This is a genomic window from Variovorax sp. 679 (assembly GCF_003952185.1).
GTDB lineage: Bacteria > Pseudomonadota > Gammaproteobacteria > Burkholderiales > Burkholderiaceae_C > Variovorax.
In genome coordinates this window covers 333,084-389,125 of the sequence record NZ_RXFS01000006.1, presented here as the reverse complement: position 1 = coordinate 389,125, position 56,042 = coordinate 333,084, and the positions used below count along the sequence as shown (strand labels likewise).

52 protein-coding genes (2 of these 52 cut by a window edge) are annotated in these 56,042 nt (G+C 68.5%); 28 read left to right on the top strand and 24 right to left on the bottom strand.

Annotation, left to right across the window (positions count from 1 at the left end; genetic code table 11):
• A protein-coding gene (locus tag EJO71_RS17720; RefSeq protein WP_125949771.1) for a LacI family DNA-binding transcriptional regulator crosses the window boundary here: on the bottom strand, positions 1–274 show its 5' portion. 737 nt of this gene lie to the left of the window's left edge; the window shows 274 of its 1,011 coding nt (coding positions 1–274); the start codon lies at positions 272–274; its stop codon lies off the left edge, out of view.
• Positions 275–450: 176 nt separating this feature from the next.
• On the opposite strand from EJO71_RS17720, the gene EJO71_RS17715 reads away from it, so the two are divergent.
• From EJO71_RS17715 to EJO71_RS17700, 4 genes are all read left to right on the top strand, one after another.
• On the top strand, positions 451–1,389 hold the full coding sequence (locus EJO71_RS17715; RefSeq protein ID WP_125949772.1) for a dihydrodipicolinate synthase family protein: 939 nt from the start codon (positions 451–453) through the stop codon (positions 1,387–1,389).
• Between the two features lie 20 nt (positions 1,390–1,409).
• Positions 1,410–2,303, top strand: coding sequence for a dihydrodipicolinate synthase family protein (locus EJO71_RS17710; protein WP_125949773.1), 894 nt, complete (start codon positions 1,410–1,412; stop codon positions 2,301–2,303).
• A 75-nt stretch (positions 2,304–2,378) separates the two neighbouring features.
• Positions 2,379–3,095 (top strand): amino acid ABC transporter ATP-binding protein, encoded by a 717-nt coding sequence (locus tag EJO71_RS17705; protein WP_240651444.1) that lies wholly within the window; start codon positions 2,379–2,381, stop codon positions 3,093–3,095.
• 42 nt (positions 3,096–3,137) lie between these two features.
• Complete coding sequence (locus EJO71_RS17700) at positions 3,138–3,548, top strand: DUF3830 family protein (protein ID WP_125949775.1); 411 nt, start codon at positions 3,138–3,140, stop codon at positions 3,546–3,548.
• Positions 3,549–3,674: 126 nt separating this feature from the next.
• Here EJO71_RS17700 and EJO71_RS17695 read toward each other — a convergent pair whose 3' ends face one another.
• The 3 genes from EJO71_RS17695 to EJO71_RS17685 form a co-directional block, all read right to left on the bottom strand.
• Positions 3,675–5,375, bottom strand: coding sequence for a long-chain fatty acid--CoA ligase (locus tag EJO71_RS17695; protein ID WP_125949776.1), 1,701 nt, complete (start codon positions 5,373–5,375; stop codon positions 3,675–3,677).
• Positions 5,376–5,509: 134 nt separating this feature from the next.
• On the bottom strand, positions 5,510–5,962 hold the full coding sequence (locus EJO71_RS17690; RefSeq protein WP_164546842.1) for a nuclear transport factor 2 family protein: 453 nt from the start codon (positions 5,960–5,962) through the stop codon (positions 5,510–5,512).
• Positions 5,963–6,017: 55 nt separating this feature from the next.
• The gene (locus tag EJO71_RS17685) at positions 6,018–6,629 is read right to left on the bottom strand and encodes a TetR/AcrR family transcriptional regulator (RefSeq protein WP_164546843.1); all 612 of its coding nucleotides are present in this window, start codon (positions 6,627–6,629) and stop codon (positions 6,018–6,020) included.
• Positions 6,630–6,852: 223 nt separating this feature from the next.
• Here EJO71_RS17685 and EJO71_RS17680 point away from each other — a divergent pair, with 223 nt between their 5' ends.
• Positions 6,853–7,236 carry a response regulator gene (locus tag EJO71_RS17680; RefSeq protein WP_116268631.1) on the top strand — a complete coding sequence of 128 codons (384 nt, stop codon included), beginning with the start codon at positions 6,853–6,855 and terminating at the stop codon, positions 7,234–7,236.
• Positions 7,237–7,335: 99 nt separating this feature from the next.
• Positions 7,336–9,075, top strand: coding sequence for a hypothetical protein (locus EJO71_RS17675; RefSeq protein WP_125949779.1), 1,740 nt, complete (start codon positions 7,336–7,338; stop codon positions 9,073–9,075).
• Between the two features lie 19 nt (positions 9,076–9,094).
• Here EJO71_RS17675 and EJO71_RS17670 read toward each other — a convergent pair whose 3' ends face one another.
• Together EJO71_RS17670 and EJO71_RS17665 are read right to left on the bottom strand one after the other, a co-directional pair.
• On the bottom strand, positions 9,095–10,396 hold the full coding sequence (locus EJO71_RS17670; RefSeq protein ID WP_125949780.1) for an MFS transporter: 1,302 nt from the start codon (positions 10,394–10,396) through the stop codon (positions 9,095–9,097).
• Entirely contained in the window at positions 10,393–11,148 is a 756-nt protein-coding gene (locus EJO71_RS17665) for an aldolase (protein WP_240651420.1), read from the bottom strand. The genes EJO71_RS17670 and EJO71_RS17665 overlap by 4 nt, the downstream gene beginning before the upstream one ends.
• Before the next feature lie 202 nt (positions 11,149–11,350).
• Between EJO71_RS17665 and EJO71_RS17660 the strand changes: the two genes are divergently transcribed.
• From EJO71_RS17660 to EJO71_RS17645, 4 genes are all read left to right on the top strand, one after another.
• The gene (locus EJO71_RS17660) at positions 11,351–12,331 is read left to right on the top strand and encodes an AraC family transcriptional regulator (RefSeq protein ID WP_125949782.1); all 981 of its coding nucleotides are present in this window, start codon (positions 11,351–11,353) and stop codon (positions 12,329–12,331) included.
• Between the two features lie 64 nt (positions 12,332–12,395).
• Positions 12,396–12,872, top strand: coding sequence for a MarR family transcriptional regulator (locus tag EJO71_RS17655; RefSeq protein ID WP_125949783.1), 477 nt, complete (start codon positions 12,396–12,398; stop codon positions 12,870–12,872).
• Positions 12,873–12,990: 118 nt separating this feature from the next.
• Positions 12,991–14,010, top strand: a complete 1,020-nt coding sequence (locus EJO71_RS17650; RefSeq protein ID WP_125949784.1) for an alpha/beta hydrolase — start codon at positions 12,991–12,993, stop codon at positions 14,008–14,010.
• A 94-nt stretch (positions 14,011–14,104) separates the two neighbouring features.
• Positions 14,105–15,664: a sodium:proton antiporter gene (locus EJO71_RS17645; RefSeq protein ID WP_125949785.1), complete on the top strand. Its 1,560-nt coding sequence runs from the start codon at positions 14,105–14,107 to the stop codon at positions 15,662–15,664.
• A 9-nt stretch (positions 15,665–15,673) separates the two neighbouring features.
• Here the strand turns inward: EJO71_RS17645 and ilvB are convergent, their stop codons facing one another.
• Complete coding sequence (gene ilvB, locus EJO71_RS17640) at positions 15,674–17,464, bottom strand: biosynthetic-type acetolactate synthase large subunit (RefSeq protein ID WP_125949786.1); 1,791 nt, start codon at positions 17,462–17,464, stop codon at positions 15,674–15,676.
• A gap of 65 nt (positions 17,465–17,529) precedes the next feature.
• Between ilvB and EJO71_RS17635 the strand changes: the two genes are divergently transcribed.
• The gene (locus EJO71_RS17635) at positions 17,530–18,024 is read left to right on the top strand and encodes an Lrp/AsnC family transcriptional regulator (protein WP_171022483.1); all 495 of its coding nucleotides are present in this window, start codon (positions 17,530–17,532) and stop codon (positions 18,022–18,024) included.
• A gap of 13 nt (positions 18,025–18,037) precedes the next feature.
• On the opposite strand, the gene EJO71_RS17630 is transcribed toward EJO71_RS17635, so the two are convergent.
• Positions 18,038–19,051, bottom strand: a complete 1,014-nt coding sequence (locus EJO71_RS17630; protein ID WP_240651421.1) for an OmpA family protein — start codon at positions 19,049–19,051, stop codon at positions 18,038–18,040.
• A 276-nt stretch (positions 19,052–19,327) separates the two neighbouring features.
• On the opposite strand from EJO71_RS17630, the gene EJO71_RS17625 reads away from it, so the two are divergent.
• Positions 19,328–21,316 (top strand): sensor histidine kinase, encoded by a 1,989-nt coding sequence (locus tag EJO71_RS17625; protein ID WP_125949787.1) that lies wholly within the window; start codon positions 19,328–19,330, stop codon positions 21,314–21,316.
• Between the two features lie 9 nt (positions 21,317–21,325).
• On the opposite strand, the gene EJO71_RS17620 is transcribed toward EJO71_RS17625, so the two are convergent.
• Positions 21,326–22,219: a LysR family transcriptional regulator gene (locus tag EJO71_RS17620; RefSeq protein WP_125949788.1), complete on the bottom strand. Its 894-nt coding sequence runs from the start codon at positions 22,217–22,219 to the stop codon at positions 21,326–21,328.
• Between the two features lie 89 nt (positions 22,220–22,308).
• On the opposite strand from EJO71_RS17620, the gene EJO71_RS17615 reads away from it, so the two are divergent.
• On the top strand, positions 22,309–23,088 hold the full coding sequence (locus tag EJO71_RS17615) for an NAD(P)H-dependent oxidoreductase (RefSeq protein ID WP_125949789.1): 780 nt from the start codon (positions 22,309–22,311) through the stop codon (positions 23,086–23,088).
• 7 nt (positions 23,089–23,095) lie between these two features.
• On the opposite strand, the gene EJO71_RS17610 is transcribed toward EJO71_RS17615, so the two are convergent.
• From EJO71_RS17610 to EJO71_RS17595, 4 genes are all read right to left on the bottom strand, one after another.
• Entirely contained in the window at positions 23,096–25,186 is a 2,091-nt protein-coding gene (locus tag EJO71_RS17610; RefSeq protein WP_125949790.1) for an alpha/beta hydrolase domain-containing protein, read from the bottom strand.
• A 64-nt stretch (positions 25,187–25,250) separates the two neighbouring features.
• Positions 25,251–26,216 carry a tripartite tricarboxylate transporter substrate binding protein gene (locus EJO71_RS17605; protein ID WP_125949791.1) on the bottom strand — a complete coding sequence of 322 codons (966 nt, stop codon included), beginning with the start codon at positions 26,214–26,216 and terminating at the stop codon, positions 25,251–25,253.
• A 48-nt stretch (positions 26,217–26,264) separates the two neighbouring features.
• The gene (locus EJO71_RS17600) at positions 26,265–26,630 is read right to left on the bottom strand and encodes a hypothetical protein (protein WP_125949792.1); all 366 of its coding nucleotides are present in this window, start codon (positions 26,628–26,630) and stop codon (positions 26,265–26,267) included.
• Positions 26,627–28,018: an acyclic terpene utilization AtuA family protein gene (locus EJO71_RS17595; RefSeq protein ID WP_125949793.1), complete on the bottom strand. Its 1,392-nt coding sequence runs from the start codon at positions 28,016–28,018 to the stop codon at positions 26,627–26,629. Before EJO71_RS17595 ends, EJO71_RS17600 begins: the two co-directional genes overlap by 4 nt.
• A gap of 88 nt (positions 28,019–28,106) precedes the next feature.
• On the opposite strand from EJO71_RS17595, the gene EJO71_RS17590 reads away from it, so the two are divergent.
• Together EJO71_RS17590 and EJO71_RS17585 are read left to right on the top strand one after the other, a co-directional pair.
• Positions 28,107–29,024 (top strand): LysR family transcriptional regulator, encoded by a 918-nt coding sequence (locus EJO71_RS17590; RefSeq protein WP_125950112.1) that lies wholly within the window; start codon positions 28,107–28,109, stop codon positions 29,022–29,024.
• Positions 29,025–29,084: 60 nt separating this feature from the next.
• Complete coding sequence (locus EJO71_RS17585; RefSeq protein WP_125949794.1) at positions 29,085–30,236, top strand: SRPBCC family protein; 1,152 nt, start codon at positions 29,085–29,087, stop codon at positions 30,234–30,236.
• 3 nt (positions 30,237–30,239) lie between these two features.
• Here EJO71_RS17585 and EJO71_RS17580 read toward each other — a convergent pair whose 3' ends face one another.
• The 3 genes from EJO71_RS17580 to EJO71_RS17570 are packed head-to-tail and all read right to left on the bottom strand — an operon-like array spanning position 30,240 to position 32,374.
• A complete protein-coding gene (locus EJO71_RS17580) occupies positions 30,240–30,902 on the bottom strand; it encodes a heme-binding beta-barrel domain-containing protein (protein ID WP_125949795.1) in 663 nt (220 codons plus the stop codon).
• A 52-nt stretch (positions 30,903–30,954) separates the two neighbouring features.
• Positions 30,955–31,923 (bottom strand): tripartite tricarboxylate transporter substrate binding protein, encoded by a 969-nt coding sequence (locus tag EJO71_RS17575; RefSeq protein WP_125949796.1) that lies wholly within the window; start codon positions 31,921–31,923, stop codon positions 30,955–30,957.
• 52 nt (positions 31,924–31,975) lie between these two features.
• A complete protein-coding gene (locus tag EJO71_RS17570; protein ID WP_125949797.1) occupies positions 31,976–32,374 on the bottom strand; it encodes a helix-turn-helix domain-containing protein in 399 nt (132 codons plus the stop codon).
• A gap of 105 nt (positions 32,375–32,479) precedes the next feature.
• Between EJO71_RS17570 and EJO71_RS17565 the strand changes: the two genes are divergently transcribed.
• Positions 32,480–32,797 (top strand): multidrug efflux SMR transporter, encoded by a 318-nt coding sequence (locus tag EJO71_RS17565; RefSeq protein ID WP_125949798.1) that lies wholly within the window; start codon positions 32,480–32,482, stop codon positions 32,795–32,797.
• Between the two features lie 243 nt (positions 32,798–33,040).
• Positions 33,041–33,430 (top strand): DUF427 domain-containing protein, encoded by a 390-nt coding sequence (locus EJO71_RS17560; RefSeq protein WP_125949799.1) that lies wholly within the window; start codon positions 33,041–33,043, stop codon positions 33,428–33,430.
• An 86-nt stretch (positions 33,431–33,516) separates the two neighbouring features.
• Here EJO71_RS17560 and EJO71_RS17555 read toward each other — a convergent pair whose 3' ends face one another.
• Complete coding sequence (locus EJO71_RS17555) at positions 33,517–33,897, bottom strand: helicase SNF2 (protein WP_125949800.1); 381 nt, start codon at positions 33,895–33,897, stop codon at positions 33,517–33,519.
• A 335-nt stretch (positions 33,898–34,232) separates the two neighbouring features.
• On the opposite strand from EJO71_RS17555, the gene EJO71_RS17550 reads away from it, so the two are divergent.
• Both EJO71_RS17550 and EJO71_RS17545 read left to right on the top strand, forming a co-directional pair.
• Positions 34,233–34,589, top strand: coding sequence for a DUF2845 domain-containing protein (locus EJO71_RS17550; protein WP_125949801.1), 357 nt, complete (start codon positions 34,233–34,235; stop codon positions 34,587–34,589).
• A 6-nt stretch (positions 34,590–34,595) separates the two neighbouring features.
• Complete coding sequence (locus EJO71_RS17545) at positions 34,596–35,102, top strand: N-acetyltransferase (RefSeq protein ID WP_125949802.1); 507 nt, start codon at positions 34,596–34,598, stop codon at positions 35,100–35,102.
• Between the two features lie 14 nt (positions 35,103–35,116).
• On the opposite strand, the gene EJO71_RS17540 is transcribed toward EJO71_RS17545, so the two are convergent.
• Positions 35,117–35,647 carry a cupin domain-containing protein gene (locus tag EJO71_RS17540; RefSeq protein ID WP_240651422.1) on the bottom strand — a complete coding sequence of 177 codons (531 nt, stop codon included), beginning with the start codon at positions 35,645–35,647 and terminating at the stop codon, positions 35,117–35,119.
• Positions 35,644–36,387, bottom strand: coding sequence for an NAD(P)-dependent oxidoreductase (locus tag EJO71_RS17535; RefSeq protein WP_125949804.1), 744 nt, complete (start codon positions 36,385–36,387; stop codon positions 35,644–35,646). The genes EJO71_RS17540 and EJO71_RS17535 overlap by 4 nt, the downstream gene beginning before the upstream one ends.
• A 91-nt stretch (positions 36,388–36,478) precedes the next feature.
• Between EJO71_RS17535 and EJO71_RS17530 the strand changes: the two genes are divergently transcribed.
• The gene (locus tag EJO71_RS17530; protein WP_125949805.1) at positions 36,479–37,891 is read left to right on the top strand and encodes a PLP-dependent aminotransferase family protein; all 1,413 of its coding nucleotides are present in this window, start codon (positions 36,479–36,481) and stop codon (positions 37,889–37,891) included.
• 7 nt (positions 37,892–37,898) lie between these two features.
• On the opposite strand, the gene EJO71_RS17525 is transcribed toward EJO71_RS17530, so the two are convergent.
• Positions 37,899–38,993 carry a DNA ligase gene (locus tag EJO71_RS17525; protein WP_125949806.1) on the bottom strand — a complete coding sequence of 365 codons (1,095 nt, stop codon included), beginning with the start codon at positions 38,991–38,993 and terminating at the stop codon, positions 37,899–37,901.
• A 130-nt stretch (positions 38,994–39,123) separates the two neighbouring features.
• Between EJO71_RS17525 and EJO71_RS17520 the strand changes: the two genes are divergently transcribed.
• The 8 genes from EJO71_RS17520 (at position 39,124) to EJO71_RS17485 (ending at position 50,512) form a co-directional block, all read left to right on the top strand.
• A complete protein-coding gene (locus EJO71_RS17520; RefSeq protein ID WP_125949807.1) occupies positions 39,124–42,309 on the top strand; it encodes a hypothetical protein in 3,186 nt (1,061 codons plus the stop codon).
• Positions 42,306–44,009: an SWIM zinc finger family protein gene (locus EJO71_RS17515; protein WP_125949808.1), complete on the top strand. Its 1,704-nt coding sequence runs from the start codon at positions 42,306–42,308 to the stop codon at positions 44,007–44,009. Before EJO71_RS17520 ends, EJO71_RS17515 begins: the two co-directional genes overlap by 4 nt.
• A 279-nt stretch (positions 44,010–44,288) precedes the next feature.
• Positions 44,289–46,226, top strand: coding sequence for a reverse transcriptase family protein (locus EJO71_RS17510; protein ID WP_125949809.1), 1,938 nt, complete (start codon positions 44,289–44,291; stop codon positions 46,224–46,226).
• Positions 46,227–46,231: 5 nt separating this feature from the next.
• Complete coding sequence (locus EJO71_RS17505) at positions 46,232–46,795, top strand: GNAT family N-acetyltransferase (RefSeq protein ID WP_125949810.1); 564 nt, start codon at positions 46,232–46,234, stop codon at positions 46,793–46,795.
• 314 nt (positions 46,796–47,109) lie between these two features.
• Positions 47,110–48,207 (top strand): GNAT family N-acetyltransferase, encoded by a 1,098-nt coding sequence (locus tag EJO71_RS17500; RefSeq protein WP_125949811.1) that lies wholly within the window; start codon positions 47,110–47,112, stop codon positions 48,205–48,207.
• Positions 48,204–49,055 carry a PA4780 family RIO1-like protein kinase gene (locus tag EJO71_RS17495; RefSeq protein ID WP_125949812.1) on the top strand — a complete coding sequence of 284 codons (852 nt, stop codon included), beginning with the start codon at positions 48,204–48,206 and terminating at the stop codon, positions 49,053–49,055. The genes EJO71_RS17500 and EJO71_RS17495 overlap by 4 nt, the downstream gene beginning before the upstream one ends.
• A 22-nt stretch (positions 49,056–49,077) precedes the next feature.
• Entirely contained in the window at positions 49,078–50,001 is a 924-nt protein-coding gene (locus EJO71_RS17490) for a helical backbone metal receptor (RefSeq protein ID WP_125949813.1), read from the top strand.
• Between the two features lie 28 nt (positions 50,002–50,029).
• On the top strand, positions 50,030–50,512 hold the full coding sequence (locus EJO71_RS17485; RefSeq protein WP_125949814.1) for an SET domain-containing protein-lysine N-methyltransferase: 483 nt from the start codon (positions 50,030–50,032) through the stop codon (positions 50,510–50,512).
• A 17-nt stretch (positions 50,513–50,529) separates the two neighbouring features.
• On the opposite strand, the gene EJO71_RS17480 is transcribed toward EJO71_RS17485, so the two are convergent.
• The 4 genes from EJO71_RS17480 to cobN all read right to left on the bottom strand — a co-directional run.
• Positions 50,530–50,865, bottom strand: coding sequence for a DUF1090 family protein (locus EJO71_RS17480; protein ID WP_125949815.1), 336 nt, complete (start codon positions 50,863–50,865; stop codon positions 50,530–50,532).
• 42 nt (positions 50,866–50,907) lie between these two features.
• Positions 50,908–51,405, bottom strand: coding sequence for a VWA domain-containing protein (locus EJO71_RS17475; RefSeq protein ID WP_240651423.1), 498 nt, complete (start codon positions 51,403–51,405; stop codon positions 50,908–50,910).
• Between the two features lie 140 nt (positions 51,406–51,545).
• Positions 51,546–52,610: an ATP-binding protein gene (locus EJO71_RS17470; RefSeq protein ID WP_125949817.1), complete on the bottom strand. Its 1,065-nt coding sequence runs from the start codon at positions 52,608–52,610 to the stop codon at positions 51,546–51,548.
• Positions 52,607–56,042 carry the 3' portion of a cobaltochelatase subunit CobN gene (gene cobN / locus EJO71_RS17465; protein ID WP_125949818.1) on the bottom strand. Its footprint extends 365 nt past the window's final position, so only the last 3,436 of its 3,801 coding nucleotides appear in the window; the start codon falls outside the window, past its right edge; it ends in the stop codon at positions 52,607–52,609. The genes EJO71_RS17470 and cobN overlap by 4 nt, the downstream gene beginning before the upstream one ends.

Genomic DNA, 56,042 nt, shown 5'->3' with positions numbered 1-56,042 from the left:
GGTAGCCGAGCGCCTGCATGCGCGTCTGCACCACCGAGGCGAGCACCTGGAACGACGCGTTCTCCAGGTTGTGCACGGTGAGGCCGATGAGCCGGGAGCGCTTGGTCTTGAGCGCGCGGGCGAAGGTGTTGGTGCGGTAGCCGAGGGCGGCCGCGACCTGGATCACGTGCTTCTGGGTCGCGTGGTTGGTCAGGCTGGAGCCGGCCAGCGCGCGGGAGGCCGTTGCGATGGAAACGTCGGCGGCACGGGCCACGTCGCGCAGTGTCACTGTCATGACGAAACCTCGTGAGAGCAGTTTCTTGTAAACGTTTGCATTTTTTTATCGTAGGTTTTCATAAGCATTTGAGTCAAGCAAAAGGATTCATCCCCTGCAAATAGGTCAACATTATTGCAATCGTTTCCAATTTTCTTGCATACTACCGGCTTTCGCGACCCAACCCAGGATTGGCCATGCAAATTTCAGGAGTCGGCGGCATCTGGCCCGCCACCCTCACCCCCTTCACGGCGGACGGCCGCGTCGACGACGAGGCGCTGGCCGCCCACGTGCGCGATGTCGCCGGCACGCCCGGCGTACGTGCGGTGGTGGTCAACGGCCATGCGGGCGAGGCGACGTCGCTCGACAGCACGGAGCGCGCCCAGGTGGTGCGTGTCGCCGCAGCCTCGGCTGGCGGCGTGCCCGTGGTGGCTGGCGTGGTGGCCGACGACACCCGCGGCGCCTGCGCACTGGCACGGGACGCGGCACGGTCCGGCGCCAGCGCGCTGCTGCTCTTTCCGCCCGCTGTGTTCGCGCAGGGTGCGGGCATGCGTCCCGACATGGCTCGCCGCTTCGTGAGCGAAGTGGCCGGCGCGAGCGAACTGCCCATCGTGCTGTTCCAGCTGTCGCGCGCCAGCGGCCTCGCCTTCTCGACCGAAACGCTGGCACGGCTGTGCGAGGAGGTGCCGGCCATCGTGGCGGTGAAGGAAGGCAGCGACATCCCCGAGCTCTATGAAGACAACCTGCGGGCACTGCGCGCGCTGCCGCGCCCGGTCACGCTGCTGAGCAGCAGCAACAGTTGGCTGTTCGCCTCGCTGGTGTACGGCGCCGACGGCGTCCTCTCGGGCCTGGGCAGCGTCGCGGCCCCGCTGCTGGTGGCGCTGCACGAAGCCGTCGCGCGCGGCGACCTTGCGGCCGCGCGCGCAGTCAACGACCGGCTGGTGCCGCTGTGCCGCGCCTTCTACCGCGCGCCCTATCTCGACGCCCACAACCGCATGAAGACGGCGCTGCATCTTCTCGGCCGCCTGCCCCATCCCGATCCGCGCCCGCCGCTGCTGCCCGTGCCGGCCGATGAAACGGCGCGCATCCGCGCAGCGCTCGCGGCCTCCGGCCTGCTGCCTTCTTCCAACCACTGATCCACCGAGCAACCCGTTCCATGGCTGATTTCCGCGGCACCTACACCATCATGGTCACGCCCTTCGACGCCGACGGCGCGGTCGACGTGCCCACCCTAGAGCGCTATGTCGACTGGCAGATCGATTCCGGCATCCACGGCCTGATCCCGCTGGGCTCGACCGGCGAATTCATGTCGATGTCCGACGACGAGATCGCGCTGGTCGCCAAGACCGTGATCGACCGCGCCGCCGGCCGCGTACCGGTGCTGATCGGCACCACCGCCGAGGACACGCGCGCCGCCGTGCGCCTGAGCCGCCGCGCCGAGGCGCAGGGCGCCGACGGCGTGATGGTGCTGCCGCCCTTCTACTGCACGCCCACCGACGACGAGCTGTTCCTGCACTACAGGACCATCTCCGACGCCATCGGCATTCCGATCATGGTCTACAACAACCCGGCCGTCGCCAACGTCGATCTGAAGCCGCCGCTGGTGGCGCGGCTCTCGCAGATCGACAACTGCCGCTATATCAAGGAGTCGACGCTCGAGGTAACCCGGGTGCGCGACATCATGCGACTGTCCGACGGACGCATGGCGGTGTTCGGCGGCATCATGGGCTTCGAGTCGTATGTCGAGGGCGCGGTGGGCTGGGCTGCGGTGCCCTCCAACGGCGCCCCGCGCGAAATGGCGCGCCTGTACGACCTCGTCATGGCTGGCCAGCTGGCCGAAGCCCGCGCGCTGGCGTTCAGGCATTTCCCGATGATCGACTTCGTCGCCGGCCAGTCGTACGTGGCGGGCACCAAGGCCCTGCTCGCGGCCATGGGCCTGCCCGTCGGCGCGCCGCGCCCGCCTCGCCTGCCGCTGGGCGCGGAAGGCATCGCCGCGGCGAAGCGCGTGGTCGACGAACTCGGCCTGAAGATCCAGACCACCACCGACTGAGGAGTCTCCATGAGCGCCCTTCAATCCCGCACGCTCGAGCCCGCAGCCGACAACCGGGCCGAACTCGTCATCCGCATGGTCGGCGTGCAGAAGTGGTACGGCGACTTCCAGGTGCTGCGCGACATCGACCTCGAGGTGCAGCGCAGCGAACGCATCGTGATCTGCGGCCCCTCAGGCTCGGGCAAGTCGACGCTGCTGCGCTGCATCAACAGGCTCGAGGAGCACCAGCAGGGGCAGATCGTGGTGAACCGCGCCGAACTCACCGCCGACATGCGCCGCATCGACGCGGTGCGCCGCGACGTCGGCATGGTGTTCCAGCACTTCAACCTGTTCCCGCATCTCACCATCCTGGAGAACTGCACGCTGGCGCCCGTGTGGAGCAGGAAATACACGCCCAAGGAGGCGAAGGAAGTGGCCATGTCGTACCTGGAGCGCGTGCGCATTCCGGAGCAGGCCAACAAATACCCCTCGCAGCTCTCGGGCGGCCAGCAGCAGCGCGTGGCCATCGCGCGTGCGTTGTGCATGGGCCCGAAGGTGATGCTGTTCGACGAGCCGACCTCCGCGCTCGACCCCGAGATGGTCAAGGAAGTGCTGGACACCATGGTGTCGCTGGCCGACGACGGCATGACCATGCTCTCGGTGACGCACGAGATGAACTTCGCGCGCCAGGTCGCGAACCGCGTGATCTTCATGGACCAGGGCACCATCGTCGAGCAGGCCGAACCGAAGGAGTTCTTCGGCAACCCGAAGCACGAGCGCACCAAGCTCTTCCTGAGCCAGTTGCTGCACTGACCGCCCCGACCTTTTTCCCTCACCAACCTCCCTCAATCACTCATGGCAAGAATAGGCATCGAAGCGGCAGGTTTTCGCTTCATCGCGGAAACGAATCCCGAGGCCCCCAGGACCGTCGAGGCCTTCACCAGGCTGCTGCCCTACCGGCAGAAGATCATCCATGTACGCTGGAGCGGCGAAGGCTGCTGGATCCCGCTGGGCGACTTCGAGCTCGGCGTGAGCTTCGAGAACCACACCAGCCATCCTTCGGTCGGCGACATCCTGTTCTACCCCGGCGGTTACAGCGAGACCGAGATCATCCTGGCCTATGGCAGCTGCAGCTTTTCCAGCAAGATGGGGCCACTTGCGGGCAATCACTTCCTGACGATCGTGGAAGGCAAGGAGCAACTGCGCGCGCTGGGCAGGAAGGTGCTGTGGGAAGGCGCACAGGACATCGCGTTCGAATTGCTCTGACGCGGACTGCTTGAATCGGGCCACCGCCCGAGCGGCGGACACCGGCAGGGCATTTCAGTCCAGCAAGGCCGCGCAGCTGCGGAGCTGTGGAGCTGCGCCCCCGGACACATGCGGTTGCCCCCCGACTCAAGTCGAAGCGGCGGCTTCCGCCTCCTGCAGCGCCCGCCACATCACCTTGCCGCTGCCGCTCTTCGGAAGCGCATCGACGAACTGCACCACGCGCGGCACCTTGTAGGCCGCCATGTTCTCGCGGCACCAGTCGACGATGTCCTGCTCGCTCACCGGCGGCTGCGCGGGCTTGCGCACCACCAGCGCCTTGACCGATTCGCCGCGATAGGCGTCCTTCGTGGCGATGACGCAGGCCTCCTGGATCGCGGGATGCCGGAACATCAGCGCCTCCACCTCGGCCGGCCAGACTTTGAAGCCCGAGGCATTGATCATCCGCTTGAGCCGGTCGGTGGCAAAGAAGTAGCCCTCCTCGTCCACGTGCCCCATGTCACCGGAGCGGAAGAAGGACTTGCCGTCGATCTCGATGAAGGTGGCAGCGGTGTCATCCGGGCGCTTCCAGTAGCCCCCGAACACCTGCGGCCCGTGGATGACGATCTCGCCCATCGCGCCCTGCCCGACTTCACGGCCCGTCTCGGGATCGATCACGCGCGCATCGACGCTCATGAACGGAATGCCCAGGCACTGCAGCTTGGGCGCCTCGGGCGGGTTGTAGTGCGAGGGCGCGGCGGTCTCGGTAAGGCCGTAGGCCTCGATGTAGCGCAGGCCGTACTGTTCGAACAGCCGCTGCGCCACCGCCTGCGGCATCGCCGCCCCGCCGCCGCCGATGGAGACCAGGCTCGACAGGTCGAAGCGCGCGACGTTCGGGCTGGCCAGCAGGTCGATGACCATGGTCGGAATGTTGGCCCAGTGCGTCACCCGGCACGCCGAGATCAGTCGGCCGGCCAGCTCGCGGTCCCATCGCGGCATCAGCACCATGGTCACGCCGGCAAGGATCGCCGCATGCATGACGCCCACCATGCCGGTGATGTGGAACATCGGCACCGCCACCAGCTGCACGCTCTCAGGTGTCACGTTGCCCCAGGCATTGATTGCCATCGCGTTGTGCATCGCGTTCGCATGGCTGAGCATGCAGCCCTTGGGCAGGCCGGTCGTGCCGCTGGTGTAGGGCAGCAGGGCCAGGTCGTCCGAATCGGCCTCGGAGGCAGGTGGCGCGGCCTCGCGTGCCAGGCAGTCCGTCCAGCCGTGCACCGCTCCACCGGCCAGGGACGGAAGATCGCGCCGCGTCAGCAGCCAGGGCGCCCAGGCCACGGGCATGTCTTCCGCCGACAGCGCAGCGGGATCGAATGCATCGGTGAACTGCGTGACGACCAGGTGACGCAGGCGCAGCCCTTCCGGCAGTGCATCGCTGGCCTTCGCGAGTTCGACAGCGAGGTCGGCCGTGGCGATCGCCACCCGGGCGTCGGGATCGACGATGAAATGCTTCAACTCCTCGGCCCGGTTCATCGGATTGACCGGCACCACCACCGCATCGGCGCGCAGGATCGCGAAATGGGCGACGACGAGTTGCGGGCAGTTCTGCATCGCCAGCATCACTCGGTCGCCCCTGCGCACGCCCAGTTCGTGCAGGCGAGCCGCGAAGCGCTCGACGGCGGACCACAGCTGCGCGTAGCTCATGGTGCTCCCCATGAAGATCAATGCCGCCTTGTCGGGGAAGCGACGGGCGTTGACCGCGAGGTTGTCCCATAGCGGCGTGCGCGGCGCATTCATCGCGCGAGGCAGGCGCCGGGGCCAGAACGTGTGATGCGGACGTGTTTGCATGCGTTGCTCCTTCTTCCTTGTGAATGAGACGGGGGAACCTGCCGGGTGCAGGCGTGGCACTGCCCTGCCCGCATCCGGCAGCGCGGATGCGGGAGCAGTTCTTCGCCCGGATTGCCGCGCGGCGGCGGCACCAGCTAGTTCGGCTGGCGATCCGCGCCGGTAGCGATGCCCGCCCGCGCGAAGGCGGCCCGCGACTGGGCACCGTTCATGTAGACGTCCTTGCGCGTCACCTCGCCGGCGTCGTTGAAGTCGACGACATCGAGCATCTCCACCCGCGCGGTGAACGGCTGTCCCGCCGTGTCTTTCAGCGGCAGCACCATCACCCACTCCAGCACCCAGTGCCGTTCGGCGAACAGGCTGCGCCGCAGCTCGAAGGTGAAGGGATGGCGCGCGAACACGCCGATGCAGTACTGGCGCAGTGCCTCGCGCCCTCGCACGGGCTCGGAGCCGTCATGGAGCCAGTAGATGGAGTCTTCCGAATGGAGCGATGCGATCCGGTCCGGATCGCGCGTTTCCCATCCGACGTGATAGCGGGCGAACAACTCATCGCCTGCGAGACCGGGGGCGGCAACGCCAGAGAACACCATGTCCGTCTCCATCCGTTTTTTGATGGAGAAAATTTACCGACTCAAAGTCGGTTTGTCAATCGTGAGGCTGATCCGCCGCGTGCCGCTGCAGTCCGCACAGCATGGTTTCGAGCATCCGGCAGTGCAGCCGCACCGCGGCGGCCGGGTCTTGTGCAACGCCGCAGGCCAGTGCTGCTTCGGCGACCGCACCGGCGATCAGCCGTGTCGCGGCATCGATCTCGATCGGCGTCGTGCCCGCCGGCATGATGGCCACCAGCCCGCTGTGGATAGAAGCCATGAAGTGGCGATCGTCGATACCGCGCCAGCGCTCCCAGCCGAGCACCACGGGGCCATCGACCAGGATCAGCTGCCGCAGCCCTTCCTGCGTGGCCGCTTCAAGATAGATCTGCAGATTGGTCGCGATGGTGTGCGGCGAGCGATGCCCCTCGATACGCTGGATGCGCGTTCCGAGTTCCGCCGCGAGCTCCGCTTGCACCGCGTCGAGCACCGCCTCGAAGATGTCCTGCTTGGAGCGGAAGTGGTGATAGAGGCCGCCCTTCGCGATCCCGGCGCCGGCCGCGATGTCGTCGATGCTGACGGCCGCGAAACCGCGTTCGATGAAAAGCTGCCGCGCCGAAGCGAGGATCGCTCCGACGGTGGTTGCGCTGCGCTTGGCCTGCTGGACCATGTGCCCTCTTCCTCCTCGATGGCTGCCGCGCCACGTGAATACGCGGCCAGTATGGCACGCGGTGCGGCGCGCGTTGGGCGATATGCCTTGCATGCCGGTGATCGCGCTACGACAGATGGCGGCGTTGTCCGACTCGCCGCGCCATGGCGACAGAGACAATGCCCACGTCGGCCCGAGACAAGCCGGACACAACGACGAAAACGAACACTGCGAACACCGCAAGATGACCCGCATCTACCTGATAGAAGACAACCCCCTGATCGCCACCACGCTGTCCGACGGGCTGCACGAATTTTCCGAATGCAACGTGATCGGCACCGCCGCCACTTCCCGCGACGCCATCGACTGGCTCAAGGGCAACCCCGAGGGCTGGGACGCCGCGGTCATCGACGTCTTCCTCGCCGAGGGCAACGGGCTCACCGTGGCGCACTACCTGAACGAACACAAGCTGCCGGAGCAACGCACGGTGGTTCTCATGAACCACGCGACCTCCGAGGTGCGCGAAGGCGCCCTCTCCGCCGGCGTCGACGCCGTGTTCGACAAATCGCTGCAGCTCGAAGCCTTCTACGACTTCTGCAGGACGCTGAACATCAGCCCGCGCCGCTGATCCCTGCCTTCGTGATGGTCCAGGAGTCCGTGCTCGCGCTCGAGGAAGAGCGCGAAGCCCTGCCGAGTCGGGCCTGATCGCGAACGGCACAATCGCCGCGTGCCGACCTTCCTGCAAAAACTGCCCGCCCGCCTCGCCAGCGCCTTCGCACTCGCGGCGGCCCTTGCCGCGCCTCTTGCGCGCGCGGCCGATCCGGTGCTGCTCGTCACCTCGCCGGCCGCGCTGCAGGCCGCCGAGAAGTCGGGCGCCGGCTTCAGCCGCTGGTTCGACGCGGCATCAGCCTCGAGCGACGGCATCACGACCAACCAGGCCCTGATGCGCGCCCCGGCCTGGCGATCCATCGCCGAGCCGCTGGGCGCCAGCCTCGCCGGCATCCAGCGGCGGGACAAGCAAGCCGGCGTCGGTGTCTCGCGCTATCCGCACCGGCTGTTCGACGCACGCTGGCTCGCGAGCCCTGACGCCTTCTTCGAACTCGTGGGCGTGGCCAACCGCATGGACCGCAGGCCCCTCCAGGACGGCGCATGTGGCGAGACACGGCTCGTGTACCGGCTGGCCTATCGCACGGCCGAAATGCAGTCTCGCCTGCCGATGACCGTCAACGTCGAGCTGCGCGGCGATGCGCCCGATGCGGACGGCAGCTGTGCGAGCGCCGCGAAGCGCTGGCAGCCGCCGCAAGCCTCGATGACCGACGAGGCAACGGGCCGCTGGCTGGTGTCGGCCGATGGCCCTCTTGCACCAGGCCGACTCGAGCATTCACGCATCGCACAGGTCACGACCAATCTTCAGAGCGTGCGCTGGCCTTCGGCGGTGCGGCCCGACCTGGGCGGCCACGCCGAATACATGCTGCGCGCCTTCCGATGGAACGCTGGCACGAAGCGCTTCGATGTCGCCCCGCTGGAAAACACGCCCGACGTCGCGAAGCTGAAGGCCAACGCCCCGCTGCGCAAGGAACTGCAGCAATGGCTGCAGCAGCCCGCGAACCTGCGCGCGCTGGACGAAGCAACGTTGCAGATTCCGGAGAAGTTCCTGGCGACCGAAGCGATCTCGGTCGCTCCGCGCGGACTCGAACGGCTGGCGAACCGGCCCTTTTCGCAGGTCTTTGCGCCGGGCGAGTGGCAGGCCGTCGCGGGTAGCCGCACGCTGCAATCGCCGCAAGCCGTGCTGCGCCGCCTCGACGACCTGAGCTGCATGGGCTGCCACCAGAGCCGTGCGGTCGCGGGCTTTCACCTGCTCGGCGTGGACCGGCGCGGCGCATCGCGGACCTTCACCACGGGCAACGCACTGGCCGTGCCGCATTCGCCGCACGTGCAGGACGAGCTTGCGCGCCGCAGCACGTACGTGCGGGCAGCCCTGTCGATGCAGCGGCCCGATCCGTTCCGCCCGCTCGCGGAGCCCGAAGACACCGGCACGACGTCCGAAAGGCCCACAGTCGGCGCGCGCTGCGAGCCCACGCGCATCACGCAGTCGGCCAACCCGTGGCTGGACCGCGCCGAGAAGCTGCCGCGCGTCTCCTGCGAAGGCCTCTTCTCCGTGTGCGAGAAAACCTCGGTCGGCTTTCCCGGCGGCATGTGCTCAGGCCCTTGCGATCCGCTCGACGGGAACGGCACCTGCGGCGGCATCGCCATCCTCAGCGACTTCAACAGCTGCCTTGCCGCGAAGAAGCCTTTCGGCGAATGCCTGGCGAAGCACACGCGCCCCGGCAACCTGCGCAGCTGCTCGGCGCAGCAGGCGTGCCGCGACGACTACATCTGCGCGCAGGCCGAGGGCCAGCCCGAGGAGCGCGGTGCCTGCATCCCGCCCTACTTCCTGTTCCAGATGCGGGTGGACGGGCACTCCTGACGAGCAGCACGCCAGCGGCTCACTCGTTCACCGTGGGGCGCATCAGCCAGGCCGAGACTGCCGCCACCACGCCGAGCACCGCGACATAGACGCCCACCGGCACGATGCTCGAATACTTCGCGACCAGCGTGGCCGCGATGATCGGCGCCAGACCGCCGCCTATGGCGGCCGCGAACTGGATGCCGATGGAAATGCCCGAGTAGCGCAGCTCGGCCGGGAACTGCGCGGCGTAGAGGTTGGACTGCGGCGCGAACATCAGCGGGTAATTGAGCGACAGCGCCAGCACCATCGCCACCGTGTAGGCCGTGAGCGACCCGCTGCCGATGGCCTGAAAGAGCGGCACCGCCATCAGCGCGAGCAGCAGGCCGCCGAACACGTAGAGCCGCCGCGCGCCCACTTTGTCGGCGAGCCAGCCGCTGGCCGGAATGGTGAAGACCATCGCCGCCGAGCCTGCGATCAGCGCGTGCAGCGCATCGGAGCGGGAGAAGCCCAGCCGCGTGGTCGCATACGAGATCGAGAACACCAGGATCGTGTAGATCAGCGTCACCTCGGCCAGCTTGCCGCCGATGGTCAGCAGCAGCGGCTTCAGGTGCGCCACCACCACCTCGCGCGCCGGCAGCACCGCCGTCTTGCGATGGACCTTGACCTGCATGAACTCCGGCGACTCGTCCACCTTCATGCGGATGAACACGCCCAGCACGATCAGCACCGCGCTGGCAAGGAAGGGTAGCCGCCAGCCCCAGCTCAGGAAGCTGGCCTCGGGCAGCTGCGTGACCAGTGCGAAGGCACCCGAGGACAGCAGCACGCCGATGGGTGCGCCCATCTGCGGCATGCTGCCCACCAGCGAGCGCCACTTGGGCGGCGCGTGCTCCACGGCCATCAGCATCGCGCCGCCGAGCTCGCCGCCGAACGACAGGCCCTGGCCGATGCGCAGCAGCACCAGCAGCACAGCGGCCCACAGGCCGATCGATTCGTAGGTCGGCAGCAGGCCGATCAGCACGGTGCAGATGCCCATCAGCAGCAGGCTCAGCGTGAGCATCGACTTGCGGCCCAGCCGGTCGCCGTAGTGTCCGAAGATGATCCCGCCCAATGGACGGGCAAGCATGCCGCTCGCGAAGGTGCCGAAAGCCGCGAGCGTGCCGACGGTGGGGTCGAAGTTGGGGAAGAAGAGCTTGTTGAACACCAGCGCCGCGGCGGTGCCGTAGGCGAGGAAGTCGAAGGCCTCGATGGCCGTTCCGACCATGGTGGCGGCGCCGATCTTCCACACGCTCTGGTGCTTCTTTTCGGCGGTGCCCTGCAGCGGGGATGCGATGCTGCTCATGGGCGCTCCCCGGTGATCTGCCGCGCGAACATCGCGAAGCTGGCGTTGACGATGCTCCGCTGCAGCAGGAAGTCGTGCGACTCCTTCGCCAGCGCTGGATCCACCAGCTTGAGCCGGCCGTAGGCCGACTGCGCGATGAGCTGGTTGCGCGCCGCGCGCTCGATGAGCACCGACATGTAGAGCGACTCCTCGATGGTCGCAGTAGCGGCCAGGAAGCCGTGGTTGGCAAGCAGCACGCAGCGCCTGCTGCCCAGCGCGGCCGAGATGATCTCGCCCTCGACGTCCGCGATCGGCAAGCCGGGCCACTCGGGCAGGAAGGCGCAGTCGTCGAAGAAGGGCGTCGCGTCCATGTGCGCGATCTGCAGCGGCTCGCCGGTCATCGACAGCGCGGACACGTACGGCGGGTGCGTGTGGATCACGCAGTTCACGTCGGGCCTGCGCCTGTAGACCCACAGGTGGAAGCGCACCGCCGGGTTGGGCACGCCGCGCCCTTCCAGCACGCGCAGCGAGTCGTCGATGCGCATGACCGATTCCGGGCGGATCTCGCCGAAGGCGTGCGCGAGCGGCGTCGTCAGGAAAGTGCCGTCGGGCTGACGCACGGTGACCTGTCCGGCCAGGGTTTCGGAGTGGCCTTCCTTCGCGAGGATGCGGCAGCTCAGCGCGAGCTTCTCGGCCTCGGTCCAGTTGCCGTAGCTGAGGCCGTCGAGGGACGGTGCGGGCTTGTCGTGGGTGGTCTTGCGGGTGTCGCTCACGCTGTGGCTCCTGTGCATTCGTGGGGTGCGGCCAATGTAAGAAGCCGTGTGCGGTTCGCTCTTGTGCGTGGGTGCACGCGCATTGATCCAGCGTGCCAACTAGTGGAAAGCCTCAGTCCGTACGCAATGGAGGGCCGCCTAGACTGCCTCGGCCGAACCCGTCTGGCACGAAGCGTGCGGACCGTCGGCAGGAGCCCAATCCATGCACCACGACACAGCAGCAGCATCCGACCTGAGCTTCGCGCCCTGCTTCCGGCCGTTCTATCCGGGCGACGTACAGGGCTACTCGAACGCGCTCGATTCGCTGGTGTATCCCGGCGAGCTCAGCGTGCAGGACAGCAACCCGCGCATGAGCCTCGAAGCCTGCCGCCTCGTGGGCGGCGGGCTGGCGATCAGCTTCTCGTCGACGCCGCTGGCGGTTCGTCACGACACGGCCCTGGCTTCCATCGGCGGCGCGGGCGACGTGCTCGCCATGATCGCCGTCGAGGGCGAAGGCACCATCGACCAGGGCGGGCGCCGCATGCCCTTCCGCAAGGGCGACATCACTTTCCGCACGACCCGTCTCCCCTCGACCTGCACGCTGACCTCATCCGGCAAGCTGGTGATGCTGCGCGTGCCCTCCGACCGGTTCTTCGGCATCTATGCCGACCTGCACGATCGCTTCGTGCCGTCCATCGCGCAGGCGGATTCGCGCCTGGCCGAGGCTGCTCGCGCGCACATGGGGCATGTGTTTCCCGGTGCGGCGCAGGCCGCTCCGGCGCTCGCCTACTTTTCCGAGCAGTCGTTCGTTTCGCTGCTGGCCGCGGCCTACTGCGAGTCCATCGATGAAGACGCGGCCGACGGCAAGCGCCGCGAGCGCGACCGCTGGCAGCGGCTCGTGGCCTTCATCGAGGCGCACCTCGGCGATCCGGAGCTGTCTGTCGACGCGGTCTCGAGGGAGCTCGGCATTTCGAAGCGGCTCACGCACCGACTCTTCGAGATGCAGCGCACACAGTACGGCACGTACCTCAAGATGCGCCGCCTGGAGCGCGCGAAGGACGAGCTGCAGAACCGGCGGCTCGACCACCTGGGCGTTTCGGAGATCGCCTACCGCAACGGCTTCGGCGATGCGAGCCATTTCAGCCGCTGCTTCAGGAGCCGGTTCGGAACCCCGCCTGGGGCCTATCGCAGATCGCCGGCCTGAAGGATTCGCTGGGCCCGGAAAATATTGCTTGCCATTAGATCGCATGCGATCTAATATCCGGCCCATGCCAGCCAAGCGCTCCACCGCCGAGTCCGTCGAAGCCCCCGCGGGCAATCCGCTGGCACTCGACGATCAGCTGTGCTTCGCCGTCTACTCGACGATGCTGAGCCTCAACAAGGTGTACCGCGGCCTGCTGCGCGACCTCGATCTCACCTACCTGCAGTATCTCGTCATGCTCGTGCTGTGGGAGAAGGACGAGATCAACGTCTCCGAGATCTGCTCGCGCCTGGCGCTTGAAACCACCACCCTCACCCCGCTGCTCAAGCGGCTCGAAGCCCGCGGACTGATCCAGCGCGTGCGTTCGCCCAGGGACGAGCGGCAGGTCATCGTGTCGCTCACCGCCGGCGGCCGCGCGCTGCGCGCCAGGGCGCAAGGGCTGCCGGGCTGCGTCGCCCAAGCCATGGAGCTGTCCCCCGAACAGATCGGCACGCTGCGCACCCAGTTGCTGGGCCTGCGCGCCAGCCTCGACAGGAACGCGTGATGCGCAGCTGCTTCGCCGTTCCTGCTTTTTCAAGTCAGATAAATCGCATGCGATATTAATTCATACGATATTTATCGATCCAGTTCCTCCCTCGACCTCCCAGCAAAAGGAACGCACCATGACCACAGAACGCACCCACCCCCTCGTCACCAACACGCCGACCCGCCGCAGCCTGCTGGTGGGTGGCGCTTCCGTCGCAGCCGGCGCCCTCGTGGGCGCCGGCTTCTCCAACGCGGCATCCGCCGCTTCCGCCGCTGCGCCGAAGTCCGGCGCGGTTATCACCTCTTCGAAAGGAAAGCAGACCATGAGCAACACCATCGTCACCAAGGACGGCACCGAGCTCTACTACAAGGACTGGGGCCCCAGCAACGGCCAGCCCGTCGTGTTCAGCCACGGCTGGCCGCTGAACTCCGACAGCTGGGAATCGCAGATGCTCTTCCTCGCATCGCAAGGTTTCCGCACCGTGGCGCATGACCGCCGCGGCCACGGCCGCTCGAGCCAGCCGTGGAACGGCAACGACATGGACACCTACGCCGACGACCTCGCCACCGTCATCGAGACGCTGGACCTGAAGAACGCGATCCTGGTCGGCTTCTCGACTGGCGGCGGCGAGGTGGCTCGCTACATCGGCCGCCACGGCACGAAGCGCGTGGCCAAGGCCGCGCTGATCTCCGCCGTGCCGCCGCTGATGCTGAAGACCGCCGCCAACCCCGGCGGCCTGCCGATCGAAGTCTTCGACGGCCTGCGCGCCGCGCAGCTGGCGAACCGCTCGCAGTTCTACAAGGACGTGCCCTCGGGTCCCTTCTTCGGCTTCAACCGCCCCGGCGCCAAGGTGTCGCAGGGCCTCATCGACTCGTGGTGGGCGCAGGGCATGACGGGCGGCCACAAGAACACCTACGACTCGATCAAGGCATTCTCGGAAACCGACTTCACCGAAGACCTGAAGAAGTTCGACGTGCCCACGCTCATCGTGCACGGCGACGACGACCAGATCGTGCCGATCGGCGCCGCCGGCCTGGCCTCGGCCAAGCTGGTGAAGAACAACAAGCTGATCGTCTACCCCGGCGCACCGCACGGCCTGACCGACACGCACAAGGACAAGTTCAACGCCGACCTGCTGGCGTTCGTGAAATCCTGACAAGAAAAAAGGGCCCGCAGGGGCCCTTTTTTTCGACCACGGATGGGTCGGGCTCTTAGTATCCGGTGCAAACAACACCAAGACCGAGGACCCGATGGACATCTTCGAAAACGTGCTGGTCATGCTGATCGCCGCCTGCCTGCTGCTGCAGCTCTCGCGGCGCCTCGCACTGCCCTATCCGTCGATGCTGGCGCTGGCCGGCGTGGCGCTCGGCGCGATGCCCTGGGTGCCGCACATCAGCCTCGACCCGCACCTGGCGCTGGCGCTCTTCATCGCACCCGCGCTGCTCGACTCGGCCTTCGACACCTCGCCGCGCGAGCTGCGGCGCAACTGGATGCCGCTGGTCTCGCTGGTGCTGGTGGCGGTGCTGCTGACCACCGCGGCGGTCGCATGGGTCGGCTGGGCCTTCGCTGGCCTGCCGCTGGCGGCGGCGATCACGCTCGGCGCCATCGTCGCGCCGCCCGACGCGGTGGCCGCGGCGGCGGTGATGCAGCAGTTCCGCATTCCACGGCGCACCCTGTCGATCATCAACGGCGAAAGCCTGCTCAACGACGCGGTGGCGCTGCTGGTGTTCGGCGTGGCGGTGTCGGCGGCCGGCGCCGCGCACGCGCCCATGTCGAGTTCGCTGCCGATGCTGCTGGTCGCGGTGCCGGGCGGCGCTCTGGTGGGCTTCGCCTTCGCCAAGCTCAACCTGCACTTCGGCGCGCCGCTCTTCGCGGGCACGCGCTCGGCCATCATCTTCCAGTTCGTGATGACCTTCGGCGCATGGATCGTGGCCGAGCGGCTGCACCTGTCGCCGATCATCTCGGTGGTCGCCTTCGGCATGACGCTGGGCCAGTTCGCGCCCAAGCGCCATGCGCCGCGCGACCGCGTGCATTCCTATGCGGTGTGGGGCGCGGTGGTGTTCACGCTCAACGTACTGGCCTTCTTCCTGATGGGGCTGCAGGCGCGCGGCATCCTCACCCGGCTGTCGGGGCCGCAGTTGACGCACGCACTGCAGTTCGCCGGCCTCGTGCTGGTGCTGGTCATCGCGGTGCGGGTGGCGTGGGTGCTGCTCTACGGCGCCGCGATGCGCAGCTACAAGCTGCGGCTGATCGCGCAGGGGCATGACGTGCCCGTGCCGTCGAAGCGCATCGGGCTGCTGGTCGGCTGGTCGGGCATGCGCGGGCTGGTGACGCTGGCCACGGCCTTCGCGCTGCCGGCGGATTTTCCGGGGCGCGACCTCATCGTGCTCGCCGCGTTCGCCGTGGTGCTGGGCACGCTGGTGATCCAGGGCTTCACCATCGGACCGCTGATCAAGGCGCTGAAGATCGCGCCCGACGATTCGCTCGAAAAGGAAATCTCGCTGGCGCGCACCGCAATGATGGATGCGGCGCTCGCGGCCATCGAAGCCGAAGCCGGCAACGAGGCCGAGGCGGTGCGCGAGGAGTACCGCGCGGCGCGCACCCTCGCGCAGGACGCTCACCAGCCGCAGGCGAAGACGGCGCACGACCGGCTGCGCGCCGTGGCGATCCGCGCGCAACGGCGCTCACTCGATGCGCTGCGCCACAGCGGACAGATCGAGGACGACGCCTACCACCAGCTCGAGGAAGAGATGGACTGGGCCGAACTCAACGCCATTCCCGCGAGCGACGTCCGGCTGCAGAGCGTCTGAGACCTGTCTTCAGGGCTCCTCGTACCACCGGTCCTTCGACAGCATCACCCGGTGGTGTCCGTGCCCCGAGGGCATCATCGGGAAGCAGTTCTCCTGCGCTTCCACCTGCACGTCGAGGAAGAACGGGCCCTCGCTCGCCAGGCATTCAGCCAGCGCGTCTTCCAGCTCCGCCGGGTCCGACACCCGCCGCGCGCTCCAGCCGAAGGCCTTGGCCAGCGCCACGAAATCGGGCAGCGCCTCGTTCCAGCTGTGGCTCAGGCGGTTGCCGTGGTTCAGCTCCTGCCACTGCCGCACCATGCCCATGTAGCCGTTGTTGCTCAGCACCAGCTTCACCGGCGTGCGGTGCTGCACGGCGGTCGACAGCTCCTGGATGTTCATCAGCACCGACGCGTCGCCGCTCACGCACACCGTCAGCGCGCCGGGGTGTCCGATCTGCGCGCCGATGGCCGCGGGCAGTCCGTAGCCCATGGTGCCGGCGCCGCCCGAAGTCAGCCAGCGGCGCGGGCTGTCGAAGCGCAGGTACTGCGCGGCCCACATCTGGTGCTGGCCCACGTCGGTCGAGACGATCGCGTCGCGCCCGCCAATGGCGCGCTGCAGCTCGGACATCAGCTGCTGCGGCAGGATCGAATCGGCCTTCGTCTCGAAAGCCAGGCAGTCCTCGGCGCGCCAGCGCTCGATGCGCGCCCACCACGGCGCGAGGCGCTCCGGCGCGAAGCCTTCCTCCGGCAGCAGCGCCAGCAGGTTTTCGAGGATCGCGGCGCAGTCGCCCACCATCGGCACGTCCACGCGCACCACCTTGTTGATGCTGCCGGGATCGATGTCGATGTGGATCTTGCGGGCGTGCGGGCAGAACTCGTCGAGCTTGCCGGTCACGCGATCGTCGAAGCGCGCGCCGACGCACACCACAAGGTCGGCCTCGTGCATCGCGAGGTTGGCTTCGAGCATGCCGTGCATGCCCAGCATGCCGATGAACTTCGGGTCCGATGCGGGGAACGCGCCCAGCCCCATCAACGTGAGCGTGCACGGCGCGTGCATCAGGTTCACGAGTTTGGTGAAGGCTTCGCAGGCGGCCGGCCCCGAGTTGACCAGCCCGCCACCGCCATAGATGACGGGCCGTCGCGCGGTCGAGAGCAGATCTGCAGCGCGCTGCACCATGGCCTTCGGCGGCAGCGCCGTGCGGCTGGTGCGCAAGGCGCGCAGCGGCGCGGGCTCGGGCGCCTTGCCCAGGCGTTCGAGCTGGATGTCCTTCGGCACGTCGAGCAGCACCGGCCCGGGGCGGCCGCCGGCGGCGATCTCCAGCGCGCGCCGCACCAGCGAAGGCACGTCGTCGGCCGAGCGCACCTGGCGGTTCCACTTGGTCACCGGGCGCGACATGCCCAGCGCGTCACTCTCCTGGAACGCCTGCGTACCGATGACGGCGGTTGCCACCTGTCCGCTGATGCACAGCACGGGCACCGAATCGCTCATGGCGTCCAGCAGCCCGGTGATGGTGTTGCCCACGCCTGGCCCCGAAGTGACCAGTACCACGCCAACGCGACCGGTGCTGCGCGCATAGCCCTCGGCCGCATGCACGGCCGCCTGCTCGTGGCGCACCAGCACATGGCGCAGCCGGGGCTCGCCGTGCAGTGCGTCGTACAGCGGCAGCGCCGCGCCGCCGGGGTAGCCGAAGATGGTGTCCACGCCGCACTCGACCAGCGTGTCGAGCAGGGCTTCGGCGCCGTTGCGGATGCGCACCGGCGTCTCGACGTGGAGAGGACGGAGGGACGGAGAGGACGTGGGGGGTAGGTCGAGCAGTCGCATGCCGTCAATTCTTCCGTTTTCGGCGCAAAATATGCTTCTTTCTTTTGGCTCTTTAAGCTCGATTCATGAAAACCAATCGGCAAACACCGAATGAAGGCGAAGGATCTTTCGACAAGACCGATCTGGCGATCCTCCGCGTGCTGCTGCTCGACTCGCGCAAGACCCTGCAGGAAATCGGCAGCGAGGTCGGCCTGTCGCCCACCAGCTGCTGGACCCGCATCAAGAAGCTGGAGGCCACGGGCGTCATCAAGCGCTATACGGTGGACGTCGACCCGGCCAAGCTCGGCTACCACGACTCGGTGATCGTGCAGGTCACGCTCGAGAGCCACACCGACGAGACGCTCTACGACTTCGGCCGCACGCTCGCGACCATTCCAGAGATCCAGGAGGCCTACCTCGTCTCGGGCGACTACGACTACTACATCCGCATCGCCGTGCGCGACACGCGCGACTACGAGCGGCTGCTGCGCGAGAAGCTCTACAAGATCCCGGGCATCCGGCACAGCAAGTCGCACTTCGTGCTGCGCGTGCTCAAGGAAGCCAGCGTGCCCGTCATCTGAGCGGGGGACGAACTCACAGGCGGATCAGTTCCACACGCCGGTTCTTCGCCCGCCCCGACTCGCTGTCATTGGGCGCCACCGGCTCCGAGGCGCCAGCGCCGCGCGTGGTGAAGCGGCGCGGGTCCACACCGGCCTTCACCAGTACGCCGATCACGGCCAGTGCCCGGCGCTTCGACAGGTCGTCGTTGTGCTTCGCCTCGCCCTGCGCGTCGGTGTGCCCCACCACCGACAGCTTCAGCGGCGGGTTGTTGCGCATCAGCTTGGTCATCTCGTCGAGCGTGGGCTGCGACTCGGGGCGGATCACGTCCTTGTCGAGGTCGAACAGGATGCCGTAGAGGTTCACGCGCCCCGTCTCCGCCAGGCTCTTCTGCATGGCGGAGGCGTCGAGGAACACGATCTTGTTCTCTTCCATCGCCTTGCTCTCCACCACCCGCACGAAGGCGTGGTTGCCGACATCTGCGTTGTGCTCGGCCAGCGCGATGCTGGCGTAGACGGTGCCCGAAGGCCCGGTCTTCCTTGCCAGCAGGTAGCGGCCGCTCACGGCGAAATAGTTGCGGGCGTAATCGCCACGACTGCCCAGGCGGGGCCACTCGGGGTCGTCGAATGCCAGCGCGAAGTCGTAGGGCGTGTTGGTGTCCACGCTGCCGGGGCGCGGCTTGTAGCACGAGGCGTTGGCCGTGCCGCAGCTGAACAGCACCTCGAAGCCCTTGGCCTTCAGGCTGGCCTCGTAGTTGCGCTGCACCTCGAGCAGCGAACGGTCCTTGGGCAGCCGGTACAGGTACAGCGTCACCTTGCCCTCGGTCCTGAGCAGGTCGGGCTTGCCGCCACCCCAGTTCTGGAACGGCTCCTTGATGAGCCCGACCTCGTCGTAGGCGGCCGCCTTGTAGCCGTCGAGCACCGAGCCCTCGTAGCGGCCGACCAAGGGGTGGTCCTTGCCCGGTTCGGCGGCGAATGCGCCGGCGTGCAGCGACAGCAGGGTCGCGCCGGCCAGGCGGACGAGTAAGGCCAGGAAGGCAGGCTGTTTCATCGGCAGGCCCGGAAAGGAAACATGGACAGGGAGGAGAAAACGCGACGCGCTCCATGCTAGGGAGCACCGCCGCCGCTGTGCATTCGACGGACGGCCTATGCCATGGCCGGGCCTCGCTTTCGCGCATGTCCCGCGGATCACCGGAATATCCGGCCGGGGACATAATTGCGCCCGGCTCGCGAGAGCGGGGGTTCGGGCCTCGCCTCGAGCGGCTGAATGGCGTCGGCGTTGGGCTGGCGCATCCAACAAAAGTGACGTCCAAGGCAAAAGCGATCTATGAAGCTGGGCAGCAAGGGCTGTTGGCGAGTCGGCCAGTGGATCGCGAATCTGTTGCTGGCCGTCGCGCCGGCTCTCCTGCCCTGTGCGAACGCCGCTGAGCCGGCGGCAGCAACGCCGGCATCCCCACAACGTGAAGCCGAGCTCCACATCACCCGGGCCGAGCTGCTCTCCATCCCCGGCACCGGCTACACCGCACCGCCGCAGCGCGTCGAGGACGCAAAGCTGCCGACCGAGGGCTGGCGGGCCATCAACCTCCCCCACACGGTCGGGCGCGAACTGGTGCCCGACGGATCTAGCGGCACACGCACGATCACGGACTGGTACCGCATCGACCTCGCCGGGCGGCCGCCCTCGCACGAGCCGCAGCTGCTCTATCTCCCACGCTGGAAAACCCTCGGCCAGATCGCGGTGTACGGCGACGGCGCCCTGCTCTACCAGTCGCACGGCAGCCCGATCCACAACGGCTACAACCATCCGCTGCTGCTGCCGCTGAACGCGACGGCCGGCGCACTGCCGCCACGGTCGGTAATGATCCGCGTGGACCGCCTGCGCAACAGCGGCAGCGGTTTCTCCACCGTGTGGGTGGGCAACGAGGATTCGCTGAGCTGGCGCTACCAGGTCCGCCAGCTGCTGCAGGTGCAGCTGCCGTTCATGGGCAGCGCGGCCTTCCTGGCGGTCGGCGCATTCGCGTTCGCGGTATGGCTGGGCAGGCGGCGCGAATCGCTCTACCTGCTGTTCTTCGCCATCTCGGCGATGGCGTTCCTGCGCACCCTCCACTACTACGCGGGCGGCAGCTACATCCCGATCTCGGACGACTGGTTCGAGTGGATGACCGTCTCCAGCCTGCTCTGGCTGATCATCCTCATCCACCTCTTCCTGCAGCGCCTGCACCAGCAGCCCTCGGTCTGGCTGACGCGCATCTCCATCGCGCTGGTGCTGGCCTGCAACATCACGACGCTACCGCAGCTGTCGACGAAGATCGTCAATCTCTACCTGTTCACGCCGCTGCTCAATCTGGCGGTACTGCCCATGGCGGTGCTGATCTTCACGGTGAACCTGCGCAAGTCGCTGCGCACCCAGCTGACCGAGGGGCAACTGGTGGCGGGCTGGACGGTGTTCGCGGTAGCGCTCACCTCCTACGACGGGCTGCTGCAGAACAACCTCGTCAGCCCGGAGAGCGTGTACATGTCTCCGTACGCCATCATCAGCCTGTTCTTCGTCTTCTCGTACATCATGTTCCAGCGCTACACCGGCGCGTTCGCCGAGGTGGGCCGGCTGAACAGGGGCCTGGCCCAGCGCCTGCAGGCGCGGGAGGCCGAACTGGAGCAGAGCTACCAGCGGCTGCGCGTGATCGAGAACCAGAACATGCTCAACGCCGAGCGCCGTCGCCTGATGCAGGACATGCACGACGGACTGGGCTCCTCGCTCATCAGCGCGATCCGCTCGGTGGAAAGAGGCGCCATGACCGAGGCCGAGATTTCCCGCGTGCTCAAGGGCTGCATGGAAGACCTGCGGCTGGTGATCGACTCCATGGAGAGCGTGGAAGCCGACCTGCTCCTGCTGCTGGCGACCATGCGCTTCCGCCTCGCGCCGCGCATCGAGAGCGCGGGCATCGCGCTCCAGTGGGAAGTGCAACCCGTGCCCGCCCTGCCCTGGCTCGACCCGGACGGCGCGCTGCACATCCTGCGCATCGTGCAGGAGTGCGTGGCCAACGTGCTGCGCCATACGCGGGCCACCACCATCTGCATCAGCACCGCGACGATCGACGACGGCGTGTGCGTGGTGGTCGAGGACAACGGCGGAGGCTTCAACGTGGAAGAGGCCATGCGCCGGGGCGGCCGGGGGCTGCGCAACCAGCAGCGGCGCGCGCAGGCGATCGGCGGCACCGTGGGCTGGCAGTCCGGCAGCGCCGGAACGCGCTTCACGCTCTGGCTGCCGCTGCACCGCAAGGCCGAGACCGACAAGGCGGCCATCAGCACCTTCTGAGGAGCTGGCTCAGAGGCTCGCGACGATCTGCTCGCGCAGCCACTTGTGAGCCGGATCGCGGTGCCGGCGCTCGTGCCAGAGCATCGCCATCTCGTAGCCCGGCACTTCCAGCGGCGCCTCCACCACGCGCAGCCCGGCCGCGCCGCGCGCCAGCCGCTCGGGCAGCATCGCGACCATGTCGGTGGAGGCCACCGTCGACATCATGAAAAGGAAGTGCGGCACCGACAGCACCACGCGCCGCGCCAGCCCTTTTTCGGCAAGCGCCTCGTCCGTGGGACCGGTGAAGCCGCCGCCGGCAAGCGACACCACCACGTGCTCCAGCGCGCAGAACTGCGCGAGCGTCGGCCGGCGCTTCAGGCGCGGATGGTCGGCGCGCCCGACCAGCACATAGCGCTCATTGAAGAGCACGCGCGCGTGCAGGCCAGGCGGCGCGCCCACGCTGGTGTGGAAGAACAGATCGAGCTCCCCGCTTTCGAGCTGGCGTGCCATGCGCGAGGGCACCGCCTCCACCACGGCCAGCCGCGTGTTCGGTGCGGCTGTACGCAACCCGGCCAGCGCCGGCAGCAGGATGGCCGATTCGGCGTAGTCGGCCGCGGCAACGCGCCAGGTGGTGCTGGCCTCGGCGGGGTCGAAGGGCCTCGTCGGCGCCACCGCCCTGCCCAACGCCTCCAGTGCTTCACGCAAAGGCTCGCGCAGTTCGTCGGCTCGCGCAGTAGGCCGCATGCCGCGCTGCGCGGGCAGCAGCAGCGGATCGGCGAACACCTCGCGCAGCCTTGCGAGCTGCACGCTCACCGACGGCTGCGACAGGTTCAGCCGCTCGGCCGCGCGAGTGACGTTGCGTTCGGCCAGCAGCGTGTCGAGCGTGACCAGCAGGTTGAGATCGAGGCGGCTGAAATTGTTCATGGCAATTCCTGGAATTCAGACTATTCATTTCCAATATATCGCCACGAAGCCTAACCTGAGGGCATCTCCACTCGAACCCTCTTCGAATCATGAATGTCCTTCTGGTAGTCGCCCATCCCGAAGCCGCCTCGCTCAACGGATCGCTCCACCGTTTCATGCTCGAGCGGCTCACGGCCGCCGGGCATTCGGTGCGAGTGTCCGACCTCTACGCCATGCGCTGGAAGCCGGCACTAGACGCCGACGACTTTCCCTCGCGCGACGTCACCGCTGAACGCTTCGACCCTTCACTCGAATCGCGCCTGGCCTTCGAGGCCGGCACGCAGACCACCGACATCGCAGCCGAGCAGGACAAGCTGCTCTGGGCCGACGCGGTGATCCTGCAGTTCCCGCTGTGGTGGTATTCGATGCCCGCCATCCTCAAGGGCTGGATCGAGCGCATCTACGCCTACGGCTTTGCCTATGGCGTCGGCGAGCATTCCGACAAGCACTGGGGCGACCGCTTCGGCGAAGGCACGATGGCCGGAAAGCGCGCGATGCTGGTGGTGACGACCGGCGGCTGGGCCTCGCACTACGCGCCGCGCGGCATCAACGGGCCGATGGACGACCTGCTCTTCCCGATCCACCACGGCATCCTCTACTACCCCGGCTTCGACGTGCTGCCGCCCTACGTCGTGCACCGCACCGGCAAGGTCGACGAAGCCGCATTCGCGCGCATCACCAAAGAACTGGGCCAGCGGCTCGACACGCTCTTCACCGCCGACCCGATTCCCTTCCGCCGCCAGAACGCCGGGGACTACGAGATTCCCGCACTCACCCTGCGCGAGGACATCGCGCCGGGCAAGACAGGCTTCGCTGCGCACACCGCCTGAGGCGGTCTCAGGGCAGCACGGGGTTGGCGACCGCGTTTGCGATCGCCGCGTCCGCATCCACGCGCAGCATGAAGCGCTTCGCCACCAGGTCGTTGGCTGCGGCCGTCACCGCCGCCACGTAGCCCGCCTGGTCGGTGTAGCGCTCTTGCAGCGACGGCCGCGGATCGCTCCCTCGCAGCGCAGCCGTCTTCGCAAGCGGGAAGTACGAGCCGAACAGGCCCGCCTGGTCGATGCGCCCGGGCACGCTGGTGTAGTTCCAGCCGGTGTTGGTGCCCAGCGGCACGGCCACGTCGAGGCTGCGGATGCCTGCGACGTCGTTGCCGTCGGTGTCCACCTGCGGCACCAGGATCGCGTAGTCGCGCCCCAGGTAGGCCGGCGGCACCTGGGTGGCGATGCCGCTCTCGTCCTGCGGCCGGTAGTTCGGGCCCCAGTCGAGCAGCGAATAGGTGTTGACCAGGCCCGTGTAGTTCACGCCTGGAATGGCCGGAAATTTCACCTGCAGCGGCCGCACCAGCGTGGCGTCGGCGATCTTCGGCACCTGGCTGTCGGGCGGCGTGGTGCCCTTGACGACCCAGTCCTCGAGGTTCTGGTACAGCGCGCGCACCACCGGGATCACGCCGGCATTGCCATTGGTCGCATAGAGAGCCCCGGCGCTCGTGCCAGGCAGCGACGCAAGGCCCAGCAGGTGGTGCGTGCTCGCGTAGTAGTAGACGCGCGCGTTGGCGGGCTGCACGAGGTCCGTCGTGCCCCAGGCGTCAGTCAGCAGCGGCGAGCCCTGCAGCACGTAGAACTCGGTGCCGCTGAACCCGATGAAGAGCTTGGGGCAGGTGCCGCTTGCCTCGCAGCGCGACAGGATGCCGCCGCGGCGCTGCGCCACGTCGTCCACGTAGTCCTTCGAGAGGCCGCGCGTGCCGGCCTGGCCGAAGGCCGTGTGGTCGGCACGCACGCCGCCACCGCCGCCGGGAATCGAGAAGCGCATGTTGATGTTGGTCTGCCGCGCCGCGATCTGCGCGAACACGCCGTCGAACACCTTCTGGCCCGTGCGGTCCTCGTTGAAGCCGAGGTGCACGAAGGTCTTCATGAAGTTGCCGCACTGCGAGACGCCCGAGGCGATCGTGTTCCTGATGGCCGCGGCCACCGGGTTGGCCGTGCCCGCCGAATCGCTCGCATCGCGGTGGAAGAAGGTGATCATGTCGCGCAGCGCCGCGAGGCCCAGGCCCATGACCTTCGGATCCTTCGCGACGTAGACCAGCTCGTAGAGGTACGCTGTGTCCCACTTGTCCTTCAGGCACACGTTCGTCTCGTCCGGCGTGCCGGGGAACGGCGCGGCGGCGCTGCACTTCGCGAACTTCCAGTCGCTCGCTGGAATGAGCTGGCGCGCATCGGTTTCGTTGATGCGGCGCGTGAGCACATAGCCGGGCTTCGTGTTGTCGAGGCTCGCGGTGGCGTAGGCCTTCATGGCCGCGTTGAACGGGCCGCCGGGCAGCGGCAGCGAATCGTTGGTAGCGGCGGTGGGCAGCAGTTCGGCGCGATAGGTGCCGGTGATGCTGCTGCCGTCGGCATTCTTGGCGACCGGCACCTTCAGCGTGAGCTTCCCGGTGGCGGCCGGCACGTCGCCCTGCCATGCGGCCGTGAGAAACACGTAGCCGCGCGAGGCGAAGTACGGATCGAGGTTCACGATGTTGCCGCGGTTCGGTGCGTCGTAGCGCAGCACGCCGCTGGCCTTGCTCATGTCCTTCGGCTTGAACAGCACGAAGTCGGAGGTGTACTCGACCTTGCCGTTGGCGTTGAGCGGCGCGAGCTGCAGGTCCTGGATGATCGCGTTGCGCGCGTCCTTCGGATCGACCTCGCCGGTGAAGGTGCCGCTGATCTTCTGGTAGGTGCCGACGCTGCCGAAGGTGCCGGGCACGTCCTCGGTCGCGGTGATGGCGAGCTTGTATTTCGGTGCCACGGTGGCTGCGGGCGGCGTCGTGGCCGGCGGCGTGGCGGCGGACGGCAACAGCAGGCCGCCTCCTCCACCGCCGCTTCCACCGCAGCCGCTCAGAAGAAAAAGGGCGGCCGAAGCCACCGTGGCAGCCCTGAGGCTCCAGCGTTTCATGGTTTGTCTCCTTCGTTGTGTGTCTTGTGCGTTGGCGGCGCCGATCCCCGCTACGGCGCGCGGGCTACTCGGCCTCGATGCCGGCCGTCTTCACGATGCGGCCCCATTTCTGCGATTCGCCAGCCTGGAACTTCGCCAGTTCCTCGGGCGAGCTCGTGAACACCTCCGTGCCGGTCGGCTCGTAGAAGGCGGTCTTCGCGGCCTCGCTCTTCGCAGCCTTCACAAGCAGCTCGTTGAGCCGCTTGACCACGGCCGGCGGCGTCTTCGCCGGCGCATAGGCCGCGAACCAGTAGCCCATCTCGTAGCCCTTCACGCCCGCCTCGGCGATGGTGGGCACGTCGGGCGCGAGCGGCGAGCGCGCGGAACTGGAAAAGCCCAACGCACGCAGCTTGCCGGCCTTGACCTGCGGCAGGCCGGTGGCGGTGTCGGTGATCATCATGTTGATCTGGCCGCCCAGCAGGTCGGTCACGGCGAGCGTGTTGCTCTTGTAGGGCACGTGCAGCAGCTTGATGTCGGCCATCTGCTGCAGCAGTTCGCCAGCCATCCGGCTCGACGAGCTGCCACTGCCGAAGCTGTACTTGCCTGGCTCCTTCTTCGCGAGTGCGATGAACTCGGCCACGCTCTTCGCGGGGAAGGTGGGGTTCACCACCATGATCTGCCCACCCTTGCCGAGAGCGGCGACGGGAGCGAAGTCCTTCACCGGGTCGTAGGGCAGCTTCTTGAACAGGTGCTCGTTGGCCGCATGCGTGGTGTTGGTGGTGATGAGCACCGTGTAGCCGTCGGCGGGCGCCTTGGCCACGTTCTGCGAGGCGATGAAGCCGCTGGCGCCGGCCCTGTTGTCGATGACGACGGCCTGCTTCGTCTCGGCCGTGATCTGTGTGCCGAGCGCGCGGGCGATCTGGTCGGTGGCGGTACCTGCCGCGAACGGCACGACGAAGGTGATGGGCTTCTCGGGAAAGGCCTCCGCATGGCCCAGCAGCGGCGCCAGGGCCAGGGCGGCGGTCAGCGCGGTAAGGGGAAATCGCTTCATTGTCTTGTCTCCGTATGGAATGGCTTGGGAAAGAAAAAAGGATTGCGGCTACGGCCCGGCCAGCAGCGGCACCAGCTCGCGCGGTACGCGGATCGGCATGTCGAGCAGCAGGAAGGAAAGCGCCTTGCCGTGCGCATCGAGGTTCAGCGCGTCGTTGACGCCCCCGTCGAGCACCGCGTCGAGCACGAAATTCATCGCGTGCAGCTTCGGCAGCACGAAGCGTTGCACCTGGGACGGCGCACGGTGGTGGAACTGCGCCGCGACACGCTCCGGCGTGAGCTGTTCGACCAGCAAGGGGAAGAGCTGTGCATGCCAGGCGATGACGCTGATGTTGGAGCGATCGCCCTTGTCGCCGGTGCGGCCGTGGGCAGCGCGGTACAGCGGCACTTCGACGGTGTCTGCAATGCCGTTCATGACAGTTCCTCCTGCGGGATCAGCTCGAAGCGCACCGGTACTGCCTCGCGCGGCAGCAGGCACGACAGCGTGTTGAGCCGGGGCGTAAGCGCAGTGCGCACGCCGCCACCGCCCGCCGGGCCGCAGGTATAGAGCGCCATCACCTCGCGCGCCAGCCGTTCGGCCTGCGCCCGCTCGGCATGCGTGGCCGCGACGCGCAGGCGCACGTCGCGCAGGCCGGCATCGGGCGTATCCGCCAGCGCGCGGCCGGCGTCGTCGCCGAAGATGCTCAGCGCGCCGATCAGGTCCACACGCAGCGAGAGCCCGTCGAGGCGCTTCTTCAGCACGTCCGCCGCGAGCCGCGCACGGGCCTCGGCGCGCGGCCCTGCGTAGGAGATCTCGCCCTCGGCCAGCCAGCCGCCTTCATGGCAGACGTTGACCTTGTAGCGGCCTGGCCGCTCGTGGCCGCGCACGCCGGAGAGTTCGACGCGATCCGCGCCGGGCAGTGCCCGCACTTCGGCATCTGCAATATCTGCGACCACGTCGGGCGTCAGGTAGGCCGCGGGGTCGTGCACTTCGTAGAGAAGCTGCTCCTTCACCGTCGCCTCGCTCACGAGGCCGCCGGTGCCGTCGGCCTTGCCGATGGTGCAGCGGCCATCGGCGTCGATCTCCGCGATGGGGAAGCCGACAGCCTCCAGCCCCGGCACGTCCTTGTAGCCCGGGTCGGCGAAGTAACCGCCGCAGACCTGCGCGCCGCATTCGAGCAGATGGCCGGCCATGGTCGCGCGGCCCAGCCGGTCCCAGTCGTCGGCTCGCCAGCCGAAGTGCGACATGACGGGGCCGACCGTCAGCGATGGGTCTGCCACCCGGCCGCACACCACGATCTGCGCGCCTGCATCGAGCGCGGCGGCGATGGGCTCGGCACCGATGTAGGCATTGGCGCTCACCACGCGCAGGCCCTCCATGCGCGCGCCGAGCGCTTCGTCCAGCAGCGCGCGATGTTCGGGGCCCGAGAGGTCGTCGCCCTCCACCACCGCGATGCGCGGCGCATTCGCGCCCAGTTCTCGCGCCATGCGGGCGATGTGCCGGGCGGCAGCGCGCGGATTGGCCGCGCCGAAATTACTCACGATGCGGATGCCGTGCGCCAGGCAGCGTGCGAGCACGGGCCGCAGCATGGGGTCGAGCAGCGGTTCGTAGCCTGCCTCGGGGTTGTCGCGGCGGCGAAGCTGGGCCAGCGCGAGCGTGCGCTCGGCCAGCGTCTCGAAGATCAGGAAGGCGCGCTGCCCTTGGGGGCCGCTGGCCAGGCGCGCGATCAGCGTGTCGACCACCGGCCCGGCAGCGTCGGTGCGGTCGCCCGAGAAGCCGGCGGCGCAACCTATCAGCAGCGTGGGCGGGGCAATGGAGTTCATTGCCGTGCACTGTAGGCAGCGGCCAGCCATCCGTAAAATCGAAAATCCGGATCGATTGATCCGCATTTCAAATAACAAGAGAGACATGATGAGAAAGACGCCCGACCTTTCCACGCGCCAGCTGCGCGCCTTTCTCGCGCTGACCGAGCACCGCAACTTCACGCGCGCGGCGCAGGGCAGCCATCTCTCGCAGCCAGCGTTCAGCGCGCTGATCCGCACGCTGGAGGACGCCGTCGGCACGCGCCTGTTCGACCGCGACACGCGCAGCGTGCAGCTCACGCCCGAAGGCCGGCTGTTCGAGGGCTCCGCGCGCCGGCTGCTCGACGACATGGGCAGCGCCATGGACGACCTTGCCGACCACGTGGAGCGCCGCAAAGGCCGCGTGCGCGTGGCCGCCCTGCCTTCGCTCGCGGCCGGCTGGCTGCCCAACGTGTTCGCCGAGTTCATGCAGACCTGGCCGGGCATCCGCGTCGACCTGGACGATGCGCTGTCGGACGCCTGCATCGCGCTCGTGCGCAGCGGCCAGGCCGACTTCGCGCTCGCCGCCTCGGGCGCCGGCGGCACGGCCGACAGCGACCTGCTCGCCCGCAAGCTCTGCACCGACCGCTTCCACCTCGTGTGCCGCGCCGACCATCCGCTTGCGCACGAACCACGCCTGACGGTGAAGAAGATCGCGCCCCACCCCTTCATCCAGATGGCTCGCAACAGCAGCGTGCGGCAAGCGCTCGATGCGGCGCTGCACCCGCAAAGACTGAATGCGGTGTTCGAGGTGGAGCACCTGGCCACCGTGATGGGGCTCATCGAAGCCGGGCTCGGCATCAGCGTGGTGCCGGCGCTCACGCTGTTCCACTTCCAGCGCGAGACGCTGGTGACGCGGCCACTGCCTCTGCCTTCCCTCACGCGCACGCTCTACGTCGTGCAGCGGCGCGAGGGCAGCCTGTCGGTGGCGGCTCAAACGCTGCATGACCTGATCGTTGAACGGCTCGGCTCGCTGCGGCTGGACTGACGGCCGAACACGACCAGTTGAGACAAGCCGGCGCGCCAGAGGCTCGCCACAATCGCGCGCATGCAGCACGAAGAACAGATCGCCCTGATCCGGCGCGCGCTCACGCTGATCGAGACCGGCGGCAGCGAGCGCGGTGAGCCCACCCTAAGCCCCGTGGCGCGCTATCTCGATCCCGAACGCCACGAGCAGGAAGTGGAACGCATCTTCCGGCGCCATCCGCTGGCGCTGTGCCCTTCGGCCTCGCTCGCGAATGCCGGCGACTCCTTCGCGATCGACGTGACCGGCATGCCGCTGCTGTTCGTGCGCGGGCAGGACGGCGAACTCAACGGCTTCGTCAACGCATGTCGCCACCGCGGCGCAAGGCTGAAGCAGCCGGGCGCATCGCCGGGCCAGCGCGCGCTGATCTGCCCGTATCACAGCTGGACCTACGGGCTCGACGGCGCGCTGCGCGGCCGCCCTTCGGCCGAGGACTTTCCGCATGCACCGGCATCGCAATGCAGCCTTGCACGCGTGCCGGTCGCGGAGGCGCTGGGCTTCGTCTGGGCCGTTCCGCGCGTGGTGGCCGATGGCGAAAGCGCCAAGCTCGACATCGACACATGGCTGGGCCGCTTCGGTGCCGACCTGCGCTCATGGGGCTACGACGGCTGGGTGCCCTTTCACCAGCGCGCCTTCGACAATGCAGCCAACTGGAAGATCCCTTTCGAGGCCAACCTGGAGACGTACCACTTCCAGTACGCGCATCGCGACAGCATCGCCGCGCTCTTCCACGACAACCTGCTGGTCGCCGACCACGAGCGGCAGCACCAGCGCCTCTTCCTGCCCAAGCGCAGCATCGAGGGGCTGCGCGACGTGCCCGAGCACGAATGGCGGGTGGGGCCGCACTCGAACATCATTTACTACTTCTTCCCCGCGACCTTCATCCTGCACGAGGGCGACCACGCCAACGCATTCACGGTGCTGCCGGAGTCGCCGGGCCGCTCGCGCGTGATCGCGAGCACGCTGATTCCCGAGCTGCCGAAGACGGAGAAATCAGAGAACTACTGGCGCAGGAACATCGATTCGTTCTGGGGTGCGCTCGACGAAGATTTCGCACTCGGCGTGTCGGTGCAATCGACGCTTGCGAGCGGCGCGCAGAAGTCGCTGTACTTCGGCGCGACGGAGTGCTGCTCGGCGCGCTTCCACGCAGACGTGGAAGCGGCGCTCGCAGCGTAGCCCTCAGGCCGCGCCGCTCTTTTCCTCTTCCATCGCAGCCCGCGCGGTGGGGTTCGGCGTGGGCTCGCCGATCTTGCGCAGCGTGTTGCGATCGGTGTGGCTGAAGGGCTCGGGCTTTCCGAGCACGTCCAGCACCGTCTCGAGCTCGTAGGACCAGCTGCCGTCGTCGTGGATCGTCACCTCGATGCTGTAGCGCAGCGTCTTGAACGCGTGCTCCAGGAAGGGGTTGGCCACGATGCCGTTGGTCTCGCCGCCGCGCACGGCTTCCAGCCTGAAGCTGCGGTCGTCGGCCTTCGCGCGGCCGGTGGCCATGGCCGTGAGTCCGCGCGGGATCGTCAGCGTCTGGATCAGCGCGCCGGTGGCGGGCTCCCACAGCCAGTAGCCGACCTGGTCGTGAAAGCTCTCGACGTCATTGGGCTTGACGATGCGCAGGTGGTAGCGCAGCCCGTAGAAGATCTGCGGCCCGTTGGTCTGAGCGTCGATGGGCTGGAACTCGGCGTGCTCGATGTAGGCCTCGGCCTCGGGGCCGTCCTCCTTCGGGCTCACGTCGTGGCCGACCGTGCCGGTCCAGATACCCGCCAGGCCAGTGAGCGGGCCCAGGTTGGCGAGCGTGTGCGGATCGGGCTCGGGTTCCGTGTAGATGTCGCGGGGAAACTGCTGTTCCATGTTCTTCTCTTCCTGAAGTCTTCTTGCGTGGGTTGTCTGCCGGGAGTGTCGCTCACTGGTCGAGGCGGATGCCGACCTTGGCAATGATCGCACCCCATTTGCGGCCTTCGCTGTCGATGAAGGCCCTGAATTCTTCCGGCGAGCCGCCGCCCGCCACCAGCCCCTGGTTGGCCAGCAGTTCGCGCACGGCCGGCTCGCGCAGCACGGCATTGACGTCGGCGTTGATGCGCCGCACCACTTCGGGCGGCGTGCCGCTGGCGGTGAAGAAGCCGTTCCAGGCGAGCGACTCGAAACCCGGATAGCCCGACTCGGCCACGGTGGGCAGGTCCTTCATGAGCTCCGAGCGCTTCACGCTGGTGATGGCAATGAGCTTCACGCGCTGCCCCTGGATCAGCGGCAGCAGCGCGGGTGCCACCGTGAAGAGCGCCTGCGTGTCGCCGGCCGCGAGCGAGAGCCCGGCGGGCGGCGAGCCCGAGTACGGCACATGCACCGCCTCGATGTGCGTCACGCTGCGAAACAGCTCCATCGTGAGATGCGACGAGCTGCCCGCCCCCACCGACGCATAGCTGAACCTGTTGCCGCGCTTCTTCGCCCACTCGACGAACTCGGGCAGCGTGTTGGCGGGGTTGTCGGCCTGCACCGCCAGCACGTTGGGTTGCGATGTCGTGAGCACGATCGGCGTCAGGTCGCGCGAAGGCTCGTAGGGCATGCGTGCATACATGTAGGGGCCGAACGCGATCGGGCCGTTGAAGCCGATGCCGAGCGTGTAGCCGTCGTGCGGTGCCTTGGCGACGGTGTCCATGCCGATGAGACCGCCCGCGCCGGCCTTGGTCTCGATCACCACGGGCTGCTTCCACATCACGCGCAGGCGGTCGGCCAGCGTGCGTGCGATCAGGTCGAGCGAGCTGCCCGCCGGTGCGGGCACGATCACGCGCACGGGCTTCGAGGGCCAGGCCTGCGCCCATGCACCGGCAGCCAGCAGGCTGGCGAGCAGGAAAACGGCAAGCTGCTTCTTCTTCACTTCGGTCCTTCGATGGCGTGGGGTCGCGCGAAGTTATCACCGAATCCGGCGCTCAGGCCCGCTCGCGCGCGGCCTGCCTCGCCGCGTCGATCTGCGCATGGTTCGCCTCGGCCCAGCGGTCCACCGCGATCAGCGTCCTGCTCAGCGACAAGCCGATGGGGCTCAGCCTGTACTCGACGTGCGGCGGCACGGTCTGGTGGTCTTCGCGCAGCACCAGCCCGTTGAGTTCGAGATCGCGCAGGGTCTGGGTGAGCATCTTCTGCGAGATGCCGCCGACCTTGCGCAGCAGTTCGTTGTTGCGCTGCGGCTTTCCGCGCAGCAGCGGAATGATCAGCAGCGCCCACTTGTTGGCGATGAGTTCGAGCACACGGCGCGAGGGGCAGCCGGCGCTCCACACGTCGGCCGGTGCAGCCGCGGCTTCTGCCACAGCCGTGGCCTTCCTCGATGGCATCTTTGAATTTCCCATGGTTACCGGAAGGTGCGTACTTGTCGATCGGTGCCCTGCCCGGAATTATCGGGTTCCCGTTTCTTGCACAACGACACCGAAGGAGTTTTCATGGGTTGGATATTTCTGCTGGCCGCGGGTCTCGTCGAGATCGCGATGGCCGCGGCGCTCAAGCAATCGCAGGACTGGTCGAAGCTCGTGCCGTCGGCCATCGGCGTGCTGACCGCACTGCTCAGCATCTACCTGCTCGCCAAGGCACTGCGCTACCTGCCGCTGGGCCCGGCGTACGCGATCTGGACCGGCATCGGCTCGGTGGGCGTGGTGCTGATGGGCGTGCTGCTCTTCGGCGAGGCGCTTTCGGCGGCACGGATGGCGTGCATCGCGCTGGTCATCGGCGGCGCCGTGGGCTTACGCTTCATCGAAAGCTGACGCATGAAGAACACACATTCGTGACCACACGCAACTCGCAAAGCGAAAAGATGGAACTTCGGTATTCCTTATTTTCCGAATCACCATAAGAAAGGCTTCCAGAGCCATTCTTTCGGCCTCGATGGCTTTAACCACTCTGCCAAAGGGCCGATTTCGGGGTGACTTCAAATCGCCACCGCATCGCGGCAATATGCGCATCCGCCGATTCTTGCGTTACCCCGATCTGACCGAAGGAGCATGTTCATGTTCGCCACCGCAGAACGCACCATCAAGACCCCCGGCCCCGACCATCCGATCACCATCGCACCCAACCCGCTTCGCGTGGTGGTGTCGGTCGACGGCTGCGTCATTGCCGATACGCGCGAAGCGCTGACATTGCGCGAACCGCATTTCGGAGCGGTGCACTACATCCCCCGCAAGGACGTGAAGATGTCGCTGCTGGAACGCACCTCGCACGCGACCTACTGCCCGTACAAGGGCGAGTGCAGCTACTTCAGCATTCCGGCCGGTGGCGAACGCTCGGTGAATGCGGTGTGGACCTACGAGTCGCCGTACGACCCGGTCGCGGAGATCAAGGACTACGTGGCGTTCTATCCCGATCGCGTGGGTCCGATCGAGGAGCGCGTCTTCTAGCAATCCGGCAAGGCACCAAAGAAAAAGCCGGGCCCGCTTTCGCGGGCCCGGCTTTTTCTTTGCGCGTATGCGCCGTACGTTGCCGATTACAGCGGCAGAGCGTCGCCACGAGCGGCAGCACGGGCCGCGGCACGCACCGTGGAGCGATCCAGGCCGCTGGCCAGGACCGGAGCCACACGCGAGGTCACGCCCTCTGCATACGGGTTCTCGCTGTGGGCGGCTGCCACTGCTTCAGCGCGAACGGCGGCGCGACTGGTCGTGGAGGCGGTCAGCTGCACGGGGCCCTGGTTGGCGCCATCGGCATACGGGTTGCCGCTGCGTGCGGCCACCACGGCCTGGCTGGCAACGTCGGCGCGGCTTGCGGCCGACGTCAGCTGTTGCACGCCTTCATAGCTTTCGGCATGGGCGGCACCGGCGGCTGCCAGCAGGGCGATGGAGATGGCGGAGAGGAGCTTCGAGGCGGTCATTTGGATTTCCTTCAGTTCAGTTCTTTGCATACGGGATGGTTTCGAACCGGTCTTGGGTGGGGCACCGTCCCTTTCGGAGGCGGCCACCTCGCTCGGGGCCTGTTCATCCAGATCGGCTTGCGTGCTGGTCTGTGGAATGAATTGTGAGCCGGCGAATAGGTAAAAACCCGCAGCAAAAGGAACCGCGGCGTTCATGCGGTGGAAACAATCGCAGTACGCCAGGAAGAAGATGCCCGGCTTTGCCATGCTGCCCCGCCACCGTCCTTCACACGGATTGCAAAGAGGTATTCGGCGCCCGGCTACAGTCGCGGATCGAACAAGGAATCCGTAGATCCATGCGCCTCATCGCCTCGAGCGCCCTCTTCTTCGCAGCCGCCCTCATGCACGGCGGCAGCGCCTCCGCCCAGTCGCTGAGCTGTGGCGGCACGCTCTCCGGCGTGGGCGACTCCAAGTTCTCGGTGGTGCAGAAGTGCGGCGAGCCGATGTCCAAGGATTTCGTCTGCGTGCCCCGCCCGCAGGTAGCGTGGGTGCTTTCACCCTACCCCGGCGGCCCGGCGCAGCAGGTGGTGACGCAGGCGTGCGTACCGATGGAAGACTGGGTGTACCACCGGGGTCAGGGCAACTTCCTCGGGATCGTGAGGTTCTACAACGGCGCGGTCGAATCGGTGCGCGACGGTGAAAGAGTGCGGTAGCAGCCGATGAGCATCGACATCCGGAACGAAGCGCCCGCCGACGCACCGGCCATCGAGGCCGTCACGGCCGCGGCCTTTCTCGAGGCCGAGCATTCGAGCCGCACCGAGCAATTCATCGTTAACGCATTGCGGCGCGCCGGCCAGCTTTCGGTATCGCTCGTCGCGGAAGATGCCGGACGGATCGTCGGGCACGTCGCCATCTCCCCGGTGCGCATCTCCGGCGACTCGCCCGGCTGGTACGGGCTCGGCCCCGTGTCGGTCGTGCCCGGGCAGCAGGCACGCGGCATCGGCACACGGCTCGTGAATGAAGCGCTGGCTGCGTTGCGCGGCATGGGCGCATCCGGTTGCGTGGTGCTCGGCGACCCCGCCTACTACGGCCGCTTCGGCTTCGCGGCCACGCCTGCGCTGGTCTACCCCGGCGTACCGGCGCAGTATTTCCAGGCGCTGCTCGTGGCCGGCGCAATGCCTTCAGGCACGGTTTCGTATCACGCGGCCTTCGAGGCGACGGCCTGAGCGCCTCGGCGAGCTCAGGGCGGCAGCAACAGCGGCCCGCAGTTCTCTTCGGCCACGAACACCGCCACCAGCCTCGCCGGCTTGACCGGGTCGGGGTTCTCCGCGAACAGATGCAAAGTGCCCGGCGGCTCGAAGAAGGTCTCGCCGGACTTGTAGTCGCCCACCGGGCTGCCGGCCAGCTGCGAGCGCACCGTGCCTCCGAGGACGATGGCTGTCACCGAGCCTGGATGCCGGTGAGCCGGCGAATAGGCCATTGGCGGAAAGTCGACGATCACCGTGGTGACCGACTTGCCCGGCACGTTGGGCAATGCCTCGCACGAGATCACCCTGGACGAGGTCTGCGGCCGCGCGGCGGCGCCCGAGCCTTCGGCGGCCGGCGCCGACGAGAACATCGGCCGGCTCACGCTGCTGCAGATGTCGTCGATGAACTGGATGGTCGATTGCCTGCCGGCATGCGGCAGCAACGCCCAGCCCGCCGCGGCGACCGCCAGCGCGGCGAGCCCTGTGCCCGCACGGCGGTGCGCGAAAAGAGGCACCGCGTTCACCGCAACGCCCCCTGCGACAGCCGCGCATCCGCGCGCCATCCCAGCACGCGCTTCGCCTTCTCGCTGCTGGCCTCGGCACCATCCTCGGCAATGTTGAAGATGCCACCGGTCGAGCACTGGAGTGCCAGCAAGGCGGCCCGTGCCGCAGCCTCCACGTGCAGCGGACTCGGCCCCTTGGGCGCCTCGGTCGAAGTGTTCGGCCCGTAGATCTGTCCGTAGCGCAAGACCGTCGCGGTCATGCCTTGCGCCGTCATAACGCTCTGCTCCAGCGCGACCACGCCACCGACGCTGGTGCGGCGCACGCCCTCGGCCTCCGTGTCGAGCGGCTGCTCTTCCGTAAAAGGCCTTGGCCCCGGTGCGTAGGCCCAGACGATGCTTTGCGCCACCAGCTTCCTCACACCCGCCGCCTGCGCGGCAGCCACGAGGTTGCGCGTGCCCTCGGTACGCACGCGCGCATTGAGTACCGCTGCCTCGGCCATGCGGGCCGGGTCCAGGTCCTTCGGCAGGTCGGTGAGCTGGTGGACCACGCCCCACGGCGCGATGCGCACCAGTGCGGCCCGCAGCGCCGCCGCGTCGAACACGTCGACGACGACCGGGTGCACGCCCTGCGCCTCCAGCACACCCGCTCGATCGGCGCGACGCGTGCTGCCGTACACGGTATAGCCCGCCTCGATCAGCATCGGAACCAGCGCGGTGCCGACTGCTCCGGCCGCGCCCGCCAAAAATACCTTCTCGCTCATTGCGCTTCTTCCTTCCATGCTCTTGGGAGGCCGATCATGGATTTACGATGCCTCATCGAAAAGAGCCAAGAATGATGAAAACGACCAGGCCATGACGCCCAAGCTCGACCGCTCGAAAACAACGCCGCTGTTCCGACAGATCTACGAGCGCTACCGCAACGCCATCGAGCAGGGCGTGCTGCGCCCCGGTGACCGCGTCGCCTCCGCGCGCAGCCTCGCCGCCGAGCTCGGCGTGGCACGCGGCACCGTCGAAACGGCCTACAACCAGCTGACGGGCGAAGGCTATTTCTCCTCGCGCGGACAAGCCGGCACCGTGGTTTCCCCGTCGCTGCCGCCGCACCGGCCGGCGCGGAAGGAACAGCCCCGCCGCACGGATGCGAAGGTGCCCGGCGATCCGCTCAAGCAGCCGGGCGAGCCGCCGTCGATGCAGCTGGGCATTCCGGCGCTCGACGCCTTCCCGCGCAAGCTGTGGTCACGCCTCTCAGCCCGTCGTGCGCGAGCCATGAGCGCGGCCGACATGTTCTACGGCGACCCTTGCGGCTACCCGCCGCTGCGCAAAGCCATCGCGGCCTACCTGCTGGTGTCGCGCGGCGTCTCGTGCCATGCCTCGCAGGTGCTGGTGACGGGCGGCTATCGCGCATCGCTCGCGCTCGTCGCGCGCACGCTGCTGAAGAAGGACGACCGCGTGTGGGTCGAAGACCCTGGCTTTCCACCGACGCAGGAGGTACTGCGGGTCGCCGGCCAGCGCACGATACCCGTGCCGGTGGACGAAGACGGCCTCGTCGTCGCACGGGGCCTGCGCAAGGCGCCGAAGGCACGCATGGCCATCGTCACGCCTTCGCACCAGGCGCCGCTGGGCGTATCGATGACGCTCGCGCGCCGACTGCAGCTGCTCGAATGGGCCTCGCAGTCGAACGCATGGATCGTCGAGGACGACTACGACGGTGAATACCGCTATGCCGGAGCGCCGCTGCCCGCGCTGAAGAGCCTCGACGGCAACGACCGCGTGCTGTACGCGGGCAGCTTCTCGAAGGTGCTCTACCCCGGGCTGGCGCTGGGCTACGTGGTCGTGCCCGAATCGCTGCGCACGCGCTTCGAGGAGGCTGCGCGTATCTGGTCGAACGGTAGCCCGCAGGTCACGCAGGCCGTGGTGGCCGACTTCATGCGCGAGGGGCACTTTCCGCGCCACCTGAAGAAGATGCGCCTGCTCTACGCAAGGCGGCGCGCGATGCTGGTCGCAGGCCTGCAGAAGGCCTTCGGCGACTCGGTGCACATCGACCTGCGCAGCGGCGGCATGCACCTGATCGCGCGCTTCGACGGGCGCCGCGAAAACGACGCGACGCTCGCCCTGCGCGCCCGGCAGGCGGGGCTGAACTGCCAGCCGCTCTCCGCGCGCGGCGTCGCCGGTCCTGGCGCCCAGGGTCTGCTGATGGGGTTCACCAACATCGCCACCGCCGCCGAAGCAAACCGGCTCGCAGCCAGGCTGCGCACGGCCTTCGGCTGAGCAGCGCTCAGGCTGCTTCGTCGTCGTCGAGCGCCGCGCTTCGGTCCTTGATTCGCGTGACCTGCGACAGCACCGCGTCCGCGGTCGTCATGTCCGTCCGCTGGCCCTTGTAGACCGGCTGCTCGAACTTGCCGCCCGCGTAGCGGTAGAGATAGCGCACCTCGACCAGCGCTCCCACCGCTGGCAGCGCCTCGTTGGGCGGCACGGTCACGTTGCCCAGGTCGACCATCGCGCCGGCTTCGTCGCGCAGGCCCACGGCCACCGAGCGCTGCGCGTTGACGCGGATCACCTCGCAGGTCGCGCTCTGGTTGAACTTGAACTTCAGGCTGGTGCTGCTGCGGCCCGCGGAGAACGGCGCGTCGAGCGCCTTGAGCACATAGCCTTCGCCATGCGCGACCAGCAGTTCAGCGGCACGGCGGCGCTTGCCTTCGGCGCTGAGTTCGAGTTCGAGCACCGTCATCCAGGGCACGGTCCCCGCGACCTTGCCCAAGTGCCCGAAGCGCTCGATGAACGGCGCATCGCGCAGGTCCTGCCCGTGAAGCTCCAGCAGGTCGAAAGCCATGAAGGCATCGCCCACGTGCTCGCCGGCGATCACGGTGCGCCCGACCTGCGCACCGGCAGCACCGACCCAGGCCTGCGGAATGTCGACGAACAACCCGCGCCGGTTGGTGCCGCGCACCGCCTCGCCCTCGATCAGCAGGATGCGGTTCTCGCCGTCTGCCTTTTCCTGCAGGCCCCAGCCCGGGTCGTCGAAGTAGCGCGCGGCCTGCTCTTCGAGGATCAGCGTGGGCAGTTGCGGCAGCTCGCCGCTCATGCGGCCGGCCAGGTCGGTCGAGGTGTAGAGCGCGCCGGACTGGTCGGGCGTGTAGCCCTTCGACGTCTTTTCCTTCACGACCTTGTCGTAGATCTTCAGCGCCGCCTCGTAGGCGACCGGGCTGCTGGTCTTGGTGCCGGTGGAAAGCGTGCCGCCGCGCCGGCCGTTGCCGTAGTCGACCACCCAGCCGTCGTCCTTGGGACGCAGGTGCACCTGGTAGACCTTGTCCGAGCCCTGGCCCGTGAAATAGAGAAAGCTCGACCGGGAGGCCTGTTCTGCATTCGGCATGGGAAAGATATGCGAGGGTGAATCTCAGGCCCCGATGCTACACATGGACACGATTTGCACGCCGGCCCGCTAAGATGCGCGGCGATACGAAAAAGCACAAGCACCAACCGAAGGCAGGGGAGGCCTCCGCGTGAAGCGCATTCGCTCCGAGAAATTGATCCGCACGAAGCCGGGCGCGACAGGCGCCGCTGGCTTCAGTACCGTGGAACTGTTCGCCCTGCCGGAAGCGCCGGGCCACGTGGTGCATGTGAGCACCAGCCGCGACGGGCTGCAGTGGAAGGAGACGGTCCACACCCCGTCGCCACTGCCACTCGACGCCGCCACCGCAGCCTTCGAACTCGCCGTGGCGGCGCAGATCGCCCAGGGCTATGTGCTCGAAGGCTCGACCGCCGCAGCCGTTGCGGCAGCCCCTGCCCCCACCACCATCGCGCATCCCGGCGACGCCGTCCTGCTGGCCGGCATCCGCCCCGACGCGTGGCGCCTGCTACCTCCGGTGCGCCGCAGCCGCGTGGTGTGGCGCATCGGCGAGCGCCGCCTGGCGGCTGCGGTGCCGCAACTCGTCGACCACATCGAAACCGGCGAGCCGATGCTCGACTATTGCATCGCATGGGCCATCGGCCGCTGCGGCGACGGCGGCGCCTTCGAGGCGATGCGCGAACTCTCCCGACGCGGCCGCACGCCCGTGGTCACCCGCGCCGCACGCTGGGCCGCGCTCGCCCTCTGGCCCACGGAACAGCGCGCGGCCGAAGCGGCGCGCATCGTCGACGACTGGCCCGCTCCGCTGCGCCGCGCCTGGGCCGCCATGGGCGAAGCGCCCGCCGGGCAGGCCATGCCGCTGCTGCGGCAGCATCTGGCCGACCCCGCGCTCTGGAACGGACTGAAGTACGCCGCATGGGTCGAGCAGCTGTTCGACCTCGCCCTGCTCGAAAGCCCGGCAACCGACGGGCTTGCGCGCGCCGCGCTGCTGGAGATCGCGCCGACGCTGCAGCTCGCGGCAGGCAGCTTCCGCGCATGGCGCCGGCTCTACAAGGGCGCGGAGTTCGCGGGCGACTACCCCCTGCTCGGCGTGCTGCACCAGCGCCTCGAGACGCAGCGCGCGGCCTTCCGCACCGGCGGCCGCTGGGCGCAGGTCAATGGCCGCTACGTGGAGATCGCAAAGGAAATCGTGCGGCCCGACAGCCGGCTCGCCTACAGCCAGCGCACGCGCGACTACCTGCGCCGCCGTACATGGCGCAACCTGCGCCGGCTGGCGCTGGCCGGCACGGCCGACGAGGCCGACTGGCTGCGGCTTGCATTGGGCGTGCTTCTCGCCGCCGACGACGCCGAGGCAGGCACTGCCGGCCAGCAACGCGAATCGCGCTGGACGCCCGAGCCGCGCAGCTGGCACACGGGCCCCTACAGCCGCTGGCTGGTGCTGATGCAACTGCTGCACCGCCACGACCCCGACTGGGAAGCCCAGCGCGGCGGCCTGCACTGGCGCCGCAGCACGCCGCTGCCCGTGCAGCGGTTGAACCGAACCGAAGCCTGGCCCGAGCGCTGGGACCGTCATCCCCAGGCGCTGCTGCAGCTCATGCAGCAAGGCCGCTGCGCCGCTGTGCACGCCTTTGCCGCACGCGCGCTGCGGGACAACAAGCCCTTCTGCGAAGCCCTCGAGGCACCCACGGTCTGGCGCCTGCTTGCCAGCACCTGGGACGACACCGCGCGCTTCGCCCTCGCCATCGCGCGCCAGCGCATCTCGGCGGGCGAGCCGGCCCTGCCCTGGCTGCCCGCGCTGCTGGGTTCGCCGCTGGCCGAGGCACGCACACTGGCGCTCGAATACATCGGGCAGGACCCGGGCCTCTACAGCCAGCAGGTCGACCTGCTGCTGATGCTGCTGACCTCGGCCGATGCCGAAGTGCGCCGTGCCTCCCGCCTGCTGCTGCAGGCCGCTGCCCCGAACCCCTCGACGCTCGATGCGCTGTCCACCGAGCTGCTCGCGTGGCTGTCGGCCTGCGATGCCGCGCAGCCCCAGCTCGACGCCATCTGCGAGAACGTGCAGTGGGCTCTTCAGGGCCTGCTGCGCACGGCGGCCGCCAAGGCACCGCTGAACAGGCTGCTCGCGCTTTTCGACCATGCAAGCCCGGACGTGGTGCGCACCGCCGCCGAATGGCTGCTGCTGCATCCCGCGTCGGTGCAGGGCCTGCCGGTGGAGGTGCTCACGCGGCTGCTGCAGTCGGACGACGAGCGACTGCGCGGTGCCGGCGTGCGGCTCTTCACCTCCCTGCCCGACGCCACGCTGGTCACACAGCCCGAGCTCTTCGCGGCCTTCTGCAGCAGCCCGATGCCGGCCGTGCGCTCGGCCGTCGCGCCCCGCCTCGCACAACTGCTGCCCGCACACCCCGACTTCGGCGCCGCGCTGATGCCGCTGCTGCGCGACGAACTGTTCCGCGCCGAAGCCGCCGAGGGCGTGTTCGATTCGCTGCTGCAATGGCTGTGCGGCCCGCTGGCCGAGCACACGCGCCGCGGCGAACCTGCCGTGACGCTGCGCCTGCTCGAAGCGCGCAGCAAGGGCGCACAACGCCTCGGCGCATGGCTGCTGCCTCAGCAGGACCCGCAAGGCTTCGACGTGCTGCAGACCGCCAGCCTGGGCCTCGTCGACACCGCCGCCGCACGCCGCTGGGCCATGGACCAGCTGGCCGCGAACCCTGAGCGCACGCTCGCGAACCTGGGCGACGCGCTGCGCATGTTCGACAGCCGCTGGGACGACGCGCGCGACTGGGCCCGCCAGTGGTTCGGCGCGCAAAGCAGCGCCAGCCAGTGGACGCCCGCGCTGCTGGTCCGCCTGTGCGACCACAAGGACGCAGGCGCCCAGCGCCTGGGCCGCGAGCTGCTCACCACGCACTTCGACGTGACCGACGTCACCACCTACATGCTGCAGCTCAGCCAGCATCCGTCGGCTGGCATGCAGCTCTTCGTCACCAACTGGCTGGCCTCGGCCGCGAGCCGCAATGCCGACGTGCTGGCGCGGCTGGAGCCCTACTTCCTGAGCGTGCTGTCGCAGGCCAACCGGGGCCGGCTGGCCAAGGCGCGCGTCATGGAGTTCCTGGCGGCGCAGGCGGCGCATTCGGAAGACATCGCACGCATCGTGGCGCGCGTGTTCGCGCGGCAGGCCGTCACCGGTGCAATCACCGAACGCGCCCAGTACGTGGCCGGGCTGCGAAGCATCCAGGCCCTCTTCCCCGCCTTGGACAACCCCTTGCAGACCGCCGCGGTGCGCAGCATTGCGCCGCGCCGCTCGCCGCCTTCCGTCGCCCCCACCGGAGGGCCCGCCGCATGAGATTCCAGTACCGCTACTTCGGCCACTCCGGCGCGCAGCACACCGCCAGCAGCACCGCGCTGCAGTTCGCGCCCGACACGCTGCGCGCGCCGGTGCACTTCGTCGCCGACATCAACCGCCATCTGCCGTTCCGCGAAGGCATGTCCGCGCTGCACGACGTGGTGGTGGGCGACCTGCGCTTCAAGCCGCGCGACAAGAGTGCGTACCTCGAATGGCTGGCCGGGCAAGAGAACGAACTGCTCGCGCAGTTCATGGCCCGCAGCGACCAGCTGAAGGCGCAGATGGTGCCGATCAGCAACGAGCTGGCAGAGCTGCGCAAGAGCAAGCGCGCAGTGATGCAGCCCTTCATGAGCGCGCAGAAGAGCTACTTCGACCACATCTACAAGGTCAACCGCGAAGCCTGGTTCGTGCTCGACCCTGTGATCACGGTGCACCCCGACCGCGTTTTCTTCGAGTGCTTCAGCCAGGACGAGTCGAGCTACGGCATGTTCTCGTGCAGCCACGACATCTTCGACCGCGTGAGCGACCACGCCTTCGGCACCACCAACGTCGACTACTCCGAATCGCTGTACGACGAATTCCAGAAGATCCGCGACTACAAGACGACGCGCCTGGCCATCGACCCCGGCGGCTTCCAGGTGCAGAGCGACAACGACCCGGCCTTCCACGAGCCGAAGATCGACGTGCCCGACAGCTGGGTGCGCGGCTTCCTGCAGGTGAGCAGCGCGATGCTGCTGCCCGCGCAGCGGCTGCAGCTGCACCCGATGGACATCCACAACATCTGCCTGGTGCTGCGCCGGCGCAAGGAGCGCGTGGGCCCGCGCTCGCTGCGCTTCATCCTGCGGCCGGGGCAGCCGGTGCGCATCCTGTTCGAGCCCTGGGGCCACGAGCTGGTGTGCCCGCGCTCCACGCACAGCGCCACCTCCGACACCGACATCCGCGTGTGGGGCCGGCGCCGCCTGCTGCAGCTCGAGCGCCTCGTGCCGGTGGCGCAGGGCTTCACGGTGCACCTGCTGGGCACCGGCATGCCGAGCTTCTGGGTGGCGCAGCTGCCCGACATGGAATTCACGCTCGGCCTCTCGGGCTGGACCGCCAACGACTGGTCGCGCAACGGCCACTTCGAGCTGCTGCAGCCGCGCCACACGGTCGACCAGGACAGCCTGCTGCGCGTGTTCGCGGCGCTGGGCGAACGCTGGCGCGCCACCACCGACGAGCTTGCCGCGGCCACCGGCCTTTCGACGCTCACGGTCGACGCCGCGCTCGGCGGCTACGTGCAGGCCGGGCGCGTGGTGTATGACATCGCGCACGGCGTGTGGCGGCTGCGCGAACTCAGCCGCGAGCCGCTGCCCATGGACAAGCTGCGCTACGCCAGCCCAGAGGAAGAAGCTGCCGCCGAGCTGGTGCGCGCGCGCCGCATCGCGAGCGTGAAGACACAGGCGCGCTCCGACGGCGGCCTCTCGCTCAGCGGCAAGTGCAAGGGCTCTGCCGGGCAGCGCGAATACTTCGTGAACCTGCAGCTGGACGCCGACCAGCGCGTGGCTTCGGGCGAATGCCAGTGCAGCCACTTCGTGCGCCACCGCATGACCAAGGGGCCGTGCGAGCACATGCTCGCGCTGCGCCTGTCCGCCGCGCCGGCGATGGAAACGACGAAAACAACGACGACGACAGATCAGGAAAGGACCACCGCCCACATCGGCTGATACACTGCTTTTTGCGAACGGAGCGGGAAGGCTCTTGCAATCCGGACGGCGTATCGCCGTCCTCGAACACAGCACTTCCCAAGCGTCACTGGACGTCTCTTCACTGTGCCGGATGGCCATGGTGACGCGACAACAGTGCGGCTTCCTCGAAGCTCATCGGCGTCACCATGGCCATCCGGCGTCGAGTGGAGCCCTCCAGTCCCGAGGCTCTTCGACGAGATTCCCGCTTCGTTCGCAATTTTTCTCCCTCAGCAGTGCATCGGCCGGTGGCGCAGCGCCATGACCATGCAGTCTCCCGCCTCCTCTTCTTCCATTCCCGACTCCGCGCTCACCCGCGAGGAGCTGTACGAGCGCATCCGCAAGAGTTCCAAGCAGGAAGTCGTCCTCGAGGAAATGCAGCGCCTCGGCTTCTGGCCGCAGGACTCAGCGCAGCCGACGATCGAGGCCCAGCTGATCCGCCGCGAGAGCGAGCTGCAGACGGCCCTCACGAAGCTCGGCGACGAGCTGCGCGGCATCGAGGACCGCGACCGGGCCCTGAAGACCATGCGCAAGGAGCGCATGGCCAGGGCCCGCGAGCGCCGCGAGGAAACCCGCCAGCGCCTCGCGCAGGGCCGCCATGCGCGCGCAGTGGCATGGCACGAACGGCGGCAGCGCGAGTTGCTCTACGTGGGCGACGGCGTGTCGGGCGGCCTCAACGAGGCGCACAGCGACAGCCAGGCGCTGGCACGCAACGCCCTGCCCGCGCTGGACCATGCGAGCGATCTGGCGCAGGCCATGGGCATCGGCCTGGGCGAGCTGCGCTTCCTCGCCTGGCACCGCGAGGTGTCGAGCGTGAGCCACTACCAGCGCTTCACCATGCCGAAGAAGAGCGGCGGTGAGCGCCATATCTCGGCGCCCATGCCGCGCCTGAAGCGCGCGCAATACTGGGTGCTCGACAACATCCTCGCGAAGATGCCGGTGCACGAGGCCGTGCACGGCTTCCTGCCGGGCAGGTCGATCCTCACCAATGCGGCGCCGCACGTGGGCCGCGACGTGGTGATCAACCTCGACCTGAAGGACTTCTTTCCCTCCATCGGCATGCGCCGCGTGCGTGGCGTGTTCCGCCAGCTCGGCTATTCGTCGCAGGTGGCGAGCCTTCTGGCGCTGGTATGCACCGAGGCGCCGACCGACGAAGTTCAGCTCGACGGCAGCCGTTACTTCGTCGCTCGCGGCGAACGCGTGCTGCCGCAGGGCGCGCCCACCAGCCCGATGCTGACCAACCTGCTGTGCCGCCGACTCGACGCACGGCTGGCCGCGAGCGCCGCGAAGCTGGGCTTCCGCTACACCCGCTATGCCGATGACCTGACTTTCTCGGCCGGCCCCGAGCACAGCCGCGACACGGCCAAGCTGCTGTGGCGGGTGAAGCAGATCGTGGCCAGCGAAGGCCTCACGATGCATCCCGACAAGCAGCAGGTGATGCGCCGGCACCGGCAGCAACACGTCACGGGCATCGTGGTGAACGACAAGCTCTCGGTGGACCGAGACACGCTGCGGCGTTTTCGCGCAGTGCTGCACCAGGCCGAGCGCAACGGCCCGCAGGGCCTGCAATGGAACGGCAACAGCGACGTGATCGGCGCGCTGCGCGGCTACGCGAACTTCATCGCGATGACTGACGCGGCACGCGGCGAGCCGTACCTGCAGCGCGTGCGCGCGCTGGCGGCGAAGCACGAAGGGCGCGGCACCCCGGCGGCTCCGGCGAAGGCCTCCCAACGCAAGCTCGCTGCGGGCGAGTTCCGCAAGCAATCCGCAGCCGGCCAGGCGCCATGGCCGGCATGGTGGCAACCGGCACAGGCCTCTGCGCCGGTGCTGGAGAAAACTGCGGAGCAACTGGCGGAAGAGAAGAAGGCACAACGCGAAGCGGCACGCCCCCAGTCGGTCACGTCCGCGCCCGCAACGGCGCGCCCGGCCGCCGCAGCACCACGACCGGCCGGGCAAGCTCCCGCGCAGTCGCCAGCGCCCGTCCCCGCCTTCCAGCTCGGCTGGTTCCTCAGCGTGCTGATCCAGGCCGTCTACGTCCTCTGCGCCTTCGAGGTACGCGCGAGTCCGGTGATCTGGCTCATGACCGGCAGCGTCGTCGTCGCCAACTTCGTGCAGCGCAAGCCGGGCTGGCTGCGTTTTATCGCGGCCGTCTTCGTGTCGCTGGCGCTGTCGTCGTTCGTGCACGGAATGGAGAACTGAGTCGAATGCCCGCAGCCGACGTGCCCATCGCGTTACGCCGGCTCGCACGCACCGACTTCGCGATGCTGTCGCGCTGGCTTGCCGAGCCTGACGTCGCGCGCTGGTGGAACCACCAGACCTCGCCGGAAGCCATCGAGCACGACTTCGGCCCGGCGGTGGACGGAAGCGACCCGGCCGAGATCTACATCGCCGCTACGCAGGGCCGGGACTTCGGCCTCGTGCAGCGCTACACCTTCGAGGACAACCCCGGCTACATCGAGGAGCTTGCACCCGTCATCGAAGTGCCGGCGCCCGCGCTGAGCATCGACTACTTCGTAGGCGAGCCCGATGCGCTGCGCCAAGGCCTGGGCGCCGCGATGATCCGCACGCTCGTCGACGCCACGTGGCACGACTACCCTGCCGCGCCATGCATCGTGGTGCCGGTGTCGGCCGGCAACGTCGCTTCGTGGCGCGTGCCGGAACGCGCGGGCTTCGTGCGCGTGGCCGAAGGACCGCTCACGCCGGACAACCCGATCCACGGGACGGCGCATTTCGTCTATCGCATCGAGCGCCCTCGCACTGCGGAGTGAACCGGCGCATGCGCCGAAACAACACGGCACTTCACAGCCCACTGCAAGCCCGCTACATTCACCGCTCCCGCAACCACGCAGAAAGAGGAGGTGCAAGATGGTAGTCATTGCAATTCATGCTCCCACCCACATGCGGTTTGCCGGGCCTCATCTGAACAGCTGATCGTTCACGCGTTCATCGCGTAACCAGTCTGCCCCGCACGGCCTCCCGGCCGTCGCGACGCCCCCAAAGCCGCCCCGATTCAAACGCCGCCGTTGGCACGCTCGTGCCCGCGGTGTCCCGTTCATCCGTCGAAGAATCAAGGCTTGCAACCATGCTTGAAGAACGTGCCGCATCCACGCGGCATCCCGTGACCATTGTTTTCGATCCCCAGCGCGCGAGCGAAGCCGACTGGGGCAACTTCCTCGCCTACTGGCGCCTGCGTGCTGAAGAGGACTCTCCGGGCGATCCGATCACGCCCGACGCCGATACCCGGCACAACGTGCAGCGACCCAACCCGCTGTATGTCTTTCACCGCGTGCTGGCCGTCGGCGCGCGCGGTGAATTCATCGGCAGCCTGAGCGCGAGCTTCCGCCGCGAAGGCACGCCCGGGCACGAAGCCTTCGCGCCATTCCTCGAAGCCTGGGGCGGCGTGCTGCGTCCGCACCGGCGCCGCGGCGTGGCCAGCGCGCTGCTTCGCACCTTGCTGGCGCTGATGGAAGCCCAGGACAAGTCGGTCGCGACCATCAAGGCCCACCTGCCCGAAGGCCACGCCTTCCTGCGCGCCATCGGCGCCACCGAGAAGCACCGCAGCGTCGAAAACCGCATGGCCTTCGCGGATCTCGACTGGCAGGCCCTCGCCCGCTGGCGCGCCGAAGGCTTTGCGCCTGCCCACGGCCTGCGCGCCGAGGTATATGCAGGCCGCGTGCCCTTCGAGCGGCTCGCGACGCTGATGGAGCCGCTGTCGGTGCTGCTGAACGACGCCCCCACCACGAACCTCGAACGGCCGCCGCTGCGCTTCGAGCTGGAAGACTTCCCGCCCTGGTACGCCGACATGGACCGCCGCGGCGGCGAGCATTTCCTCGTGCTGCTGCTCGACGGCGACGAGGTGGTTGCGGTATGCGACGCCAGCTGGAACCAGCATTTTCCCGACCGCATGTACCAGCGGCTCACGGCGGTTGCGCGCCGGTGGCGGGGCAAGGGCCTGGCCAAGGGCGTGAAGGCGGCCATGATGCAGCTCGTGCGCGAGCGGCATCCCGAGGTCGCGATGGCAGTCACCAGCAACGCCGAGGTGAACGCGGCCATGCTGGCCATCAATCACCGGCTCGGCTACGCGGCGTACAGGCACGACGGGCTCTACCAGATCGGCACGGACAACCTGCGGGCCTACCTCTCGTCCCGCCCCGCCGTCGCCGGGGAGGCCCGCCAATGAAGGCACCGCAACGACTCCAGGCGCTGATCGACGAGGGCCTGATCGACACCGTGGTCCGACAGCTCATGAGCGGCAAGGAGGCCATGGTCTACGTCGTGCGCTGCGGCGACGAGACGCGCTGCGCCAAGGTCTACAAGGAGGCCGACAAGCGCAGCTTCCGGCAGGCGGTCGACTACACCGAGAACCGCCGCGTCAAGAACAGCCGCGAGGCGCGCGCCATGGCCAAGGGGACGCGCTTCGGCCGCAAGGTGACCGAGGCCATCTGGCAGAGCGCCGAGGTCGATGCGCTCTACCGCCTGGCCGCCGCGGGGGTGCGCGTGCCGACACCGCACAACTTCCTCGAAGGCGTGCTGCTGATGGACCTGGTGACAGACGCCCACGGCGACGCCGCTCCGCGCCTGAACGACGTGGTCTTCTCGCCCGAAGACGCAATTCGCCACCACGCCAGCCTGCTGAAAGAGGTGATGCGCATGCTGTGCGCCGGCATCGTGCACGGCGACCTCTCGGAGTTCAACGTGCTGCTGGCCGAAGACGGCCCGGTCATCATCGACCTGCCGCAGGCGGTGGACGCCGCGGGCAACAACCACGCGCGGCGCATGCTGCTGCGCGACGTCGGAAACCTGCGCGACTTCTTCGGCCAGTTCGCGCCAGCACTGCTGGCCACGCACTACGGCGAGGAGATCTGGCATCTCTACGAGCGCGGCCTGCTGCGCCCGGAGACGGAGCTGACCGGCGCCTTCGTGCATGAAACCGGCCCGGTCGACCTGCGCAGCGTGCTGCGCGAGGTGGACGATGCGCGCGAGGAAGAAGCGGCGCGGCGCCTGCGCATGCAGACGCCGCGACAATAGCGGGCCTGCAAAGCCCGCCCCGATGAACTCCTACGCCCCGCGCCAACCGTTTTCCGCCACCACCGCACGACAGATCGCCAAGGCGGCCGCCTTCGTCGCCCTGGGCCTCGGCCCGGCGACCCACGCCGCCGGTATCCGCCTCGAGGACGACCGGGGCACCACGCTGGAGCTGCAGGCGCCGGCGAAGCGCATCGTCTCGCTGATGCCCTCGCTGACCGAAACCGTCTGTGCCCTGGACGCCTGCGACCGGCTGGTGGGCATCGATCGCCATGCCAACTGGCCGGCATCGGTGAAGGGGGTGCCGCAGGTAGGCGGCATCGACGACGCGAACGTCGAGCGCATCGTCGCGCTCAAGCCCGACCTTGTGCTGCTGCGTCCGCGCAGCCGGGCCGCTGAGCCGCTGGAGCGCCTTGGGCTGAAGGTGCTGGCGCTCGACGCCAAGACCCATGCCGACATGCGCCGCGTGATGGAAACCGTGGCCCGCGCCACCGGCCGCCCAGGCGCGGGCGAAGCCTTCTGGCGCAAGCTCGACGCGGGCCTCGATGCGGCCCGCGCCCGCGTGCCGGCCGGCTGGCAGGGCCGGCGCGTGTACTTCGAGGTGCATGGCGGCATGGCGGCGGCCAGCGAGAGTTCCTTCATCGGCGAGACGCTGGCGCGGCTCGGGCTCGGCAACGCGGTGCCGGGCACGCTCGGCCCCTTCCCGAAGATGAGCCCCGAATTCGTGGTGCGCGCCAACCCCGACGTGCTGATGGTGTCGGCCCTCGGCGAAATCTCCGCCATGGCCTCGCGGCCGGGCTGGTCGGCCATGTCGGCCATCCAGCGCGGGCGCGTGTGCAGCTTCGCCTCGGCGCGCTTCGACCTGATGATGCGCCCCGGCCCGCGGCTGGACGAGGCGGCCGACGCCATCGTGGGCTGCCTGAATTCGCTGGGCGATCCGAAGCCCTGAACCGACAGTTTTTTCGTTCCCCTCCCCCATGAAGCATCACAAGCGAACCTCGTCCACCCCTTTCGTGCGGGTCGGCCCCAGCGGCGTGCACGGCCTCGGCGCCTTCGCCACGCGCGACCTGCCGGCCGAAGCCTTCCTCGGCCTCTACGAAGGCCGCCGCTACACCAAGGCCGAGATCGCCACCAAGGTCTGGGACGACCAGCTCACCTACCTGTTCACCTTGTCGAACCAAGAGACCATCGACGGCGCCAAGGGCGGCAACGCCACGCGCCACCTGAATCACTCGTGCGAGCCGAACTGCGAGGCGGTGGAGGAATACGACGAGGGCGGCGAACTGGTGCTCAAGTTCCAGACGCTGATGGCGGTGGATGCGGGCGACGAGCTGTTCATCGACTATTCGCTGACGGCGGACGACGGCTCGCCGCCGTCGAAGTACCCCTGCCATTGCGGCTCGCCGAACTGCCGGGGAACGATGCTGGCGCCCGAAGAAACCGAGGCACCCAGCCCCTGAGCGACCCGGCATCGCCGTCAGGGCGACTCGCTCTTCAGCTTGCGCAACTGCTCCTCGGTGCGATCGAGCTCCAGGCGAAGCGCCCTGGCCTCGTGCTCCAGCCTGTCGATGCGGGCAGCGCGGCTCTCGGCCGGCACCGCCGTCTTGCTGCAGCGCATCTGCAGCGTGCTCAGTGCTTCGGCAAGCTCTCGCCGCCGCAGCATCTGGCCCCGGGAACGCGCAAGTTCGATATCGCGCTCGAGCGACGCCTCCTCCGCCTGGCAAGCCGCACCATCCGGCGGCACGGCGGGTTGTGCGAAAGCAGGCAGCGTCACGCTCAACGCAAGGGCCAGAAAGAAGGTTTTGACGCTCATGCCGCACGGTAACGCAACGGCGGCGCAAAAGGCCAGTCAGCCCTACAGGGTGAGGTAGCGCGCATCCCACTGCGCCGCGAGTTGCCGCGCCCGATGCAGCGGCACCCGCGCCGCCTCGAAGTCGACCACGCACGCGACATCGGCAGCCTCGGGCCGCGCGGGGCTTTCGCTGCTGCGGCCGTCGGTCAGCAGCCACAGCCAGCGCTGCCGGGTCTCGCTCTTCGCCAGCAGCTGGTCGGCACGCTGCACGCCCAGCGCGAGCGGCGTGCCTCCGCCGGCGGCAATCGGCGTGATCCAGTCGTCATTCCAGGCACTGGCGCGGCGCGGCGGCAGGCGCAGTTCGACCACCTCGCCGGCAAAGCACAGCAGCGCGACATGGTCGCGGCGCCGGTAGGCCTCCTGCATCAGCTCGAGCAGCAGGCCCTTGGCGCGGGCGAGGTTGCCGTCGTTGCGCATCGAGGCCGAGCAGTCGAGCAGGAAGCAGTGCAGCGCGCCGCTGCGGGCTTCCTGCGGGCGATGGCGCAGGTGCTCCGTACGCAAGCGGTCTGCGCCGCGTGCCGCAAGCGTGCGCGGCCAGTCGAAGGCCGTGCCCCTTGTGGCGGGGCCGTGCCATGCATCCCTTTGCGAGCCCTGCCTCCGGTCACCCTGGCGTGCGCCAGCGGGTGCGGCGTCCCGGAGGCTCAGGCTTTTTTTGGGGCGACCTGCGCGCGATCGATCAATGGGCGCAGCGGCTTCACGCGCTCGATGCCGACGGGCTCGGGGGGCATGGCGCCCCAGTCTTCGTCGGCTGCGCCGCTAGCGTCGTTCTTGCCGTTGGCCGTTCCGTCCGGCTTTGCGGGCCGGGGTGCGGGGGGCTGCGCGGCAGCCTCGGCTTCGGGCTTGCGACGGTGCAGCAGCACTGCTTCGGCCACACGCTGCACGTGGTCCGTGGTGATGGAAACCGCACCCTCCCAGGCTGCAAGCGCCCGGGCCGAGCGCAGCATCACGAGATCGGCGCGGAGCCCGTCGGCGCCTGATGCGATGCACAACGCGCCGACAGCCTCATGCACAGCGTCGTCGTATGGCAGCGCCGACGCATCCGCCACGAGCGCGCGCGCACTGACCAGCGCGGCCGCCAGCTCGGCCTCTTCCTGCGCATGCTTCGTGCGAAAGCCCTGCGGATCGGCGTCGAAGGCCAGACGGGCGCGCACGATGGCCTGCCGCTCGGCCGGATCGTCGATGTTGCGCAGCTGCACGCACAGGCCGAAGCGGTCGAGCAGCTGCGGGCGCAGCGTGCCCTCCTCCGGATTCATCGTGCCCACGAGCACGAAGCGCGCGGCGTGGCGATGCGAGATGCCGTCGCGCTCCACCACATTGACGCCGCTGGCGGCGGCGTCGAGCAGGGAGTCGATCAGCGCATCGGGCAGCAGGTTGATTTCGTCCACGTACAGCACGCCGCCGTGCGCGCGCGCCAGCAGGCCGGGTGCGAACCGGAGCTCGTGGCCGGCCAGAGCCTGTCCGAGGTCCAGCGTGCCGACGAGGCTTTCGAGGCTCGCGCCCAGCGGCAGCGTGACGAAGGGCGCGCCGGGCAGCAGCTCGGCGAGCGCACGCGCCGCCGTGGTCTTGGCGGTGCCACGCGGTCCCTCGATCAGCACGCCGCCCAGGCCGGGATCGACGGCGGCCAGCAGCAGTGCCTGGCGCAGTTGCGGCTGGCCCGCTATCGCGGCGAAGGGAAAAGGCACCGGCATCGGGGCGGCTGTGGTCATCGAATGTTTCCTTCCATCCGCTGCTCCTGGTCGAGCAGCAGGTTCTCCAGCTGGGTGCGGTAGTCGCCGGGCGACTGCCACAGGCCGCGCTGCATGGCTTCGAGCAGGCGATTGAGCATGTCGGTCAGCGCGCGCGGATTGTGTTCGCTCACGAAGTCGCGGGTGGCTTCGTCGAGCACGTAGGCGTCGGCCACCATCGCGTACTGGTGGTCGCCGACCACGCGCGCGGTGGCGTCGAAGCCGAACAGGTAGTCGACCGTCGCGGCCATCTCGAAGGCGCCCTTGTAGCCGTGGCGCTTCACGCCATCGATCCACTTGGGGTTGACCACGCGCGAGCGGATGACACGGCCGATTTCTTCTTTCAGCGTGCGCACGCGCGGTGCCTGCGGGTTGCCGTGGTCGCCGTGGTACATGGCCGGCTGCCGGCCGCTCAGGTGGCGCACGGCGGCGGCCATGCCACCCTGGAACTGGTAGTAGTCGTTGGAGTCGAGCAGGTCGTGCTCGCGGCTGTCCTGGTTCTGCATGACGACGTTCATCGTGCGCAGGCGGCGCACCAGCGCCTCGGCGGCGGGCACGCCGTCGCTGCCCTGCCCGTAGGCGTGCGCGCTGCCGCCGACGTAGGCCTTTGACAGGTCGTCGTCGCTCTGCCAGTCGCCATGGTCAAACAGCTGCTGCAGGCCCGAGCCGTAGCTGCCGGGCGCGGAGCCGAACACGCGCCAGCCGGCCTGTATGCGGGCCGCCTCTGGCGCCACGCCTTGTGCTTCCAGTGCGGCGGCTTCGCGGAGGATGCGCGCGCGGATCGGGTTGCGCTCGACGTCCTCGTCTTCCTGCGCGGCGACGGCCTGCACGGCAGCGTCGAACATCTGCACCGCGTTCGGGAAGGCGTCTCGGAAGAAGCCTGAGATCCGCAGCGTGACGTCGATGCGCGGACGCCCGAGCCCGACCGTGGGCAGCACCTCGAAATCGACCACGCGCTGGCTGCCCGGCGCCCACTTGGGCCGCACGCCGATGAGCGCGAAAGCCTGCGCCAGGTCGTCGCCGCCGGTGCGCATGGTCGCGGTGCCCCAGACTGACAGCCCCAGCGCCACCGGATAGTCGCCATGCTCCTGCATGTGCCGCTCGACCAGTTGCGCGGCCGACTTGAGGCCGAGCATCCAGGCGGTAGGCGTCGGAATGGCGCGGGTGTCGACCGCGTAGAAGTTGCGGCCGGTCGGCAGCACGTCGGGACGCCCGCGCGAGGGAGAGCCGCTCGGGCCCGGTGGCACGAAACGGCCCTGCAGCGCGCGGGAGAACTGCAGCAGCTCCTGCGCGCCGCAGGCATCGAGCGCGGGCGCGAGGCTTCGTTCGATGCGGCCCATCACGGCGGCGGTGCGCGGCAGATCCGGCGGGCATGCGCCCTCTTCCATCAGCCGCTGCGCCAGCAGTTCCAGCCGTTCACGCGTGTCACCGTGGTGGCGCCATGCATCGCCGCTCACCGACTGCAGCAGCGCGGGGCGCGCGCCCTGCCATGGCCTGGCAGCGTCGATGTCCAGCGGATCGAAGGCATCGTCCGGCAGCAGGTCCTGCGACAGCGCGCCGAGCAGCCCTGCGTTCGCTCCCGCGCCGTCGGCGGCCGGATAGCGCGCCAGCGCCAGCAGCGTGTCGCGCCGCAGCCTGTCACGCGGCGATGCGCCGAACACGTGCAGCCCGTCGCGGATCTGCGTTTCCTTCAGCTCGCACAGGTAGGCGTCCACGCGCGCGAGCACGGCGTCGTCTTCCGCGCCCGGCAGGTCCAGTTCCTCGACCAGGTGCTGCGCCCGCACCGCCGCAAGGATCTGCGCGCGCAGCACCTTGGCGCGGCGCGCGTCGACCAGCAGCGCGTCGTAGTACTCGTCGACCTGCCGCTCCAGGTCCTGCATCGGGCCGTGGTTCTCGGCGCGCGTGAGGGGCGGCATCAGGTGGTCGACGATGACCGCCTGCGTGCGCCGCTTGGCCTGCGCCCCCTCGCCCGGGTCGTTGACGATGAACGGGTACACGTTGGGCAGCGGCCCGAGGATCGCATCGGGCCAGCAGGACTGCGACAGCGCGATGCTTTTGCCCGGCAGCCATTCGAGGTTGCCGTGCTTGCCCACATGCACCACCGCGTCGATGGCGAAGGCTTCGCGCAGCCAGAAATAGAAGGCGAGGTAGCTGTGCGGCGGCACCAGCTCGGCGTCGTGGTAGCTCGCGTAGTCGGCGGCGCCCAGTGTGCCGAGTGCACGCGCGGGCTGGATGCCGACGAACACCCTGCCCAGCCGCAGGCCGGCGATCATGAAGCGGTCATTGCGCAGCATCGGGTCTTGCTCGGGCGCGCCCCAGCGTTCGTCGATGGCCTCGGCCATGCCATCGGGCAGCTTCGCCAGGCATGCGCGGTACTCGGCCAGCCCGAAGCTCTGCCACGCGGGTCGTACGGCCCATTGCGCAGGATCGTTCGCGATGCCTTCCTGCAGCTTGCGCATCAGCGCATCGCCGTCGGCGGGCATCGCGCCGGGCTCGCCGAGCGCATAGCCCTCGGCCGCCATCGCATGCAGGATCGCCATCACGGAGGCCGGCGTGTCCAGCCCGACGCCACTGCCGATGCGGCCTTCGCTGCCCGGGTAGTTGGCGAGGATCAGCGCGATGCGTTTCTCCTCCGCGCGCAGGCTGCGCAGCCGGCACCAGCGTCGCGCCAGCTCGGCCACGAAGGCGATGCGGTCGGGCTCGGGCTGGTAGTTGACCACCTCGGTCTGCGTGAGCTCGCAGCGATGCGACAGGCCCTTGAAGCTCACGGCGCGCGTGACGATGCGGCCGTCCATCTCGGGCAGCGCGATCTGCATGGCGATGTCGCGCGGGCGCAGGCCCTGGCTGTCGGCAAGCCAGTCCTCGCGGTTGCCGCCGCTCACGATCACCTGGAGCACGGGTGCGTCGCCGGCCAGTTCGCGATCCTCGCTTTGCCCCAGCGCCGCAAAAGCCGTGGTGTTGAGCACGAGCTGCACGTCGTGCTCCGCGCACAGCTCGCGCAGCGTGGACAGGCACAGCGGATCCTTCAGCGAATCGAGCGCGACGGGCAGCGGATTCAGCCCCTGCGCGCTCAACGCCGCCGCAAGCGCATCGAAAGCTGCGGTGTTGCCCGATAGCAGGTGCGAGCGGTAGAACACCAGCGCCACCACCGGCGCGCCCGCATGCCACCCGGCGCGCAGGTCGTCGATGCCGGCCACGGTGTGCGCCGCGTCCATGCCGCGCGGCACGTGCAGCGCCACCTGCGGCAAGCTGCGCGGCGGCAGCGGCGCCTCGCCATGGCCCAGGCCGTGGAAGGCCACCGCGCGCAGGAACTGCATCGCGTTGCCCGCACCGCCGCTGCGCATGTACTGCCAGAGCTGGCGGCTCACTGCACGCGGCACCGTGCCGCGCGCGAGCAGGTCTTCGTCCTCCTGC

Coding starts and splice junctions, on each gene's coding strand:
- EJO71_RS17570 (WP_125949797.1), bottom strand. CDS start 32,374: ATGCCATCGAGGAAGGCCACGGCTGTGGCAGAAGCCGCGGCTGCACCG.
- EJO71_RS17650 (WP_125949784.1), top strand. CDS start 12,991: ATGACCACAGAACGCACCCACCCCCTCGTCACCAACACGCCGACCCGC.
- EJO71_RS17510 (WP_125949809.1), top strand. CDS start 44,289: ATGACCATGCAGTCTCCCGCCTCCTCTTCTTCCATTCCCGACTCCGCG.
- EJO71_RS17635 (WP_171022483.1), top strand. CDS start 17,530: ATGAAAACCAATCGGCAAACACCGAATGAAGGCGAAGGATCTTTCGAC.
- EJO71_RS17680 (WP_116268631.1), top strand. CDS start 6,853: ATGACCCGCATCTACCTGATAGAAGACAACCCCCTGATCGCCACCACG.
- EJO71_RS17655 (WP_125949783.1), top strand. CDS start 12,396: ATGCCAGCCAAGCGCTCCACCGCCGAGTCCGTCGAAGCCCCCGCGGGC.
- EJO71_RS17605 (WP_125949791.1), bottom strand. CDS start 26,216: ATGAAGCGATTTCCCCTTACCGCGCTGACCGCCGCCCTGGCCCTGGCG.
- EJO71_RS17470 (WP_125949817.1), bottom strand. CDS start 52,610: ATGACCACAGCCGCCCCGATGCCGGTGCCTTTTCCCTTCGCCGCGATA.
- EJO71_RS17630 (WP_240651421.1), bottom strand. CDS start 19,051: ATGAAACAGCCTGCCTTCCTGGCCTTACTCGTCCGCCTGGCCGGCGCG.
- EJO71_RS17710 (WP_125949773.1), top strand. CDS start 1,410: ATGGCTGATTTCCGCGGCACCTACACCATCATGGTCACGCCCTTCGAC.
- EJO71_RS17530 (WP_125949805.1), top strand. CDS start 36,479: ATGACGCCCAAGCTCGACCGCTCGAAAACAACGCCGCTGTTCCGACAG.
- EJO71_RS17645 (WP_125949785.1), top strand. CDS start 14,105: ATGGACATCTTCGAAAACGTGCTGGTCATGCTGATCGCCGCCTGCCTG.
- EJO71_RS17695 (WP_125949776.1), bottom strand. CDS start 5,375: ATGCAAACACGTCCGCATCACACGTTCTGGCCCCGGCGCCTGCCTCGC.
- EJO71_RS17610 (WP_125949790.1), bottom strand. CDS start 25,186: ATGAAACGCTGGAGCCTCAGGGCTGCCACGGTGGCTTCGGCCGCCCTT.
- EJO71_RS17565 (WP_125949798.1), top strand. CDS start 32,480: ATGGGTTGGATATTTCTGCTGGCCGCGGGTCTCGTCGAGATCGCGATG.
- EJO71_RS17625 (WP_125949787.1), top strand. CDS start 19,328: ATGAAGCTGGGCAGCAAGGGCTGTTGGCGAGTCGGCCAGTGGATCGCG.
- EJO71_RS17615 (WP_125949789.1), top strand. CDS start 22,309: ATGAATGTCCTTCTGGTAGTCGCCCATCCCGAAGCCGCCTCGCTCAAC.
- EJO71_RS17550 (WP_125949801.1), top strand. CDS start 34,233: ATGCGCCTCATCGCCTCGAGCGCCCTCTTCTTCGCAGCCGCCCTCATG.
- EJO71_RS17670 (WP_125949780.1), bottom strand. CDS start 10,396: ATGAGCAGCATCGCATCCCCGCTGCAGGGCACCGCCGAAAAGAAGCAC.
- EJO71_RS17600 (WP_125949792.1), bottom strand. CDS start 26,630: ATGAACGGCATTGCAGACACCGTCGAAGTGCCGCTGTACCGCGCTGCC.
- EJO71_RS17555 (WP_125949800.1), bottom strand. CDS start 33,897: ATGACCGCCTCGAAGCTCCTCTCCGCCATCTCCATCGCCCTGCTGGCA.
- EJO71_RS17580 (WP_125949795.1), bottom strand. CDS start 30,902: ATGGAACAGCAGTTTCCCCGCGACATCTACACGGAACCCGAGCCCGAT.
- EJO71_RS17525 (WP_125949806.1), bottom strand. CDS start 38,993: ATGCCGAATGCAGAACAGGCCTCCCGGTCGAGCTTTCTCTATTTCACG.
- EJO71_RS17620 (WP_125949788.1), bottom strand. CDS start 22,219: ATGAACAATTTCAGCCGCCTCGATCTCAACCTGCTGGTCACGCTCGAC.
- EJO71_RS17585 (WP_125949794.1), top strand. CDS start 29,085: ATGCAGCACGAAGAACAGATCGCCCTGATCCGGCGCGCGCTCACGCTG.
- EJO71_RS17480 (WP_125949815.1), bottom strand. CDS start 50,865: ATGAGCGTCAAAACCTTCTTTCTGGCCCTTGCGTTGAGCGTGACGCTG.
- EJO71_RS17505 (WP_125949810.1), top strand. CDS start 46,232: ATGCCCGCAGCCGACGTGCCCATCGCGTTACGCCGGCTCGCACGCACC.
- EJO71_RS17485 (WP_125949814.1), top strand. CDS start 50,030: ATGAAGCATCACAAGCGAACCTCGTCCACCCCTTTCGTGCGGGTCGGC.
- EJO71_RS17535 (WP_125949804.1), bottom strand. CDS start 36,387: ATGAGCGAGAAGGTATTTTTGGCGGGCGCGGCCGGAGCAGTCGGCACC.
- EJO71_RS17715 (WP_125949772.1), top strand. CDS start 451: ATGCAAATTTCAGGAGTCGGCGGCATCTGGCCCGCCACCCTCACCCCC.
- EJO71_RS17705 (WP_240651444.1), top strand. CDS start 2,379: ATGGTCGGCGTGCAGAAGTGGTACGGCGACTTCCAGGTGCTGCGCGAC.
- EJO71_RS17685 (WP_164546843.1), bottom strand. CDS start 6,629: ATGGTCCAGCAGGCCAAGCGCAGCGCAACCACCGTCGGAGCGATCCTC.
- EJO71_RS17700 (WP_125949775.1), top strand. CDS start 3,138: ATGGCAAGAATAGGCATCGAAGCGGCAGGTTTTCGCTTCATCGCGGAA.
- EJO71_RS17595 (WP_125949793.1), bottom strand. CDS start 28,018: ATGAACTCCATTGCCCCGCCCACGCTGCTGATAGGTTGCGCCGCCGGC.
- EJO71_RS17690 (WP_164546842.1), bottom strand. CDS start 5,962: ATGGTGTTCTCTGGCGTTGCCGCCCCCGGTCTCGCAGGCGATGAGTTG.
- EJO71_RS17660 (WP_125949782.1), top strand. CDS start 11,351: ATGCACCACGACACAGCAGCAGCATCCGACCTGAGCTTCGCGCCCTGC.
- EJO71_RS17590 (WP_125950112.1), top strand. CDS start 28,107: ATGAGAAAGACGCCCGACCTTTCCACGCGCCAGCTGCGCGCCTTTCTC.
- ilvB (WP_125949786.1), bottom strand. CDS start 17,464: ATGCGACTGCTCGACCTACCCCCCACGTCCTCTCCGTCCCTCCGTCCT.
- EJO71_RS17515 (WP_125949808.1), top strand. CDS start 42,306: ATGAGATTCCAGTACCGCTACTTCGGCCACTCCGGCGCGCAGCACACC.
- EJO71_RS17490 (WP_125949813.1), top strand. CDS start 49,078: ATGAACTCCTACGCCCCGCGCCAACCGTTTTCCGCCACCACCGCACGA.
- EJO71_RS17495 (WP_125949812.1), top strand. CDS start 48,204: ATGAAGGCACCGCAACGACTCCAGGCGCTGATCGACGAGGGCCTGATC.
- EJO71_RS17545 (WP_125949802.1), top strand. CDS start 34,596: ATGAGCATCGACATCCGGAACGAAGCGCCCGCCGACGCACCGGCCATC.
- EJO71_RS17500 (WP_125949811.1), top strand. CDS start 47,110: ATGCTTGAAGAACGTGCCGCATCCACGCGGCATCCCGTGACCATTGTT.
- EJO71_RS17560 (WP_125949799.1), top strand. CDS start 33,041: ATGTTCGCCACCGCAGAACGCACCATCAAGACCCCCGGCCCCGACCAT.